General features: G+C 71.5%; 47 protein-coding genes (2 of these 47 running past the window's edge). 34 read left to right on the top strand and 13 right to left on the bottom strand.

All coding sequences use genetic code 11. From position 1 onward, the window contains the following. Both ACQP2P_RS34850 and ACQP2P_RS34845 read left to right on the top strand, forming a co-directional pair. Positions 1-369 carry the 3' portion of a TetR/AcrR family transcriptional regulator gene (locus ACQP2P_RS34850; RefSeq protein WP_433608218.1) on the top strand. It extends 291 nt beyond the left edge of the window, so only the last 369 of its 660 coding nucleotides appear in the window; its start codon lies off the left edge, out of view; its stop codon occupies positions 367-369. Further along, complete coding sequence (locus ACQP2P_RS34845) at positions 317-874, top strand: hypothetical protein (protein WP_433608216.1); 558 nt, start codon at positions 317-319, stop codon at positions 872-874. The genes ACQP2P_RS34850 and ACQP2P_RS34845 overlap by 53 nt, the downstream gene beginning before the upstream one ends. A gap of 40 nt (positions 875-914) precedes the next feature. Here ACQP2P_RS34845 and ACQP2P_RS34840 read toward each other — a convergent pair whose 3' ends face one another. Continuing rightward, complete coding sequence (locus ACQP2P_RS34840) at positions 915-1,901, bottom strand: LacI family DNA-binding transcriptional regulator (RefSeq protein ID WP_433619376.1); 987 nt, start codon at positions 1,899-1,901, stop codon at positions 915-917. 191 nt (positions 1,902-2,092) lie between these two features. Between ACQP2P_RS34840 and ACQP2P_RS34835 the strand changes: the two genes are divergently transcribed. Then, positions 2,093-7,663, top strand: a complete 5,571-nt coding sequence (locus tag ACQP2P_RS34835) for a GH92 family glycosyl hydrolase (protein WP_433608214.1) — start codon at positions 2,093-2,095, stop codon at positions 7,661-7,663. Between the two features lie 105 nt (positions 7,664-7,768). On the opposite strand, the gene ACQP2P_RS34830 is transcribed toward ACQP2P_RS34835, so the two are convergent. After that, positions 7,769-9,694: a S8 family serine peptidase gene (locus ACQP2P_RS34830; protein WP_433608212.1), complete on the bottom strand. Its 1,926-nt coding sequence runs from the start codon at positions 9,692-9,694 to the stop codon at positions 7,769-7,771. Between the two features lie 466 nt (positions 9,695-10,160). On the opposite strand from ACQP2P_RS34830, the gene ACQP2P_RS34825 reads away from it, so the two are divergent. Further along, positions 10,161-10,565 carry a biotin transporter BioY gene (locus ACQP2P_RS34825; protein ID WP_433608210.1) on the top strand — a complete coding sequence of 135 codons (405 nt, stop codon included), beginning with the start codon at positions 10,161-10,163 and terminating at the stop codon, positions 10,563-10,565. An 82-nt stretch (positions 10,566-10,647) separates the two neighbouring features. Here ACQP2P_RS34825 and ACQP2P_RS34820 read toward each other — a convergent pair whose 3' ends face one another. Further along, positions 10,648-11,040 (bottom strand): SCO5389 family protein, encoded by a 393-nt coding sequence (locus tag ACQP2P_RS34820; protein ID WP_433608208.1) that lies wholly within the window; start codon positions 11,038-11,040, stop codon positions 10,648-10,650. Positions 11,041-11,318: 278 nt separating this feature from the next. Between ACQP2P_RS34820 and ACQP2P_RS34815 the strand changes: the two genes are divergently transcribed. From ACQP2P_RS34815 to ACQP2P_RS34795, 5 genes are all read left to right on the top strand, one after another. After that, positions 11,319-12,221, top strand: a complete 903-nt coding sequence (locus tag ACQP2P_RS34815; protein WP_433608206.1) for a metal ABC transporter solute-binding protein, Zn/Mn family — start codon at positions 11,319-11,321, stop codon at positions 12,219-12,221. Then, on the top strand, positions 12,218-12,988 hold the full coding sequence (locus ACQP2P_RS34810; RefSeq protein WP_433608204.1) for a metal ABC transporter ATP-binding protein: 771 nt from the start codon (positions 12,218-12,220) through the stop codon (positions 12,986-12,988). The genes ACQP2P_RS34815 and ACQP2P_RS34810 overlap by 4 nt, the downstream gene beginning before the upstream one ends. Continuing rightward, on the top strand, positions 12,985-13,857 hold the full coding sequence (locus ACQP2P_RS34805) for a metal ABC transporter permease (RefSeq protein WP_433608202.1): 873 nt from the start codon (positions 12,985-12,987) through the stop codon (positions 13,855-13,857). Before ACQP2P_RS34810 ends, ACQP2P_RS34805 begins: the two co-directional genes overlap by 4 nt. Before the next feature lie 177 nt (positions 13,858-14,034). Further along, complete coding sequence (locus tag ACQP2P_RS34800) at positions 14,035-16,068, top strand: beta-1,3-glucanase family protein (RefSeq protein WP_433608200.1); 2,034 nt, start codon at positions 14,035-14,037, stop codon at positions 16,066-16,068. A 212-nt stretch (positions 16,069-16,280) separates the two neighbouring features. Then, positions 16,281-21,128 (top strand): NAD-glutamate dehydrogenase, encoded by a 4,848-nt coding sequence (locus tag ACQP2P_RS34795; RefSeq protein WP_433608198.1) that lies wholly within the window; start codon positions 16,281-16,283, stop codon positions 21,126-21,128. A 25-nt stretch (positions 21,129-21,153) separates the two neighbouring features. Here the strand turns inward: ACQP2P_RS34795 and ACQP2P_RS34790 are convergent, their stop codons facing one another. After that, the gene (locus ACQP2P_RS34790; protein WP_433608196.1) at positions 21,154-21,609 is read right to left on the bottom strand and encodes a nitroreductase family deazaflavin-dependent oxidoreductase; all 456 of its coding nucleotides are present in this window, start codon (positions 21,607-21,609) and stop codon (positions 21,154-21,156) included. Beyond that, positions 21,606-22,355, bottom strand: coding sequence for a hemerythrin domain-containing protein (locus tag ACQP2P_RS34785; RefSeq protein WP_433608194.1), 750 nt, complete (start codon positions 22,353-22,355; stop codon positions 21,606-21,608). The genes ACQP2P_RS34790 and ACQP2P_RS34785 overlap by 4 nt, the downstream gene beginning before the upstream one ends. A 55-nt stretch (positions 22,356-22,410) precedes the next feature. On the opposite strand from ACQP2P_RS34785, the gene ACQP2P_RS34780 reads away from it, so the two are divergent. From ACQP2P_RS34780 to ACQP2P_RS34755, 6 genes are all read left to right on the top strand, one after another. Next, positions 22,411-23,040 (top strand): TetR/AcrR family transcriptional regulator, encoded by a 630-nt coding sequence (locus ACQP2P_RS34780; RefSeq protein ID WP_433608192.1) that lies wholly within the window; start codon positions 22,411-22,413, stop codon positions 23,038-23,040. A gap of 284 nt (positions 23,041-23,324) precedes the next feature. Continuing rightward, complete coding sequence (locus tag ACQP2P_RS34775) at positions 23,325-26,441, top strand: BTAD domain-containing putative transcriptional regulator (RefSeq protein WP_433608190.1); 3,117 nt, start codon at positions 23,325-23,327, stop codon at positions 26,439-26,441. 5 nt (positions 26,442-26,446) lie between these two features. Beyond that, positions 26,447-28,018: a bifunctional 3-(3-hydroxy-phenyl)propionate/3-hydroxycinnamic acid hydroxylase gene (locus ACQP2P_RS34770; RefSeq protein ID WP_433608188.1), complete on the top strand. Its 1,572-nt coding sequence runs from the start codon at positions 26,447-26,449 to the stop codon at positions 28,016-28,018. A 158-nt stretch (positions 28,019-28,176) separates the two neighbouring features. After that, positions 28,177-28,854, top strand: coding sequence for a BON domain-containing protein (locus ACQP2P_RS34765; protein ID WP_433608186.1), 678 nt, complete (start codon positions 28,177-28,179; stop codon positions 28,852-28,854). After that, complete coding sequence (locus ACQP2P_RS34760) at positions 28,851-29,156, top strand: hypothetical protein (protein ID WP_433608184.1); 306 nt, start codon at positions 28,851-28,853, stop codon at positions 29,154-29,156. The genes ACQP2P_RS34765 and ACQP2P_RS34760 overlap by 4 nt, the downstream gene beginning before the upstream one ends. A gap of 236 nt (positions 29,157-29,392) precedes the next feature. After that, entirely contained in the window at positions 29,393-29,950 is a 558-nt protein-coding gene (locus tag ACQP2P_RS34755) for an HdeD family acid-resistance protein (RefSeq protein WP_433608182.1), read from the top strand. 39 nt (positions 29,951-29,989) lie between these two features. Here ACQP2P_RS34755 and ACQP2P_RS34750 read toward each other — a convergent pair whose 3' ends face one another. The 3 genes from ACQP2P_RS34750 to ACQP2P_RS34740 all read right to left on the bottom strand — a co-directional run bounded on the left by ACQP2P_RS34750 (position 29,990) and on the right by ACQP2P_RS34740 (position 33,177). Then, positions 29,990-31,294, bottom strand: a complete 1,305-nt coding sequence (locus tag ACQP2P_RS34750; RefSeq protein ID WP_433608180.1) for an NAD(P)/FAD-dependent oxidoreductase — start codon at positions 31,292-31,294, stop codon at positions 29,990-29,992. A gap of 66 nt (positions 31,295-31,360) precedes the next feature. Continuing rightward, positions 31,361-31,933 carry a general stress protein gene (locus ACQP2P_RS34745; protein WP_433608178.1) on the bottom strand — a complete coding sequence of 191 codons (573 nt, stop codon included), beginning with the start codon at positions 31,931-31,933 and terminating at the stop codon, positions 31,361-31,363. Between the two features lie 110 nt (positions 31,934-32,043). Continuing rightward, positions 32,044-33,177, bottom strand: a complete 1,134-nt coding sequence (locus ACQP2P_RS34740; protein WP_433608176.1) for a hypothetical protein — start codon at positions 33,175-33,177, stop codon at positions 32,044-32,046. A 239-nt stretch (positions 33,178-33,416) separates the two neighbouring features. Between ACQP2P_RS34740 and ACQP2P_RS34735 the strand changes: the two genes are divergently transcribed. The 13 genes from ACQP2P_RS34735 to clpB all read left to right on the top strand — a co-directional run bounded on the left by ACQP2P_RS34735 (position 33,417) and on the right by clpB (position 47,230). After that, complete coding sequence (locus ACQP2P_RS34735) at positions 33,417-34,100, top strand: BON domain-containing protein (protein WP_433608175.1); 684 nt, start codon at positions 33,417-33,419, stop codon at positions 34,098-34,100. Between the two features lie 272 nt (positions 34,101-34,372). Beyond that, positions 34,373-34,969 (top strand): redoxin domain-containing protein, encoded by a 597-nt coding sequence (locus tag ACQP2P_RS34730; protein WP_433608173.1) that lies wholly within the window; start codon positions 34,373-34,375, stop codon positions 34,967-34,969. After that, positions 34,966-35,526, top strand: a complete 561-nt coding sequence (locus tag ACQP2P_RS34725; RefSeq protein WP_433608171.1) for a DsbA family protein — start codon at positions 34,966-34,968, stop codon at positions 35,524-35,526. Before ACQP2P_RS34730 ends, ACQP2P_RS34725 begins: the two co-directional genes overlap by 4 nt. A 70-nt stretch (positions 35,527-35,596) precedes the next feature. Next, positions 35,597-36,634 carry a hypothetical protein gene (locus tag ACQP2P_RS34720; RefSeq protein ID WP_433608169.1) on the top strand — a complete coding sequence of 346 codons (1,038 nt, stop codon included), beginning with the start codon at positions 35,597-35,599 and terminating at the stop codon, positions 36,632-36,634. Between the two features lie 126 nt (positions 36,635-36,760). Next, positions 36,761-37,405, top strand: a complete 645-nt coding sequence (locus ACQP2P_RS34715; RefSeq protein WP_433608167.1) for an HAD family hydrolase — start codon at positions 36,761-36,763, stop codon at positions 37,403-37,405. A 112-nt stretch (positions 37,406-37,517) separates the two neighbouring features. Next, the gene (locus tag ACQP2P_RS34710; RefSeq protein WP_433608165.1) at positions 37,518-38,657 is read left to right on the top strand and encodes a glutathione-independent formaldehyde dehydrogenase; all 1,140 of its coding nucleotides are present in this window, start codon (positions 37,518-37,520) and stop codon (positions 38,655-38,657) included. Positions 38,658-38,993: 336 nt separating this feature from the next. Then, positions 38,994-39,677, top strand: coding sequence for a BON domain-containing protein (locus ACQP2P_RS34705; protein WP_433608163.1), 684 nt, complete (start codon positions 38,994-38,996; stop codon positions 39,675-39,677). Between the two features lie 142 nt (positions 39,678-39,819). Next, a complete protein-coding gene (locus tag ACQP2P_RS34700) occupies positions 39,820-40,533 on the top strand; it encodes an Hsp20/alpha crystallin family protein (RefSeq protein ID WP_433608161.1) in 714 nt (237 codons plus the stop codon). Between the two features lie 275 nt (positions 40,534-40,808). Then, entirely contained in the window at positions 40,809-42,704 is a 1,896-nt protein-coding gene (gene dnaK, locus ACQP2P_RS34695; RefSeq protein WP_433608159.1) for a molecular chaperone DnaK, read from the top strand. A gap of 3 nt (positions 42,705-42,707) precedes the next feature. Next, entirely contained in the window at positions 42,708-43,364 is a 657-nt protein-coding gene (locus tag ACQP2P_RS34690) for a nucleotide exchange factor GrpE (RefSeq protein WP_433608157.1), read from the top strand. Beyond that, positions 43,354-44,316 carry a DnaJ C-terminal domain-containing protein gene (locus ACQP2P_RS34685; RefSeq protein ID WP_433608155.1) on the top strand — a complete coding sequence of 321 codons (963 nt, stop codon included), beginning with the start codon at positions 43,354-43,356 and terminating at the stop codon, positions 44,314-44,316. The genes ACQP2P_RS34690 and ACQP2P_RS34685 overlap by 11 nt, the downstream gene beginning before the upstream one ends. Further along, on the top strand, positions 44,313-44,603 hold the full coding sequence (locus ACQP2P_RS34680; protein ID WP_433608153.1) for a chaperone modulator CbpM: 291 nt from the start codon (positions 44,313-44,315) through the stop codon (positions 44,601-44,603). Before ACQP2P_RS34685 ends, ACQP2P_RS34680 begins: the two co-directional genes overlap by 4 nt. After that, a complete protein-coding gene (gene clpB / locus ACQP2P_RS34675; protein WP_433608151.1) occupies positions 44,594-47,230 on the top strand; it encodes an ATP-dependent chaperone ClpB in 2,637 nt (878 codons plus the stop codon). Before ACQP2P_RS34680 ends, clpB begins: the two co-directional genes overlap by 10 nt. Positions 47,231-47,308: 78 nt before the next feature. Here the strand turns inward: clpB and ACQP2P_RS34670 are convergent, their stop codons facing one another. Further along, on the bottom strand, positions 47,309-47,884 hold the full coding sequence (locus tag ACQP2P_RS34670; RefSeq protein WP_433608149.1) for a type 1 glutamine amidotransferase domain-containing protein: 576 nt from the start codon (positions 47,882-47,884) through the stop codon (positions 47,309-47,311). Positions 47,885-48,201: 317 nt separating this feature from the next. Continuing rightward, on the bottom strand, positions 48,202-49,131 hold the full coding sequence (locus tag ACQP2P_RS34665; RefSeq protein ID WP_433608147.1) for an NADP-dependent oxidoreductase: 930 nt from the start codon (positions 49,129-49,131) through the stop codon (positions 48,202-48,204). Between the two features lie 102 nt (positions 49,132-49,233). Here ACQP2P_RS34665 and ACQP2P_RS34660 point away from each other — a divergent pair, with 102 nt between their 5' ends. The 5 genes from ACQP2P_RS34660 to ACQP2P_RS34640 all read left to right on the top strand — a co-directional run bounded on the left by ACQP2P_RS34660 (position 49,234) and on the right by ACQP2P_RS34640 (position 53,111). Further along, the gene (locus ACQP2P_RS34660) at positions 49,234-50,325 is read left to right on the top strand and encodes an L-dopachrome tautomerase-related protein (protein ID WP_433608145.1); all 1,092 of its coding nucleotides are present in this window, start codon (positions 49,234-49,236) and stop codon (positions 50,323-50,325) included. A 188-nt stretch (positions 50,326-50,513) separates the two neighbouring features. Further along, the gene (locus tag ACQP2P_RS34655; protein WP_433608143.1) at positions 50,514-50,870 is read left to right on the top strand and encodes a hypothetical protein; all 357 of its coding nucleotides are present in this window, start codon (positions 50,514-50,516) and stop codon (positions 50,868-50,870) included. Beyond that, positions 50,867-52,036: a zinc-dependent alcohol dehydrogenase gene (locus ACQP2P_RS34650; protein ID WP_433608141.1), complete on the top strand. Its 1,170-nt coding sequence runs from the start codon at positions 50,867-50,869 to the stop codon at positions 52,034-52,036. Before ACQP2P_RS34655 ends, ACQP2P_RS34650 begins: the two co-directional genes overlap by 4 nt. Positions 52,037-52,283: 247 nt before the next feature. After that, on the top strand, positions 52,284-52,580 hold the full coding sequence (locus ACQP2P_RS34645) for a hypothetical protein (protein WP_433608139.1): 297 nt from the start codon (positions 52,284-52,286) through the stop codon (positions 52,578-52,580). 78 nt (positions 52,581-52,658) lie between these two features. After that, positions 52,659-53,111 carry an SUKH-4 family immunity protein gene (locus ACQP2P_RS34640; protein ID WP_433608137.1) on the top strand — a complete coding sequence of 151 codons (453 nt, stop codon included), beginning with the start codon at positions 52,659-52,661 and terminating at the stop codon, positions 53,109-53,111. A 147-nt stretch (positions 53,112-53,258) separates the two neighbouring features. Here the strand turns inward: ACQP2P_RS34640 and ACQP2P_RS34635 are convergent, their stop codons facing one another. Continuing rightward, positions 53,259-53,624, bottom strand: coding sequence for a hypothetical protein (locus ACQP2P_RS34635; protein WP_433608135.1), 366 nt, complete (start codon positions 53,622-53,624; stop codon positions 53,259-53,261). Between the two features lie 262 nt (positions 53,625-53,886). Here ACQP2P_RS34635 and ACQP2P_RS34630 point away from each other — a divergent pair, with 262 nt between their 5' ends. Further along, the gene (locus ACQP2P_RS34630; RefSeq protein ID WP_433608133.1) at positions 53,887-55,548 is read left to right on the top strand and encodes a SulP family inorganic anion transporter; all 1,662 of its coding nucleotides are present in this window, start codon (positions 53,887-53,889) and stop codon (positions 55,546-55,548) included. Between the two features lie 34 nt (positions 55,549-55,582). Here ACQP2P_RS34630 and ACQP2P_RS34625 read toward each other — a convergent pair whose 3' ends face one another. Both ACQP2P_RS34625 and ACQP2P_RS34620 read right to left on the bottom strand, forming a co-directional pair. Beyond that, positions 55,583-55,990 (bottom strand): hypothetical protein, encoded by a 408-nt coding sequence (locus tag ACQP2P_RS34625; protein ID WP_433608131.1) that lies wholly within the window; start codon positions 55,988-55,990, stop codon positions 55,583-55,585. A gap of 2 nt (positions 55,991-55,992) precedes the next feature. Next, on the bottom strand, positions 55,993-57,671 hold the end of the coding sequence (locus tag ACQP2P_RS34620) for an amino acid adenylation domain-containing protein (RefSeq protein ID WP_433608129.1). 6,769 nt of this gene lie beyond the right edge of the window; only the last 1,679 of its 8,448 coding nucleotides appear in the window; its start codon lies beyond the right edge, outside the window — the gene reads right to left on this strand; the stop codon is at positions 55,993-55,995.

The following is a 57,671-nucleotide window of genomic DNA, read 5'->3' as shown; positions in this document are numbered from 1 at the left end:
CTGACCCGGGCCGACCGGCCGGCCGGCTGCCTGTCCATCCAGGGCGGCCTGGCCGCGGGCAGCGACGACGGCCGGGCCGCACGGTTCCTGGCGGCCAGCCGCCTGGCCGGGGAAAGGGCGCTCGCCGGGCGCCTGGCCCGGGCCGTGGACGAGGGCGACCTGCCGCCCGGGACCGACCCGGTCGCCCTGGCCCGCTTCGTGATGGTGGTCAGCGAGGGCAACGCCGTGCACGCGGCGGCCGGCGTGAGCCGCGACGCCCTGCACGCCACGATCGACATAGCGCTGAGCGCCATCCCGGCCGATAGGCTGACGGGCCATGACCCGGCGGACGACGGCCACGGCGCTGCGCAAGGCCAGGGACTCGCATGAGCTGCTGCGCGTCGGACGCCTCTGGTCGGACGGGACCTTCGAGGGCTACGTCGGCGCGGTGGCCGAGACCTGGGCCGCGCTGCACATCCTCGACGACAACATCTACCTCGACGGCTTCGCGGCCGTGCGGCTCGACGACGTCACGTCGATCGAGCGGCGCGGCGGCCCCGAGGCGTTCGCGGCCCGCTCCCTGGCCCTGGACGACAGCTGGCCGCCGCCCCCGCCACCCGCGGACCTGGACCTCACGTCGGCGCGGCGCATCCTGGTCACCGCGGCCCAGCGCTACCGGGTGGTGAGCATCTACATCGAGCGCGACGACCCCGACGTGGTGTTCGTCGGGCGGGTCGTGGGCTTCAACCAGAAGACGCTGATGCTGCTGGAGCTCACCGCGAAGGCGGAGTGGCTCAAGGAGCCCAGCGCCTGGCGCCTGGACGAGATCACGAGGATCGACTTCGGGGGCGAGTACCAACGCAAGCTCCTGCGCGTCGCCGACGCCGCCCGATGAGCGGCCACCGACCCGTGCGTTCGCGCCGCCCGCGGGCCGGCTAGAGGCGCAGGCCGCGCGCGACCAGCTCGGTGGGCAGCACCACCGTGCGCGGCCAGGACCGGTCGCCGTCGATGCGGCGGAAGAGCAGCTCGGTGGCGGTGCGGGCCAGGGCGCGCGTGTCGTAGGCGATCACCGTCAGCGGGTACGGCACCAGGCGCGCCAGCTCGAAGTCGTCGAAGGCGAGCAGGGCGGCGTCGCTGCGGCGCCGGTAGAGCTCCTCGATCACGCCGAGGGTGATCCGGTTGTTGAGGCTGAAGAAGGCCGTCGGCGGGTCGGGCTGCTCGAGCAGCTCCGCGACGACCCGGCCCGCCGCCGCCGGATCGCGGACCCCGTCGCGGACCAGGCGGTCGTCGTACGGGGCGCCGGCCTCCACCAGCGCGTCCTGCGCGCCGTCGAGGCGCTCGCGCATGGTGTAGACGCCGATCGAGTCGAGCAGGACGGCGATGCGGCGGTGGCCGGCGGCGACGAGGCTGCGCACCCCTTCGCGGGCGCCCCCGCGGTTGTCCAGCAGCACCGTGTCGGCGCGCAGGTTCCCGGGCGGCCGGTCGAGGAAGACCACGGAGGTGCCGAGCTCGACCTCGGCGCGCAGGAAGGAGTGGTCGCACCCGGTCGGGCTGCCGGCCGGCACGACGAGCAGCCCGTCGACCCGCCGGGCGCACAGGTCCCGCAGCAGCTGCTGCTCGCGCGCCGGGTCCTCCTCGGAGCTGGCGATGATGAGCATGGTGTCGCGCTGCCGGGCGATCTCGGCGGCCGCGCCCGCGATGGTCGCGTAGAACGGGTTGGCGATCTCCTCGATGAGCAGCCCGACGGTGGCCGTCGCCTGCCCGGAGCGCAGCGAGCTGGCCAGGTGGTTGCGCCGGAAGCCGAGCTCGGCCACGGCGGCGAGCACCCGCTCGGCGAGCTCGGGCTGGACGTACGGCGCGTCGTTCACGACTCGCGACACGGTCTTCAGGCTCACGCCGGCCCGGGCGGCCACGTCCGCCATCGTGGGCCGCCTGATGCGGCCCGGCTCGCTTGTCACGCGAAAGACCATAGCCGGACATTGGCGGTCCTTGACAACGTTGACACAAAATTCGCGATTACGCGCATGGATCTTGACAACGTTGTCAGGTGGCGCCAGGCTGACGCTCGCCACCGGGCGTGCCCCTGCGCCCGTGATCACCCCTGGAGTTCCCCATGAAAGTGCCCAGGACCCGCCGACGACTAGCCGGGGCAGCCGCATTCCTGCTGCCCGTCGGACTCCTCGTCGCCGCCACCACCGCGAGCGCCGCCACGCCGCCCGGCGACTTCGGCTCCTCCTTCGAGACCACCGACCCCAAGCCGGCCACGACCACCGTCGAGACCGACGCGAGCGGCCGGCCGATCCAGGGCAACCTCTCCGGATCCAGCCCCAACGGACTGCCCGGCAGCGTGCTCGGCCAGGTCGCCGCCGTGACCGCCAGCGCGGAGAACCCGCCGAACGAGGTCGCGGCCCGGCTCGCCGACGGCAACCCGTCGACGAAGTGGCTGGCGTTCAACCCGACCGGCTGGGTCGCCTACCAGCTCAAGGCGCCCGCGGCGGTGGTGCAGTACTCGCTGACCTCCGCGAACGACGCGCCCGGCCGCGACCCCAAGGACTTCACGGTGCAGGGGTCCAACGACGGCAGCCAGTGGACCGATCTGGACCGGCGCACGGGCCAGACCTTCAGCGGCCGGTTCGCCACCAACACCTACAGCTTCACCAACACGGCCGCGTACAGCTACTACCGGCTCAACGTCACCGCCAACTCCGGTGACTCGCTGGTCCAGCTGGCCGACTGGGACATCAGCGACGGCACGAACACCCGCCCGCCGGCCACCCCGATGGTCAGCGTCGTCGGGGCCGGGCCCGTCAGCGGGTACAACATGAAGCCCAACGCCGGGTTCACCGGCCTGGCGTCGCTGCGCTACTCGGGCGGAGCCGAGGCCGACGGGCGCTCGTTCGCGACGAACAAGCTGTTCGACGTCAACATCCCGGTCGGGCCGAAGACGCGCCTGGCCTACAAGATCTTCCCGGAGTACACCGGGCAGGACGCGCAGTACCCGTCCACCTACGCCGCCGTCGACCTGCACTTCACCGACGGCACCTACCTCAGCGCTCGCTCGCCCCTCGACCAGCACGGGTACGCGCTGACGGCGGCCGGCCAGGGCGCCTCGAAGGTGCTCTACGCCGACCAGTGGAACGCGGTGCAGTCCGACATCGGCACGGTCGCGAGCGGCAAGACCATCGACCGCATCCTGCTGGCCTACGACGACCCGCAGGCCACCGCGGCGACCCGGTTCCAGGGCTGGATCGACGACGTCACCGTGACGGGCACGCCGGCGGCGATCGACGGCGCCAGCCTGACCAACTACGTCGACACCCGGCGGGGCACCAACGCCTCGGGCTCGTTCTCGCGCGGCAACAACCTGCCGATCTCCGCGGTGCCGAACGGCTTCAACTTCTTCACGCCGGTCACCAACGCCACCTCCGACTCGTGGGAGTACGAGTACCAGCGGGCCAACAACGGGGCGAACCTGCCCACGCTGCAGGGCCTCGCCATCTCGCACGAGCCGAGCCCGTGGATGGGTGACCGCAACCAGATGTCGGTCATGCCGGTGACGGCGGGCGGCAACCTCACCGGGGCACCGAGCAGCCGGGCCCTGTCGTTCAGCCACGGCGACGAGATCGCGCGGCCGGACTTCTACCAGGTCAAGACCGGCAACGGCCTGACCGCGCAGCTGTCGCCGACGGACCACGGCGGCATCATGCAGTTCACCTTCCCCGCGGGGCAGGCGACCGGCAGCCTCGTGTTCTACAACGGCACGTTCACCATCGGCACGGACGGCACCTTCACCGGCTGGGTCGACAACGGCAGCGGCCTGTCGGTCGGGCGCAGCCGGATGTTCGTGGCCGGCACCTTCGACCGCGCGCCGAGCACCTCCGCGGCGACGTCGGCGACGTTCGACACCTCCGCCAACTCGCAGGTGACGCTGCGCATCGCGACGTCGTTCATCTCGCTCGACCAGGCCCGCAAGAACCTCGACCTGGAGGTCACCGGCCGCAGCTTCGAGCAGATTCACGCGGCCGCGACCGCGGCGTGGAACGACCGGCTCGGCCGGATCGAGGTCCGCGGCGCGAGCGAGACCCAGCTGGTGACGCTGTACTCCAACCTGTACCGGCTGAACCTGTACCCGAACTCGCAGTCGGAGAACACCGGCACCGCCGCCGCGCCGCACTGGCAGTACGCCAGCCCGGTCTCGGCACCGACCGGCTCCTCGACGCCGACGAACACCGGCGCCAAGCTCGTCGACGGGCAGATCTACGTCAACAACGGCTTCTGGGACACCTACCGCACCGTGTGGCCCGCCTACACGCTGCTGTACCCGGACGTGGCGGCCAGGATCGCCGACGGGTTCGTCCAGCAGTACCGCGACGGCGGCTGGATCGCCCGCTGGTCCTCGCCCGGCTACGCCGACCTGATGACCGGCACCAGCGCCGACGTGGCCCTCGCGGAGGCGTACCTCAACGGCGTGAGCCTGCCCGACCCGATGAGCGCGTACAACGCGGCCGTCCGGGACGCGACCGTGGTCTCCGGCAAGAGCGGCGTCGGCCGCAAGGGCCTGCAGACGTCGCAGTTCCTCGGCTACACCCCGACCTCCACCGGCGAGTCGGTGTCGTGGGCCCTCGAGGGCTACATCAACGACTACGGCATCGGCAACATGGCCGCCGCGCTGGCCAAGGACCCGAGCACGCCGAAGGCCGACCGGGACCGGCTCAAGGAGGAGTCGGAGTACTTCCTGCAGCGCGCCCGCAACTACGTCAACCTCTTCGACCCGGCCAGCAAGTTCTTCCAGGGCCGGGACGCGGCCGGGAACTTCCTCAACGGCAACCCGCTGGACTGGGGCGGCGTCTACACCGAGACCAACGGCTGGAACTTCGCCTTCACCGCGCAGCAGGACGGGCAGGGCCTGGCCAACCTGTACGGCGGGCAGGACGCCCTGCGCCAGAAGCTCGACGAGTTCTTCGCCACGCCCGAGAAGGCCGACCACCCGGGCGGCTACGGCGGCACGATCCACGAGATGCTCGAGGCGCGGGCCGTCCGCATGGGCCAGCTCGGCATGAGCAACCAGCCCTCGCACCACATCCCCTACATGTACGACTACGCCGGCGCGCCGGCCAAGACCCAGGCGATCGTGCGGGAGCTGCTGCAGCGGCTCTACGTGGGCAGCGAAATCGGCCAGGGCTACCTGGGTGACGAGGACAACGGCGAGATGTCGTCGTGGTACGTCCTGAGCTCGCTCGGCCTCTACCCGCTGCAGGCCGGCTCGTCCAACTGGGCGATCGGCTCGCCGCAGTTCACCAAGATGACCGTGCACCGCAAGAGCGGCGACATCGTCGTCAACGCGCCCGCCAACAGCACGAAGAACGTGTACGTCCAGGGCGTCAAGGTCAACGGCAAGAAGCTCAAGGAGGTCTCCGTCGACTCCTCCGTCCTCGCCCGTGGCGGGACCATCGACTTCGACATGGGGTCGAAGCCGTCGTCGTGGGGCACCGGCAAGCACGACGCCCCGCCGTCGCTGACCAAGGGCGACGACGCGCCCCAGCCGCTGCAGGACACCACCGGCCCGGGGCTGGGCACCGCGACCGCGACCGGCGGCCTGGACGCGTCGAAGCTGTTCGACGACACCTCGGCCACGCAGATGACGTTCGCCACCGGCACCCCGCAGATCAGCTGGGCCTACCGGGGCGGCAAGCAGAAGCCGACGTGGTACACCATCACCTCGGGCGCCAACCCCGGCGACCCCGCGGACTGGAAGCTGCAGGGCTCCCGGGACGGCGTCAGCTGGACCACCGTCGACTCCCGCAAGGACGAGGTGTTCACCTGGCGCAACCAGACCCGTCCGTTCCAGGTCAGACACCCGGGGAAGTTCACGCAGTTCCGCCTCGTCGTCACCAGGACCGTCGGGGCCGAGCAGACCAACCTGGCCGAGATCGAGCTGCTGCGCGGCGGCGACGTCGAACTCGGCGGCGGCGACGTCAGCGTGACCCCGGTGGGCTCCGGCGCGGTCCCCGCGACGGCCGGGGTGGCGGTCTCGGTTCCGCTGGCCACGGTCACGGGCGGCACCGCGACGGACTACCAGGCGACCGTGGACTGGGGCGACGGCTCGCCGGCGACCACCGGCACCATCTCCCTGAGCTCGCGGGCGGTCTACAACGTCGGCGGTTCGCACACCTACGCACAGCCCGGCTACTACCAGGCCTCCGTCACGGTGACCGACGGCAGCAGCCAGGACTCCGCGACGGTCGGCATCGACGTGGCCTACACGCCGGCGTCGGGCCTGACGGCCGCCTTCGACACCGTCTGCATCGGCGACGAGGGCGTCCTCGCGGCCAACTGTGACGCCAAGAACTGGGCGTACTCCCGGGCCGCGCTCACGGCCGGCGGCGTCACCCAGGGCCAGTCGCACGACGTGCCGGGCACCGCGCTGCACTTCACGCTGCCGGCCACCCCGGCCGGTCAGCCGGACAACGCCACCGGCAACGGCAAGACGATCGTGCTGAACCTGCCCTCCGACGCCAAGACCATCTCGTTCGTCGGCGCGGGCACCCAGGGCAACCAGAGCACGACCGCCACGGCGACGTTCAGCGACGGCACCACGGCGAGCATCCCGATCCAGTTCAGCGACTGGACGCTGGGCGGCAACCCCAACGGCACCCCGTCCTACGGCAACATCGTGGTCGCCAAGACCGCGTACCGGTTGCAGGGCACGAGCCGGGACGGCGCCCAGCCGTTCCTGTTCGCCACCGCGCCGTACCAGATCCCGGCGGGCAAAACGCTCGTCTCGGTGAAGCTGCCCACGCAGACCGGTGACCCCGGCTCCGCGGGCCGGATCCACGTGTTCGCCATCGCCGACGACGGCACCCCGTCGCCGGCGCTGGCCACCACGGCCCCCAAGAACCAGACGGCGAACGTCGGCCAGGCGTTCGACGCCGCGCTCGGCACGGTCACCGGCGGCGTCCCCGACGCCACCGGCTACCACGCCCGTGTGCAGTGGGGCGACGGCACGGCCCCGCAGGACGCCACCGTCGGCACCGGCGGCGCGATCAGCGCGCAGCACACGTACGCGCTGAAGGGCACCTACACCGCCCACGTCACCGTGTGGGACAGCCGGTCGAGCAGCACGCTGACCTTCACCGTGACGGTGGGGGGCGGCGCCAAGCAGCCGACGATCTCGGCCACGCCCGCAAGCGGTGCCGCGATCGCCGTCGACGGCACCGGCTTCACCGCCGGTGAGCAGGTGACCGTCAAGCTCGCCGCGTCCGACGTGACGGTCAAGGCCACCTCGGCCGGCGCCGTGCACACCACGATCGCGGCGCCGGAGCCCGGCCTCTACGCGGTGACCGCCGAGGGCGCGTCCTCGCAGGCCCCGGCCACGGCCACCGTCGAGCTGGACGCCCCGGTCGCGGTGCCGGGCCCCCAGCCGCAGATCACCCTGTCGGCCACCGAGGGCCCGCGCGGCACGGCGCTGACCCTCGATGCCTCCGGCCTGGCGCGCAACGAAACGGTCACGATCACCTTCGGCGACGGCCTCGCCGCGTTGACCGTCCACGCCAACGCCGATGGCATCGTCTCCGCCGCGTCCTTCAGCGTGCCGGGGAACGCGGTGCCGAGCTCGACCAGCATCCAGCTGGCCGGCGCTGATTCGAAGATCCGGGTCGAGGTGCCCTTCACGGTCACCTACTGACCCAAAGGAGCTCGAGGCCGCCGGTGGAGTCCTCCACCGGCGGCCTCTTGCGTTCCGCCCTCGCCTCGTGCTCCGGTGACCCGGGTGCTCACACGGCCGAGATCGTCAGTTGAACATGAACTCAGCGGTGTGCGTGGTGCCGTCGATCAGGTTGACGGACAGCCGCGCGCACGTCTTCGCCTGGGTCTTCTGGGTCTTCCAGACGTAGCTGTACTGGTCGGACGCCGCGTCGTAGCTCAGCGAGCTCGACCCGGGCGTTGCCGCCGGCTCCACCTGGCCCTGCGCGGCCGACGTGTCACACGCGACCGTCTGCACCGCCGGAGCACCGCCGGTGAGGATGTTCAGGCCCTGGTTGCCGGAGAGGCCGAACTTCACCGGAACCGCGCTGCCGGCCTTCACGACGTTGAGCTTGCCGACGGTGATCGGCGAGCCGAAGTCGCGCCAGCCGAACACCACCTGGTAGGTGACGCTGACCGGAGCCGCCGTGTTGCCGGCGCGGTCGCGGCCGCCCGAGCAGGTGGCCGTGAAGAAGCCGACCGCCGGACCGCCGGTGACGGACAGGGTCGCGGCCTTCGCCACGCCGCTGCCGGCGTCGGTCGTCGTGCAGCCGGGCGTGACCGGCACGCCCTTCGTGATCTGCTGGCCCTGGCTGACGCCGGTGACCGCCACGGTCGGCGCGGTCACGTCCTCGGCCTCGGTGACGGCCTTGTACGCGTTGACCAGACCGTGCCCGAAGAAGCCGTTCACGGACGGGTTCGCCGGGTCCACCTTGCACCGGCCCTGGGTGGAGTCGGTGCCGGAGGTGGGGCACGCGAGCGGGACCGCCTGCTTGCGCAGCAGCTCCGCGATGTAGTCGGGCGTGGCGCCCGGGTGCTTGGAGACCAGCAGCGCGGCGACGCCCGCCACGTGCGGCGACGCCATCGAGGTGCCCGAGAGCGTCCGGTAGCCGCTGACCCCGGTCGAGGGGGAGGTGGAGTAGATGCTCGAGCCGGGTGCGGCCACGTCCACGGCCCCGAGGCCGAAGCTCGAGAACGACGACCGGGCCGGCTGTGTGGTCAGGCCCGGCGCCCACGGCCCGACGGCCGTCGCGGGGACGGTCGGCTGGGTCGTGGAGGAGACCGACACCACGCCGGGCAGCTCGCTCGGCAGGTTCAGGCAGCTCGGGTCGAGCGTGCGGCGCACCGGGTCGGTGTCGTCGGGGCTCGTCGTGTCCACCGTCTTGTTGGCGAGGTCCTGGTTCTCGTTGCCCGCCGCCGCGATGTTGAGGATGCCGTTCGCGGTGGTGTAGCCCACCGCCCGGCGGACCGCCTCGACGACCGGCGCCTGGTCGGCCTGGTTCTCGCACCAGTACAGCCAGGGGTCGATGTAGTAGCTGTTGTTCGTGACCTGGATGCCGTGCTCCGCGGCCCAGACGAAGCCGCAGATCGCGTACTCCGGGTAGATGAAGCCGTCGGAGTTGACCACCTTGATGGAGGCCAGCTTCACGCCGGGCGCGACGCCGACGATGCCGACGCCGTTCTTGGCCGACGCGATGGTGCCGGCCACGTGGGTGCCGTGGTAGTCGGCGGTCAGGCTGGTGGGCCGCCACGCTCCCGGGGTGGTGTCGGGGGCGCCGTTGCCCACGCAGTTGACGGACTTCGACTGGTCGACCACCGGCGCGAGGTCCTGGTGGTTCGCGTCGATGCCGTCGTCGAGCACGCCGACCGTGACGGCGGCACTGCCGAGGCTGACCTCGTGCGCCGCCCGCGCGCCGATGAGGACCATGTCGCTCTGACGCGTCGAGTTCTCCATCGCGTCCGGCGCGTAGTCCTCGACGGTCTCGGTGTCCTCGGCCATGGCCGGCAGGGCCGCGGTCCGGGTCGCGCCGACCGAGAGGACGGCGTCGCCGTGCGATGCGCCCTTCACCGCCTGGACGAACGAGGGGTTCGTGGAGTACGCGATGACGACGCCGATCTGGGCGTAGGACATCGTCACGGTGCCGCCGGCCGCGGTGACGGCGGCCGCGGCGTCAGCCGTCCGCTCCTTGCTCACCGCGTTGACGACGTAGCTGAGTTTGGGACCGGTCGTGTCGGCCGACGCGGGCAATGGCGCGATCGCTGCGCCCGCCACGACGGTCGTTGCCGCGGTCGCGGCGAAAAGGGCATACCTGGGCAACCGGGAGTTCAAATCCTGGCCTCCTGCGGAAATGGGGGGTGACCCGCGAACTGATTGGGGTCCGGCGATCGTATTGGCGCGCCCGGTCGAATTTCACTCGTCTGTACGGCGGATAGGCGAGAGCTGCCGTAAACGCCTATTTTTCTGATCTCCGACGACCGATAGCCCTTGCGCCCGAACGAGGTGGGAGGGCTTCTTGTCGTGGCAAGAAACACACTCGATACACGGATTCGGCTTGCGTCGCGGGGTGTGCAAAGAAATGCCGTCAACGCAGTGCGACAAGGCGTTCAGCTAGCTGGCACATAGACCGGCGCATGTGCGGTCCCTCGACGAGCCGGCCCGCGTGACGAATTGGACGGTACTGCCGATCGCCTCGATGGCGCTCTACCTCGCCGTGGGCGTGCTGGGGGTGCCGTGGTTCGCCGGCGGCACGAGCGGCGCCGGGGTCGTCTCGTTCGGATACGTCATCGGGTTCGTCCTGGCCGGCGCCGTGGTCGGCGCGCTGGCCCGGCGCGGTGGTGACCGGACGCCGCTGCGGACCGCGGGCACGATGGTCGCCGGCAATCTGTGCATCTACGCGTTCGGCGTGCCGTACCTCGCGGTCGCGGCCCACCTGTCGTTGACGCGCGCGCTGGATGCGGGGGTCGTGCCGTTCCTGGCCGGCGACGCGCTCAAGGTGCTGCTCGCGACGGCGCTGCTGCCGGCGGCCTGGGCCGTGGTGCGGCGCGTGCAGGACAACGAGCGCTGATCCCTCCTGCGCCAGACCCGTGCGGTCGGTCGGGCGCTGCACCGCCGGGCCGGGCGCCCCGGCCCGGCGCTGCGGGCGCGGCTCAGCAGTTGCGCAGTTCCGGTGACTGGTTGAGCAGCTGCCCGCGCGGCGAGACGAACGCACCGTACCGGTCGCCGCCCACGGCCGACGGTGCGAACGCCGCGACCCGGTGGCAGTTCTGGAACGCGAGGGTCACGCCGAAGTGCCGCTCCAGGCCGCCCCGGATGGCGTCGCTGGCCAGGGCGCGCAGCAACTGGCCGCGCTCGGCCTCGCTCGGCGGCGGGACGCTGTGGTCGGCGAAGTCGCCTCCCGCGGCGCGCAGGTCGGTCACGACACCGCTGATGACCGTCCAGGCGTACGGCAGCGACTCCCGCACGCACGCCACGAACTCGGCGTCGTCGACCGGGCCGGCCTCGGCGCGCTCCAGCAGGGCGGTGGGGACGTTGAGCGACATGGTGCTCCTCCTTCGTGCTCAGCGCTCGGCGGTCGCCGGCGCCAGGGTGTAGCCCGGGGCCGCGAAGGCGGCCCTCCCCTTGTTGGTATCGGTTTTCATTTTCGGAGTCAAGCGGAACCGCCGGACGCCAACCAGCGCCTGACATGCGCATATGCACTCGTGGCAATGGATTTACGGGCTTGATCGCGCCGATGGTCGTGGCCTAAGGTCCTTCTTGAAAACGAATTTCATTGCGGATTGCTGCGGAAGGTGGGCATACAGTCGTGGTGCGCCGAGGTGTGACATGGTGGGGGGCCGGTGCCTTGTCGCTGGCGATGTTCGTGACCGCGTGCGGTTCGTCCTCGCCGGGGAAGCCGGCCGCGGCGCCGTCCGGCTCGGCGGTTCCGGTCGTCGCCTCGACGAATGTCTACGGCGACATCGCCAGGCAGATCGCCGGCGACCGGGCCTCCATCACGTCGATCATCAGCGACCCGGACGCCGACCCGCACTCGTACGAGGCGAACACCCGCACCCAGCTGGAGCTGTCGAAGGCCAGGGTGGTCATCGAGAACGGCGGCGGCTACGACGACTTCGTCGACACGATGCTGCGGTCGGCCGGCGGCTCCCCGAAGGTGATCAACGTCGTCGACGTCTCGGGCCGCAAGGCCGCCGACGGCGGGGAGCTCAACGAGCACGTCTGGTACGACCTCGCGACCGTGGAGCACCTCGCCGACCGGCTCGCGGCGGCGCTGGGCGAGGCCGACCCGGCGGGCGCGCCGACCTTCGCCGCCAACGCCACGGCGTTCAAGCAGAAGGTCCAGCAGCTCCGGGCGCGGCAGGCGGCGATCAAGGCGGCCCACCCCGGCGCGGGCGTCGCGGTCACCGAGCCGGTGCCGCTGTACCTGCTGGAGGCGTGCGGGCTGGTGAACAAGACGCCGGACGAGTTCAGCGAGGCGATCGAGGAAGGCACCGACGTACCGGCGAATGTTCTGCGGGAGACGCTCGACCTCTTCGCGCACAAGGACGTCGCGCTGCTCGCCTACAACGAGCAGACCTCGGGGCCGCAGACGCGGAAGGTCCTCGACGCGGCCAGGGCGGCCGGCGTCGCCGTCGTGCCGGTGACCGAGACCCTGCCCGCCGGCAAGGACTACCTGACGTGGATGGGCGACACCCTGGCGGCGATCGAGAACGCGCTGCGATGAGCACCGGCACGGCACTGACACTGCGCGACGCGGCGCTGCGCTACGGGCGGCGCCGCCTCTGGAGCGGGCTGAACCTGCGGGTCGAGGCGGGCGAGTTCGTCGCCGTCCTGGGCGCGAACGGCTCCGGCAAGACCAGCCTCCTGCGCGCCGTCCTCGGCCTGCAGCCGCTGGACGCCGGGACGCTCCTGGTCGCCGGGCACCCGCCCCGGCGCAACCGGGACGACGTCGGCTACGTGCCGCAGCAGCGGCACGTCGATCCGCTGGTCCCGCTGCGCGTCCGCGACGCCGTCGGTCAGGGGCTCGACGGCCACCGGTGGGGCATCGGCCGGCCGAGCCGCGACCGGCGCCGGCGCATCGACGCCGTCCTGGCCGCGGTCGGCGCGAGCGGGTTGGCGGACGTGCCGATCGGCCTGCTCTCCGGCGGCGAACGGCAGCGCGTCCGCATTGCCCAGGCCCTCGTCGCCGACCCGAAGCTGCTGCTCTGCGACGAGCCCCTGCTCTCGCTCGACATGCGCAGCCAGCGCACCGTCACCGCCCTCGTGGACAGCCGGCGCCGGGCCGGCGGCACCGCGGTCGTGTTCGTCACGCACGAGATCAACCCCGTCCTGCCGTACGTCGACCGGGTCCTCTACCTGGCCGGCGGGCAGTTCCGGGTCGGAACCGTCGGCGAGGTGCTCAACTCCGCGACGCTGAGCGAGCTGTACGGCATGCCCATCGACGTGCTGCACACGGCGGGACGGATCGTCGTGGCCGGCCTGCCCGCATGACCGCGACCGGCTTCTGGGACCAGATCTTCAACTTCGCGGACTACGCGCGGCTGCTGGCCCTCGTGCACAACTCGCTCGTCGCCGGCGCGATCCTCGGCGTGGTCGGCGGCCTGACCAGCACCTTCGTCGTGAGGCGCGACCTGCCCTTCGCCGTGCACGGCATCAGCGAGCTGTCGTTCGCCGGCGCGTCGGGCGCGCTGCTGCTCGGGGTGAACGTCGTCGCGGGCTCCCTGTTCGGCTCGATCCTGGCCGCCGTGGTCATCGGCGCGCTGGGCGCCCGGGCCCGGGACCGCAACTCGATCATCGGCGTGCTGATGCCGTTCGGCCTCGGCCTCGGCGTGCTCTTCCTCGCGCTCTACAAAGGACGGTCCGCGAACAAGTTCGGTCTGCTCACCGGGCAGATCGTGGCGGTCGACACGCCGCAGCTGTCCTGGCTGATCGTGACCTCCGCGATCGTGCTGATCGGGCTGGCCGCGATCTGGCGCCCGCTGAGCTTCGCCAGCACCGACCCGGACCTCGCGGCGGCCCGCGGCGTGCCGGTCGCCGCGCTGTCGACGACGTTCATGCTGCTGCTCGGCCTCTGCGTGGCGATGTCCGTCCAGATCGTGGGCGCGCTGCTCGTGCTGAGCATCGTGTGCACCCCGGCGGCCGCGGCCATGCGCGTTACCGCCTCGCCCCTGCTCGTCACGCTGCTCAGCGTCGTCTTCGCGGTCGCCTCGATGGTCGGGGGCATCCTGCTCGCCCTCGGCGGCAGCATCCCGATCAGCCCGTACGTCACCACCATCTCCTTCACCATCTACCTCGGCTGCCGGCTCGCCGGCCTCTCCCGCGGCAGGCGTGTCCCGCTGCGCAGCCGTCACGAACCCTGACGTCAACGCCGCCCGGGCCTCCAACGCATTGCAACATCAATGTTCTCGCGTGTTCGCTATTGACAACTATCTTTACCGGCGGCGACCATGCTGAAAGCGCTCTCACGTCCGCCACGTGGGGGATGAGCTGGCGTGTATCACCCCTCCCGCCCGTGCTTGAGAAGGGGCTCAACGGCTGTGGAAACCGAACACGAACACACATTTCCGATCGCCCGCCGGCGCCGGAGACTCCTGTCGGCGGTCGCCGCCCTCGCTGTCGCCGTCCCGGCCGCCGTGGCCGCGGCGGTGACCGTCGCGGCACCGGCGTCGCTGGCCGTCGGCCCGGCGGTGCTGCCCATGACGGTCACCAACAACACCGGCCGCGGCGACGCCGTCTACCTCTACGTGCTCGGCACCAACCTGAGCACCGGCCGCCTCGGCTACGTCAACGCCGCCGGCGCCTTCACCGCCTGGCCGGCCGGGGGCACGCCGCCCACGCCGGCGCCGGACGTGGCGATCGGGGGGCCCGGCAACGGTGGCTCCGTCACCCTCCAGGTCCCGCGGGGCCTGTCCGGACGGGTCTACTTCTCGCTCGGGCGGAAGCTGAACTTCTACCTGACCCCGGACGGCCTGGTCCAGCCCGCGCCGTGGGCGGGCGGCGACTCCAACCGCGACATCCTCTTCGACTGGAGCGAGTTCACCTACAACGACGACGGGCTGTGGCTCAACAGCTCCCAGGTCGACATGTTCGCGGTGCCGCACGTCGTCAGCGTGACCGGCAGCAACGGCGCCACGAGCCGCACCGGGGAGCTCGTCTCCGGTGGGCGCGACGCCATCATCAACGGCATCAAGGCGCAGGCCGGCTGGGGCGGTTCGGTCTACACCCGCTCCGACGGCACCGTGCTGCGGGTGCTGTCGCCGGGCAAGGCCGCCGACGCCGGGCAGTTGAGCACCACCTACCTGGACTCGTACATCTCGTCCGCCTGGAACGCGTATGCGTCCAAGACGCTGACCGTGGTGCCGTTCGCCGATCAGCCGAACACGAAGTACTTCGGCCGCACGTCGGGCGCCGTCATGACGTTCACCAACGGGTCGGGCCAGCAGGTCGCCTCGTTCACCAGGCCGTCGAGCGGCGACGTGTGGGGCTGCGCCGGCAACCTCGCCGCGCCGAACGACCTGGTGGTCGGGCCGATCGCCCGGACGCTCTGCGCGGCCCTGAACCGCGGGACGCTGGGTACGGTCGACACCCAGCCGAGCACCAACGCCGCCCAGTTCTACCAGAACAACCCGACCAACCAGTACGCGAAGATCATCCACTCGAAGATGGTCGACGGTAAGGCCTACGCCTTCCCGTTCGACGACGTCGGCAACTTCGAGTCGCTCGTCAACAACAGCGACCCGCGCTCGGCCGGCATCACCCTCACCTCGTTCACCGGCGGCGGCTCCACGGGCAGCCCGGCGGCCGCGGGCACGATCACCGGGCCCGGCGGCAAGTGCGTCGACGTCGCCGGCGACGACAACGGGGGCAACGGCACGGCGGTGCAGTTGTGGGACTGCCAGTCCTACGCGGTGGATCAGCACTGGACGCACAACGCCGACAACTCGCTGAGCACGCTGGGGCGGTGCCTGGACATCAACGGCAACGGGACCGCGAACGGCACGCAGGTCGAGTTGTGGGACTGCAACGGCGTGGGCGGCCAGAAGTGGGTGCAGCAGGCCGACGGTTCGCTGAAGAACCCGCAGTCGGGCCGCTGCCTCGACTCGCCGAGCGGCGCGACGGGCAACGGCACGCGGCTGCAGATCTGGGACTGCAACGGCAGCGCGGCGCAGAAGTTCGCCGTCAACGGCGGCGGCGTGATCCTCGGCCCCGGCGGCAAGTGCGTCGACGTCGCCGGCGACGACAACGGGGGCAACGGCACGGCGGTGCAGCTGTGGGACTGCCAGTCCTACGCCGTGGACCAGCACTGGTTCCACCAGTCCAACGGCTCGCTGCGCACGCTGGGCCGCTGCCTGGACATCATCGGCAACGGTACGGCCAACGGCACCCAGGTCCAGCTGTGGGACTGCAACGGCGTCGGCGGCCAGAACTGGGTCCAGCAGGCCGACGGCTCGCTGAAGAACCCGCAGTCGGGTCGCTGCCTCGACTCGCCGAGCGGCGCGACGGGCAACGGCACGCGGCTGCAGATCTGGGACTGCAACGGCAGCGCGGCGCAGAAGTTCGCGCTGAGCTGAGGCCCGAACGCCAACCGGGTGGCGGCCCTCGGGTCGCCGCCCGGCCCCGCCCGTGAGCGGTCCGCGTCTCACCCGTCGAACGACCTGGTGCCGGCCGCGCCGGCGCTGAAGGCCGCCGGGCCGGTGGCTCCCCGATGCCGAACTCCGATTACCCGGCCCAGCCCGGGTATTCGGAAGGTTGGGCAGGCCGGCGTGGGCGAGGGGAGAGACCGATGCACTCCCGGGCGAGCGACAGCACCGCCGAACCCGCGGTCAGGGACGACGAGCTGGAGCGGCGCGTCCCCGATGCGGAGCGCCTGGTCGCGCAGGCGTTGGCCCTGGCGACCGCCCAGGACGCCGACCCCGAGCTGGTCGCGCGGTACTGGCGCCTCGTGCCGGACGAGGAGCTCGCCGGCTGCGAGGCGGCGAAGATGGTTGCCGCCACACGGTCACATGTGGAGCTGGCCCGGCAGCGGGTGCCCGGCGAGGTGAAGCTGCGCATGGGCGGGAGTGTCTGCGGCGGTACGTCGCTGGAGATCGTCACCGACGAGATGCCGTTCCTGGTCGACTCGGTCACGGGCGCGCTGCAGGCGCGCGATCTCGACGTGCACATGCTGGTGCACCCGCTCGTCGTCGTGCGGCGGGCGCCGCTGGGCGCGCTGGAGGAGGTCCGCGTCGGCCTGGAGCCCGAGGACGCCGCGCCGGGGGACCTCGTCGAGAACTGGATCCGCGTCGAGGTGGAGCGGATCCGCGACGCGGCGGAGATCGAGCGGCTGCGCACCGACCTGGCCCGGGTGCTCAACGACGTGCGCGAGGCGGTCGAGGACTGGCCGAGGATGCGCACCCAGGCGCTCGCGCTGGCCGACGAGCTCGGCTCCGCGCGGCTGCCCGTGCCGGACAAGGACATCACGGACTCGGTCGAGCTGCTGCGCTGGCTCGTCGACGACCATTTCACGTTTCTGGGCTACCGGGAGTACCGGCTGACGAGAGGGGACAAGGGGGAGGAGCTGCTGCAGGCGGTGCTCGGCTCGGGCCTGGGCATCCTGCGCGCCGACCAGGCCAAGCCCCGGGTGCTGTCCTCGATGACGGCGGAGGCCTACGCCAGGGCGCTGGAGAAGCGGCTGCTCATCATCACGAAGGCCAACTCGCGGGCCACGGTGCACCGCTCGGCCTACCTGGACTACATCGGCTTCAAGCAGTTCGACCACGAGGGCAACGTCGTGGGGGAGAAGCGCTTCCTCGGGCTGTTCTCCTCGACGGCCTACCGGACCAGCGTTCGTGACCTGCCGGTGGTGAGGCGCAAGGTCGCGGAGGTGGCCGAGCGCTCCGGCCTGTCGCCGCGCTCGCACTCCGGCAAGCAGCTGATGGAGACGCTGGAGACCTATCCGCGCGACGAGCTGTTCCAGATCGGCACCGAGAAGCTCTACAAGGCCGTCATGGGCGTGCTGCGCCTGGCCGGCCGCCGTCAGCTCAAGCTGATCCTGCGCCGCGACGCCTACGGCCGGTTCATCACCTGCCTGGTGTACCTCCCGCGGGACCGGTTCACCACCGCGAACCGGCTGCGCATCCAGCAGATCCTGGTCGCCGAGCTCAACGGCGTCGGGGTCGACTACACGACCCAGGTGAGCGAGTCCAAGTTCGCCCGCGTGTACCTCATCGTGCGCACCGAGCCCGGCAACCCGCCCGGCGACATCAACGTCGACCGTCTCACCGAGCGCCTCGCCGACGCCACCCGGCTGTGGGACGACGACTTCCGCCTCGAGCTGGAGCGCAAGCTCAACGACGAGCACCGGGCCAAGGTGCTGCACCAGCGCTACGGCGACGCCCTCTCGGAGACGTACAAGGACGAGCACACGCCGGGCGAAGCGGTGAAGGACGTCGACCAGCTGGAGCTGCTCGACGAACCGGGCCAGCTCGTCGTGCACGTGTACCGCCGCCGCCAGGCCGAAAGCGACATCCGGTTCAACGTGTACCGCTACGGCAAGCCGATGACCCTCTCCGCCGTCCTGCCGGTGCTGCACTCCCTCGGCGTGCGGGTCACCGACGAGCGGCCCTACGAGATCGCCCGCTCCGACGGCACCGTCTACCTGTACGACTTCGGGCTGCAGCTGCCGGCCGGCTCGCGGTCGATCGTCGAGGCCCGCCCCCACCTGGAGAACGCCTTCTACGCCACCTGGCGCGGGGAGGCCGAGGTCGACACCTTCAACGCCCTCGTGCTGAAGGCCAGGTTCACCTGGCGCGAGGTCGTCATCCTGCGGGCCTACGCGAAGTACCTGCGCCAGGCCAGCACCGTCTTCTCCCAGGACTACATGGAGACGACCCTGCTGGCCTATCCGTCGATCGCCGCGAAACTCGTGGACCTCTTCACGGCTCGCTTCGACCCGCGGCTGCACCTGTCGGAGACGGCGCGGTGGGAGTGGTCGAAGAAGATGGTCGCGGCGATCAACGCCGATCTCGACGAGGTTACCAGCCTGGATCAGGATCGGATTCTGCGTTCGTTCCTGCATGTGATTCAGGCGACGTTGCGTACGTCGTTTTTCCAGCGTGGGGATGGTGGGCGGCCGAAGTCGTATACGGCGTTCAAGCTGGATCCGCAGTCGATTCCGGATCTGCCGGCGCCGCGGCCGCGGTTTGAGATTTTCGTGTACTCGCCGCGGTTCGAGGGTGTGCATCTGCGGTTCGGTTCGGTGGCGCGTGGTGGTCTGCGGTGGTCGGATCGGCGGGAGGATTTCCGTACGGAGATCTTGGGGTTGGTCAAGGCGCAGATGGTGAAGAACGCGGTGATCGTGCCGACGGGGGCGAAGGGCGGGTTTGTGCTGAAGCAGCATCCGGGTGACCGTGACGAGGCTGTGGCGTGTTATCAGTTGTTCATTTCGGCGCTGCTGGATGTGACGGACAATCTTGACGGTGGGAAGGTGGTGTCGCCGCCGGATGTGGTGCGTCATGATCCGGATGATCCGTATCTGGTGGTGGCGGCGGACAAGGGTACGGCGACGTTTTCGGACATCGCGAACGAGATTTCGGTGCGGTACGGGTTCTGGTTGGGTGATGCGTTCGCGTCGGGTGGGTCGGCGGGCTATGACCACAAGAAGATGGGGATCACGGCCAAGGGTGCCTGGGAGTCGGTGAAGCGGCATTTCCGTGAGCTTGGTGTGGATACGCAGGCGAGTGCGTTCACGGTGGTGGGTGTCGGTGACATGTCGGGGGATGTGTTCGGCAACGGGATGCTGCTCTCGCCGTGCATCCGGCTGGTGGCCGCGTTCGACCACCGGCACATCTTCATCGATCCGTCCCCGGACGCGGCGACCTCCTACGCCGAGCGGCGGCGCATGTTCGATCTGCCTCGCTCCTCGTGGGACGACTACGACCGGTCGCTGTTGTCCGAGGGTGGCGGCATCTACCCGCGCACGGCCAAGTCGGTCAACCTCTCCGAGCAGGCCCGGGCGGTGCTGGGGATCACGGCCACCGGGCCGCTCGCCCCGAACGACGTCATGCACGCGATCCTCGCCGCGCCCGTGGACCTGTTCTGGAACGGCGGTATCGGCACCTATGTCAAGGCCACCGCGGAGTCTCACGCCGATGTCGGTGACAAGGCCAACGACTATGTGCGGGTCAACGGCCGGGAGTTGCGCGCGAAGGTCGTCGGCGAGGGCGGCAACCTGGGCCTGACCCAGCGGGGCCGTATCGAGTACGCGCTCAACGGCGGCCGCATCGCGACGGACTTCATCGACAACTCGGCCGGCGTCGACTGCTCCGACCACGAGGTCAATATCAAGATCCTGCTCGATCGTGCGGTCGCCGCGGGGGAGCTGGACGCGGCCGAGCGTAACCCGTTGCTGGCCGAGATGACCGACGAGGTCGGCGAGCTGGTCCTGCGCGACAACTACGACCAGGCCACCGCGCTGGGCAACGCGCGGGCGCAGTCGCGCTCGCTGCTGCCCGTGCACAAGCGGCTCATCGCCGATCTGGAGCGGCGCGGGCAGCTCGACCGGGCCCTGGAGGGGCTGCCCAGCGACGAGGAGCTCGACGAGCGGGCCGCCACCGGGGTCGGGCTCACCTCGCCCGAGTTCGCGGTCCTGCTGTCCTACGTGAAGATCGTGCTGGAGCACGAGATCCTCGACTCCGACCTGCCCGACGAGGCGTGGACCAACAAGGTCCTGGTCGAGTACTTCCCGACGCCGCTGCGGGAACGGTTCGCCGAGGCGATGGCCGAGCACCCGCTGCGCCGCGAGATCGTCACCACCGCGGTCGTCAACGAGGCCGTGAACCAGGGCGGCATGTCGTTCTTCCACCGCGCCTCCGAGGAGACGGGGACCGGCCCCGCGGACATTCTCCGGGCCTTCGTGGTGGCCCAGGAGGTGTTCGGCCTGGGCGAGCTGCGCCGCGCCGTCGAGTCCCTCGACAACCAGGTCCCGGCGGAGGTGCAGACGGCGGTCTATCTGGCGATGCGGCGGCTGCTCGACCGGGCGGTGCGCTGGCTGGTCTCCAACCGGCGGGTGCCGATCGACGTCCCGGGTGAGACCGCCCGGCTGCGCCCCGGCGTCTCGCGCCTGTTGCCACAACTGCCGACGTTGTACCGCGGGCAGGAGCGGGAGGCGCTGCACGCCAACGTCGCCATGCTGCGCGGGCTGGGCCTGCCGGCGGAGATCGCGGACGCGACCACCCGGATGCTGTACGGCTTCGGCCTGCTCGACATCGTCGAGGTCGCGTCGCGAACCGGCCGGGGGGTCAGCGAGGTCGCGGAGGTGTACTACGTGCTGTCGGAGCGCTTCCGGGTCTACGACCTGCTGTCGCGGATCTCCGACCTGCCCCGCGAGGACCGGTGGCAGACGCTGGCCCGTATGGCGCTGCGCTACGACCTCTACGCCGTGCTGGCGGCCCTGACGGCGGAGGTCCTCAACGACACGGCGGCGGACGACGACGCCGTGGGCCGGGTCCACGAGTGGGAGCAGAGCAACGCCACGTCGATCGCCCGCACCCGCAACGCGATCGGTGAGTTCGGCGAGTCCCCGGGTGACATGGCCGCCATCTCGGTGCTGCTCCGCCAGATCCGCACCCTGGTCCGTACCTCCGCCGCCTAGCCGTCTTCGCGGCGCCGCCCCGGCGTCACTGTGGGCGCAACCGGACGACGGCGATCCGGCGGCGCACCTTGGCCTGGTAGCCCTCGTAGGCGGCGAGCGATGCGACGAGCCGTGCCCACAGGGCGCTGCGCTGCTCGTCCTGCACCTCCGACGCGGTCACGCTGAGCCGCGCCCCGCGGGTCTCGACCACGGCGTTCGGGTCGGCCAGCAGGTTCAGCCACCACTGCGGCTCCCGGTCGATGCCGCCGTTGGACGCGGCCACGATGTAGTCGGTGCCGTCGCGCAGGTACAGCATCGGCACCGTGAACAGCTGACCCGAGCGCCGGCCGCGGGCCGTCAGCAGCAGCACGTCATTGCCGCGGAAGCGGTGCCCGATCCGGCCGTTGGTGCGGCGGAACAGGGCGATGTGCATCCGGGCCACATGCCTGCTCACCCAGGTGAACAGGCGGTCCTGGCGGCTGGCGCGGGCGCCGGTGCTCATGCGGCGGCCGCCGGTGCGACGTAGCGGAAGGTGCGGCGTTCGGCGCGGGCGAACCGCCGGACGAGGAGCCTTCCGAGCGCGTGCAGGACGGGACCGCCGGGGATCTTGCGCACGGCGTGCGGCGGGAGGCCGTACACCACCCAGGCGAGCACTGCGGGGACCTCGCGGGGGCTGTAGTCCGGCGAGAAGTGCTCCTTGTCGAGCCGCTCCCAGTCGTGCTGGGTGAGGTAGGTCTGGACGAGCGCCATCGCGTCACGCTCCTCGTGGGCGAGGTGGGCCTGGAGCCGGTCGCGCAGCTCGGTGACGTGCCCGGCGAGGGCCGCGCGCGTGTCGGCGGCGCCGGCGGCCCCGGCCGCCAGGGCGGAGAACCCGTCGCCGCAGGCCTGCAGCAGCGGATCGATGTGCTCGTGCTCGGCGGTCATCGCGTGCAGGACGGCGGCGTCCTCGCCACCGGCCGTGCGCGCCAGCAGCAGCGGCCAGAGCCCGGTGTCCTCGCCGTGGTGGTGCTTGTGCAGCACGCCCGAGAACAGTGCCCACCGGCGCTGCAGCCGTTTCCAGCACGCCCGGTCCCCGGCCGGGGTGGCGGCCGTGGCCGCGGTGAAGAGGGCGAGGTCGCGCCGGAAGGCGTGGTGCATCAGGTACATGCCCGCGGGGTCGACGGGGCCGGCGGGCGCGGCCGTCTGGCCGGGTAGGACGAGCTGCTCGACGCCGGGGGCGCCGTCCGGCCGGATGGTGGTTGTCATCATCTCTCCTTTCGCTTGAGTCAGGATACTATGAATTGACTTCTGATAAAGTCAATAAGTGGTCGAAGGAAAGCGGACATATCACTCGAAGATCCGCGCACAGCAGGCCGAGCGGACGCGAAGCGCCGTGATCGCCGCCGCCGCGGAGTGCTTCACCCGGCTCGGGTACGCCGAGACGACGATGAAAGCCGTCGCGGCGCACGCGGGCGTCTCGGCGCAGACCGTCTTCGCACTCGGCGGCAAGGCCGCGCTGCTGCTGGCCGCGGTCGACCGGAGCATCGCCGGCGCCGGCGGCGACATGCCGCTGCTCGCGCAGGAGCGGTTCCAGCGGATGCTCAACGCGCGCGCCAAGGACGAGAAGCTCCGCCTGCTGCGCGAGATCACGATGGACTGGCTCCCGACGGCGGGGCCGATCCTGCGCACGTTCCGCGAGGCGGCGCCCGGTGATCCCGAGATCGCCACGGCGTGGGAGGAGTACGAACGCCGCCGTCACCGCGACGCGGCAACCATCATCGAGTCCTGCTCGCACCTGCTGCGGCCGGAGCTGACGGTCGAGCGGGCCACGGACATCTACTGGGCGGTCCTCGGCCCGCAGGCGGCGGACGCGTTCATGCTCGGCCGGGGATGGTCGCTGACCGACTGCGTCGACTGGCTCATGGACGGCATGGACCGCCTGCTGTTGCGATGACGCCGGGGCGCGACTCGGCCCCCGCGGCCAGCAACGCCGGCTCCAGCATGGTCCGCAAATGGTCCGCAACCCCGTCCACCATCGCATGGAACAGCGCCTGGCCCTCCGCGTCGAGCGCCGGCAGCTGCGTGACGGACATCGTCAGCAGGCAGCCGTCCGGAACCGTCGGATCGGCGAGGCGACAGCGGGCGTGCCGCACAGCTGACACACCAGTCGGTGCATCGCGGTGCGGCGCGACCGTGGCGCGAGGTGGGCCGGGTAGGATCGCCCGAACTGTGCCGGGAATGACGAGGGAAAGCGCCGTGCGGTTCGGGATCCTGGGGCCGTTGCTGGTGTCCCGGGACGGCGAGCCGGTCGCGGTCGGTGGCCCCAAGCAGCGGGCGCTGCTGTCCCTGCTGCTCCTGCGGCCCAACCGGCTGCTCACGGCCGACTGGCTGGCCGACGCGCTCTGGGACGGCGCGCCGCCGTCGAGCGCGCTCGTGACGCTGCGGACATATGTCGCGGGTCTGCGCCGCGCCCTCGAACCCGGTCGCGGGCCGCGCTCGCCCGGCCGGATCGTGCGCTCCCACACCGGCGGCTACGAGCTGTGTGTGCCGCCCGAGTCGATCGATGCCGTGCGGTTCATCGCGCTCGCCGACGAGGGTGCCCGCGCGCTCGCCGACGGCGATCCCGGCACGGCCGAGCGGCGGTACGCCGAGGCCGTGGGCCTGTGGCGGGGCGAACCGGACGTCGCCGAGTTCGCCGCCGTGCGTCCCGACGTCGCCCGCCTCACCGAGACCCGGCTGGCCGCGGAGGAGGGCCGGCTGGCCGCCGCCGTGGCCGCCGGGCGCCCCGGTGCGGTGCTGCCGGACCTGCGGCGCTTCGTCGACGGGCACCCGGCGCGGGAGTCGGCGCGCGAGCAGCTGATGCTCGCCCTGTACCGTGCCGGCCGGCCGGCCGAGGCGCTCGAGGTGTTCGACGCGGGCCGGGTGCTGCTGGCCGACGAGTTCGGCGTGGAGCCCGGCCCGCGGCTGCGCGACCTGCACCGCCGGATCCTCAACCACACGGTTCCGCCCGCCGCCGCGCCCGCCACGGCGGGTTCGGTCGGCGCGGCGCGCGGGGCGCGGGGGAGGTCGCTCGTCGGCCGGGATGCCGAGCTGGCCCAGCTGGCGGACCTGCTGGCGGCGGCCGGCCGCGACGGCGGGCGCATCGCGACCATCGTCGGCGAGCCCGGCATCGGCAAGACCAGCCTGGCCGCCGCGATCGCGGACCGGGCCGCCGCGGCCGCGGTCCCGGTCGTGTGGGGCCGCTGCCCCGACCTCGGCGAGGCGCCGCCGTTCTGGCTGTGGACGCAGGTCCTGCGCGGTATCGCGGCGCTGCCGGGGTTCGGCGAGCCGGGCGCGAGCGCGGCGCTTGCCGGCTTCACCGCCGAGACGGCGAACGGCGCCGACGGGCCGGACCCGGCGGCCCGGTTCCGGGCCTACGAGGCGGTCGCCGGGCTCGTCGACGCGGTCGCCGAGCCGTCCGGCCTGGTCGTCGTCCTCGACGACCTGCACGCCGCGGACCCCGACTCGCGGCTGCTGCTGCGCTACCTGGCCACCACCGTCCACCGCGGCCGGGCGCTGGTCGTCGTCACCACGCGGCCGTACGACCACGACGCCGGGCTCGTCGCCACGCTCGCCGACCTGGCCCGCGCCGCCGGCGGCCGGCAGCTGCGGCTCGGGGGCCTCGGCACGGCCGCGGTGGCCGACCTGGTGCACGACCGGACCGGCGCGGCACCGGCCCCCGGGCTCGTCGATCGGCTCGTGCGGCGTACCGGCGGCAACGCGTTCTTCCTCACCGAGCTGCTCGCGTCCGAGGCCCCCTTGCGGGACCGGGCCGCGTTGCCCCCGAGCGTGCGCGACGCGGTCCTGCTGCGGCTGCAGGCGCCCGAGCCGGCCACCCGCGAATGTCTGGACCTGCTCGGCGTCGCCGGCCGCGAGCTCGACCTGCGGCTGCTGAACGCGGCGACCGGCACCGACGCGGCCGAGCTGCTGGCCGCCCCGGCCGCCGGCCACCTGATCGCCGGGGCCGGTCCGGGCGCGGTGCGCTTCCGGCACCCGTTGTTCGCCGAGGTCGCCTACGCCGAGCTGAGCGCGCCGAGACGGGCCGTGCTGCACGCCCGCCTCGCCGGCACCGCCGCGAGCATGCCGGGCCTGGGCGGGCTGACCCCGGCGGAGCTGGCCCGCCACTACGGGCAGGCGGTCGGGCTCGGCCACGGCGAGGACTTCCTGCGCTGGACGTTGCGGGCCGCCGACGACGCCACGTGGCGGCTGGCCTACGAGGACGCCCTCGCGCATCTCGACCGGGCCGCCGCCCGGCTCGCCCCCGCCGCCGCCACCTCGCCCGACGCGGCCGAGGCCGAGCTCACGGTACAGCTGCATCGCACCTCGCTGCTGCACATCACCGTCGGCGTGGGCAGCGACGCGGTCGAACAGGCCGCGGCCCGCGCGCGGCAGCTGCTCCCGCTCGCCGGCCCCGGCGCCGACCTGCGCACGGCACTGTGGACACTCGGCGAGGTCGCCTGCAACCGGGCCGAGTTCGCGATCGCCGCCGACCTGGCCCGCCGGCTGACCGGCGCCGCTGCGGACGACGACCCGCTGATCGCCGCCGCCGGGCCGTACCTGCTCGGTGTCGTCGGCTACTTCACGGGCCGTCTCGTCGAGGCCGACGCGCAGCTGACCGTCGCCGTCGACCGGCTGCGCACGGTCGAGCCGCGCCGGCTGCGCGGGCAGGTCGGGCGGACCCCGACCCTGTCGCCGTACAACTTCCGGGCGCTGGTGCGCTCGCTGCGCGGCGACCGGCCGGCGGCGCACGCCGACCTGGCGGCCGCGCGACGGCTCGCCGAGCACGCCGACGATCCGTACGGCCGGGGCAACGCCGTGCTGTTCGCGGCCTGGCTGGCCCTGCAGGAACGCGACGCCCCGGCGGGCCGTGAGGCCGCCCGGCGGTGCCGTGAGATCGGCGAGCGGCAGCACATGCCGCACTTCGTCGGCATCGGCGACTTCCTGGCGGACTGGGCGGCGGTGCACGGGGGCGAGCGGGCGCGGCTCACCGCCATGCGGGTCGCGGGCGAGGCCATCTACCGGCACGGACTGCGGGCCACGCGCACGATCGTGATCGCCGCGATGGCCGACGCGTACCTCACGGCCGGCGACCCGGCGACCGCGGCGGCGCTGGCCGACGAGGGACTCGCCGCGGCCGAAGCCGTCGGCGAGCGGGTGCTCACCGCCGAGCTGCGCCGCGTGCGGGGCCTGGCCCGCGGCGACGACCGGGACGTGCGGCGCGGCGCCGCGGACGCCGCCGAGCAGGGCGCCGGGCTGCTGGTGAGCCGCTGTGGAGACCGGCCTCCACAGGATCTCCACAGGCGTCGTCTTCGCTAGGCGGCATGCATCCTGACGTCGTCGTGGTGGGCTGCGGGCCGGTCGGCGCGCTCACCGCCAACCTGCTCGGCATGCGCGGCGTGCGCACCCTGGTCGTCGAGCGCAGCACCGCGGCACACCAGCAGCCCCGGGCGTTCTCCTGCGACGACGAGGCGCTGCGGGTGTACCAGCAGGCCGGGCTGCGCGACGAGGTGGCCGCCGGCATGTACGCCCCGCCGGTCGTCGACTACGTCGACGGCCGCGGCAGGCCCTTCGCCACGATCGCCCTCGACGAGATCGACTTCGGGCTCGGCAGCGCACCCCTGCACTTCTTCGACCAGCCGCGCCTCGAGGCGTCGCTGCGCGCGGGCCTCGACCGGTTCCCGCACGTCACCCTGCGCACCGGCGTGGAGCTCACCGACCTGACCCCGGACGGCGACGGCGTCACGGTCGGGCTCCGCGACGTCGCGACCGGCGAGGCCGCCACGGTACGCACCCGGTACGTGCTGGGCTGCGACGGCGCCCGCAGCACGACGAGGACCGCCGCCGGCATCCGGCTCGTCGGCGCGTCGTACGAGGAGCCCTGGCTGGCGATCTCCGGCGACGTCGGGCCCGGCGGGGTCCGCCAGCCGCGGACCCGGTTCGTCTGCGACTGGCGGCGCCCCGCGTTCGTCTCGCCGGGCGCCTTCGGCACCCATCGCCTGGAGTTCATGCTCCGCGACGGCGAGACGCCGCAGGAGATGAGCCGGCCGGAGACGGTCGCCCGGCTGGTGGCCCCGTACGTCGATCCGGAGCGCTTCACCGTCACCCGCGCCGTCGTCTACACCTTCCACCATCTGATCGCCGAGCGGTGGCGCAGCGGACGCGTGTTCCTGCTCGGCGACGCGGCGCACCAGATGCCGCCGTTCCTGGGCCAGGGCCTGTGCAGCGGCCTGCGCGACGCCGCGAACCTCACCTGGAAGCTCGCGCTGGTCCTCGACGGCACGGCGGGCCCCGGCCTGCTCGACACGTACGAGGCCGAACGGCGCCCGCACACCGAGGAGATGGCGGCCACGAGCGTCCGCTTGGGCCGGGTGTTCCTGGTCCGCAACCGCTACGCCGCCGCCGCGCGCGACGCGGTGCTCCGCGCCGCGCAGATCGTGCCGCGGGTTCGCCGGTTCGTGCGTCACTTCGAGTTCAAGCCGGCCCCGGCAGTGCGCACGGGCATGCTGTCCGGTGGCGTGCGCAAGGGCCCGATCGGCACGATGTTTCCCCAGCCGAAGATCACGACGCCGGGCACGACGACCCCGCGCCTGCTGGACGACGTGCTCGGCCCGGCCTTCGCGGTGATCGGCCCGGACGTCGACGCACGGACGGCGGCCGCCTGGGCGGGGCCCCCGGCGACCTTCGTCCGGGTCCTGCCGGCCCGTTCGTCCGGCCCCGCGCGCGGCCCGGCCCACGACGTCGTCAACGTGGTCGACGTCGACGGCGTGCTCGGCGCATGGTTCGACCGGCATCGGGTGGACGTGGCCGTGCTGCGCCCGGACCGCTTCGTCTACTCCACCGCCGCGGACGCCGTGCCGCTGCGCTCGGAGCAGCCGCGCCCCACGGCCGTCTAGCTCCCGGTGCCGGGCGTGGGCTGGGTTCACGCATCCGCGGGACTCGTGCGCAGCCGTCGGACAGGTCATCCGGCGGGGGCGGTGCCATCTCACCCGACCGGATCGAGGATCGGTGTGTACCCGCACGCAGCGCCGACCAGACGCGCAGGAGGCAGCCAATGACCACCGCGACAGCGGCCCCAAACGACGAACTTGTCCAGCAGGACGTCTTCAACGAACTCAAGTGGGACGCCCGGCTACAACCGAACGAGATCGGCGTGATCGTCAAGGACGGTGTGGTCACGCTGACCGGTTGGGTGGACAGCTACGTGAAGAGGTGGGCTGCGGAGCGGGCCGCTCAGCACGTTCGCGGGGTGAAGGCGGTGGCGAACGACATCAAGGTCCGGGTGCCGGGCGTGGCGGAGCGTACCGACGCCGACATCGCCGCGGCGGCGGCGTGGGCGTTGGAGTGGGACGCGATCTTGGCGTCGGGTTCAGTGACGGCGACGGTGACCAACGGCTGGGTCACGCTGCGCGGTGCAGTGGAGTGGGAGTACCAGAAGCGGGAGGCCGAACGGGCGGTGCGCCGGCTGACCGGGGTACGCGGGGTGTCCAACCTCATCACCGTCCGGGCCCGTAGCAAGCCCTCACCCGAGGAGCTCCGGCGAAAGATCGAGGAGGCGCTGATCCGCGCCGCGGCGCTCGACGCCGATCGGATTCAGGCCGAGGTTCAGGGTGACACGGTCATCCTCAAGGGCTCCGTGCGTTCGTGGATGGAACGCGAGGAGGCCGGACGGGCCGCTTCATCCGCGCCGGGCGTGACGACGGTGGACAACCGCGTCATCGTTGCGCCATGACCACTGTGCAGCGCCCGGCGGGGCGCGTACTGACCGCCATCGTGCCGTGTCCACCCGGGTGGTATGCCCGCTGGCAGTTCGGCGAGGAGCACTTCGTGTCGTACCCGGTGATCGCATGGGCGTTGGCCAAGAGCGCCGACGGTCAGGCGAAGGTCGTCGGCGTGGACGCGGCCGGACTATGGCCCGGCGGCGACGAGGAGCAGCCCGGCGGGGCCTTCGTCCGGTACATCTTCCAGCCCGTCGAGTCCGGCGCCCCGGACGACGTTTTCAATCCGGTGCAAAGCCCGACGGAACACAAATAGCCGGGCCAGACCGGCGAGGACGCCAACCGCGAGGCAGGTGATCGCCCGGGGGCCGATCACCTGCTCGACTGTGGCGGCCACGACCCGCGCGGCGGCCGGACGGAGACCAGCCGATTCGGGTGAGGCCGCCTCACGCCCGCGCAGGCCAGCGTGCAGGCGAGGCGGGCCGTGGCCGGGGGCCGCCGCTCGGCGCTGAGGACGTCCGGCCCACCGCTAGCGGTACGAAAGGTGCAGTCGTGGAACTGGAAAGCAGACATCTGTGGTCGCTCGTCCTACGGGGAGCCGTCGCGATCGTGTTCGGCCTGCTGGCCTTGGTGTGGCCCGCGGTGACGGTCGTCGTGCTGGCGCTGCTGGTGGGCGCCTACCTCGTCGTCGAAGGCGTCACGGCGATCATTGCGGGGTTCCGGCGCGCTCGCGACACCGCGCAGCGGGCGGCCTACCTCCTGGCCGGGCTCATCGGCGTCGTCGCCGGAGTGGTGGCCCTGCTGTGGCCGGGCGTCACCGCGTTGGTGCTGGCCGTGCTGTTCGGCGTCTGGGCGCTGATGACCGGCGTCCTGGAAATCTGGGCGGCCACGCGGGTTCGCGGCCAGTGGCTCATGCTCGCGGTCGGTGTGTTGTCGGTGGTGGCCGGCGTGCTCGTCCTGGTCCGCCCCACGCTCGGCGTCCTTGCCATCGCCCTCGTGGTCGGGGTGTACGCCCTCGTCGTCGGTGCGCTCATCCTCGTGGAGGCGTGGCGGGAGTACCGCTCCAGGCATACGCCGATGCACCACCGGCCCGCCTCCGCCGCACACTGACCCACCGTGCCCCATCCGACCCGCACCGCAGTCGGCGCGTCAGCGGCGCACCACGACGCGCTCGGGCGTGGCGGTGTCCAGCGGGACGCCCGGCGGCGGTAGGACGCCCAGCTGCGCTGTCTGGCGGGGCAGCATCGCGTCCAGCACCCAGTCGGCCGCGGTACGAACACGGTTGCCGGGCAGCGACAGCAGATGGTAGCCGCGGGCCACCGTCTTGGCCGGCAACCCGGTGAGGGGCACGCCGAGCGGGTTCGCCGCCGCCTGCACGCCGCCGAGATCCACGACAAAACCCAGATCGTGATGCTTGTACGGTCGTCGCCGGCCCTGTCCGTAGGACGCGGCGATGTTGTGGGCGGCCTGTCTGCCCTGCCGTTGCGCGTGCTGTGCCGTCATCGGCGTCAGCTGCCCCGGCCGGGTCAGGTCCGGCACCGCGGCGGCGTCGCCGCAGGCGTACACCTCGGGGTGGCCGGGCACGTTGAGGTACTCGTCGACCACCAGTCTCCCGTTCACGGTCTCCAGGCCGAGCTGGTCGACCAACGGGTCGGGGCGCACGCCGACGCACCAGATCAGCGAGCGGGTGGGCAGGAAGCTGCCGTCGGTGAGCCGGACACCCTCATGCGTGGCCTCCTGCACCGACGTGCCCAGGCGGACGTCGACGCCCCGTTCGCGAAGCACCCGGTCGGCCGTCCGCGACAGCCGTTCGTCCAGCTCGGGCAGCACCCGGCCCGCCACGTCGAGCACGAGCCAGCGCGGTCGTCGCCTGCCGAGACGCGGATGCCTCGAGTGCAGCACGTCGGTGTAGAGCACCCCCTGCGCGGCCATCTCCGTGCCGGTGTAGCCGGCGCCGACCACGACGAACGTGGACCGCGCCGCCCGCTCGCCCGGATCGTCGGTCGCGTCGGCCAGCTCGATCTGGCGGGTCATGTGATCGCGCAGGTACAGGGCCTCCGGGCTGCCTCGCAAGCCGTGCGCGTGCTCGGCGACACCGGGGATCGGCAAGAGCTTGTTGACGCTGCCGGCGGCAAGGACCAGCCGGTCGTAGCCGATCTGCCCGGGCCGGTCCTCGGGGTCGGTCCACCGCACCTCCCGCGCGGCGAGGTCGATGCCGTCGACCTCGCCCAGGATGAGCCGGACAGCGGGCAGTGTCTCGGGCACCGACACCGCGATCCGGCGCGGCTCGAGCAGGCCCGTGGCCACCTCGGGCAACAGCGGCACGTACAGGAAGTGGTCGGTCGGGTTCACCACCACGAGCTCAGCTCTGCCGCGCGCACGCCGCGAAAGCGTGCGCGCGGCGTAGTAGCCGGCGAACCCGGCCCCGACGATCACGACTACCGGTCTGGCCACGAGGGACCCCTTCCCGCCGCGGGCGCATCCGTCAGCTGGGCCCTGCGACCTACCGGCTTGGCTGACTTATCGGCGCGGGTCGGTCGGCAGGCGGCTGAGCATCTCACGGGCCTGGTCGGCGACGTCGGCGTCGACGATGAGGGTGTAGTGGTCGGCCTGCAGCATCGGGGTGGAGGTGAAGTCGCGTTGCCCCCGGGTCATGGCGTGGGCGATTGCGCCGAAGGCGGCGCCCCAGACCACGCCGGCGATGATCGCGAAGAGCAGGACCTGCCACCAGGCGCCGACGGCGAACGCACCGAGCAGGATGCCGATCAGCAGACCGAACCACGCGCCGGAGCTGGCGCCGGCCAGCGCCGCCCGGCCGATCGTCAGCCGGCCGTGCACCTGCTCGACCAGCCGGAGGTCGGAGCCGACGATCCGGACGCGGTCGACCGGGAACCCGTTGTCGGAGAGGAAGTCGACGGCGCGTTGTGCGGCGGCGTAGTCGGGGTAGCTGGCGACCGCGACGGTGGGCTGTTCGATGCCGGCACGGCCGTCGGCGGTGTTTTCGCCGCGTGTTGCCGGACGGGTGCCGGACGGGCCCCGCGGCATGGTGTCGTTGTTGCGCAGGCTGTACGCGCTGCGGCTCGGGCGAGTCATGTCGTGCTCCTGTCGTTGCGGGGTTGTCGGCTGCACCTGCTGGGTCACCCGGGCCTGTCGTCGGTCGTCGGGGGTGAGGCAGACACCCTCTGTGAGGTGAACGGCGCGGCTCAAAGTTGTGGGGCGGGCGGGAGCGGGAAGCGCAGGGCCGCCGCGACACGGTGCGGGCGAAGCCGCGGGTTGTCCGCGACATGTTTCACCGCGCCGCCCTCCTCGACGACGAACTCGGCCAGTTCGTCGAGGAGGTCCGGTGTCTGCCGGGTGGGCTGCCCGCACAGCGGGCACTGCTGGCCGGAGGTGCCCAGCCAGCCGGACTCGTCGCAGACCACGCCGGGAACGGCGGCCCCTTCGTGGATCACCAGGTGCTGCACGGCGGCCACGGAGCCGGCCCAGAGGCACGGCTCCAGACCGATGGCGCCGGGCCGGCCCTCCGCGACGGCCTCGAAGATCTCGTCGACCAGGCGCTGTTCCTCGTGGCGTTCGTAGCGCTCCATGATGTCCTCGGCGCTGCGCCGGATGTCGGCCACGGTCGCGGTGTCGGGATCAACAGCGAAGGTCCCGGCCACCCGGGAGGCCACATCGCGGGACAGGAACCCGGTGAAGGCCGACAACTCGTGCGGATGCCCGCCCAGGGCGATCACGTCGAAGCGTTCGGTCCGCAGCAGTTGGTCGAGCGCCGAACCGACCCGCCGGTAGTGGCGCTTGCTCAGTTCGTCGGCCTTGTTGCGCACCCGGTACTCCGCCATGCCGTAGGCGAAGTCGGGCTTGCGCAGCGCCGGGTCTTTGATCTGGGTGATCTCCCGCATCTCGCCCAGATACAGCTCCCAGATCTGCGCCCAGGCCTTGTTCACCAGCACCACACACATCCGGTGGTACTCGTCAAGGACCGCCAGCATCGGGCGGACCCACGGCGTCGTGTCCACCACGACGCGATCCCGGACCGGCCGGGGCAGCGAGACCCGCTCGAACAGTCCGTTGCCGCTGCTGGCGAAGATGGCCAGCCCGCCCGGTTGCAGCCGCTCCTCGTGGGCGAGGTCCTTGATGCGTCGCATGTCGGTCCGGATCGACAGCCGCACGTCGTGCTCCAGCGACTTGTCCTCGCTGAGCGGTTCGATCTGGTGCAGCAGGCTCGACACCTGGCTGCGGGCGGACTTGTCCGGCCCGATCCCGAGATACATCGAGATCACCGGGAAACGGCCACCCTGGAACCGGATGAGGCGGTTGACGACGTCTTGCGAGATCATGCGAAGGTCCCTCCGGTGTGGGACAAACCTGGCGCAGGTCGCTCGGGTCGTGGCGAACTCCGGGCTGCTACCCGGTCCGGCACCGTCTAACCGCGCGTGCAACCCCCACATCGCGGCATTGCGGCCGTCGGGCGGGCTGCGCGCGTCATCCGGGCGGGGCGGTGCCGTGTCATCCGGCTCGGACCGAGCATCGGGGCGTTCGGATACCGATCGCCGTCCCGGCGTGCAGGAGGCAGCCCATGACCAGCGCAACAACGACCGAGACTCGCACAGACGAACAGATCCAGCGGGACGTCCTCACCGAACTCAAATGGGACGCCCGTCTGCAACCCAACGAGATCGGAGTGATCGTCAAGGGCGGCGTCGTCACACTGACCGGGTGGGTCGACAGCTTCGTCAAGAAGTGGGCCGCGGAGCAGGCCGTCGAGCACGTCCGCGGGGTCCGGGCCGTGGCCAACGACATCGAGGTCCGGCTGCCGGGCTGGGCGGAGCGCACCGACGCCGACATCGCCGCGGCCGTGGCCCGGGCGTTGGAGTGGGACGCGGTGCTGCCGCCCGGCGCGGTCACCGCCTCGGTGTCCAACGGGTGGGTGACGCTGCGCGGCGAGGTCGAGTGGGAGTACCAGCGGCGGGAAGCCGAACGGCAGGTCCGCCGGCTGACCGGCGTGCGGGGCGTCACCAACCTCATCACAGTGCGCCCGAAGAGCAACGTCTCACCCGACGAACTGCGACGGAAGATCCGGGAGGCGCTGACGCGCGCCGCCGAGGTGGACGCCCAGAACATCGAGATCGACGTCCAGGGTGACACGGTCGTGCTCAAGGGCACCGTGCGCTCCTGGGCCGAACGCGAGGAGGCCGAACGGGCCGCGTGGTCGGCGCCGGGTGTGACCACCGTCAAGAACCGCATCGTGATCGAGCCCTGACCGCCGTTCCCCGGGACCCGGGGCGAAGGATTGTCCAGAGCCTACGGTCCACGTAGGCCGCAACCCGGACAGATCCATTCGGACCAAGGGCCGCCGCCCCTGTGTCACCGTGCCGGGCGGCGGCTTCGGGCTGCGGCAGAGCGGCGACCCTTGCGGGCATCCGCTCATCAACCGGGTAGCCGGCCAGGTGCCCCCGCAGGAGGCGATACGGGTGGCCCGCCCACCCTGAGAGGGTGGTCCGGTCTCGCCCAGGGCGCGCCGACGATGGTGTCATGGCGAGGGGACAAGGGCTGTTGCCGCCGGGTCAAGAGGCGCCGAACTTCGTGTTGCCGAGCACGCCCGACCAGCACGTGGCGTTGTCCGACCTGCGGGGCGGGCCGGTGGTGCTCGCGTTCTACCCGGCGGACTGGAGCCCGGTCTGCGGCGACCAGATGGCGCTGTACCAGGCGGTACTGCCCGAGTTCGCCCGCTACAACGCCATCCCGGTGGGCATCTCGGTCGACGGCGTGTGGTGCCACCGCGCGTTCGCCGAGAACCGGGCCATACGCTTCCCGCTTCTGGCCGACTTCCATCCGAAGGGTGACGTGGCCCGGCAGTACGGGGCGTACAGCGACGATGACGGCGTCGCCGAACGTGCGCTGTACGTGATCGACCCGGAAGGCATGGTGTCCTGGAGCCACCTTTCGCCGCGCGGGCTGAACCCGGGCGCGGACGGCATCCTCAATGCGCTGGCGGACCTGTCCGCCGAGCGCAAGGGCGCGCAGATGCGGCCGGATGCCCATCAGGATGCGGACATGGCCGAGCAGATCGCCGGACGCCGTGAGGCGAACCAGGCGCGCCGTGACGAGTTGGAGGACGAGACGCCATGACATCGCCGCTGCAGACCGCGACTGCCCGGCTCGTCGTGCCGGTCACCGAACGCGATCACTCGATCGGACCAGCCGACGCGCCGGTCACGATCGTCGAGTACGGCGACTATCAGTGCCCGTTCTGCGCGAGGGCGCACCCCATCGTCGGTGAGCTGCTGCGCCGGCGGGAGGACACGGTCCGCTTCGTGTATCGGCACTTCCCACTGACGAACCTTCACCCGTTCGCGGAGATGGCGGCCGAAGCTGCCGAGGCGGCCGGCGCCCAGCGCCGCTTCTGGCCGATGCACGACTGGCTCTTCGACCACCAGGACGAGCTCGACGCGGCGACCATCCTCGCGGGCGCGGAGGCGGTGGGGCTCGACGCCGAGGCGATCGCCGGGGCGATCCGCAGCCGCCAGTACCTCGACAAGGTGCGTTCGGATTTCGTCGGTGGGGTCCATAGCGGGGTCAACGGCACGCCGACGTTCTTCATCAACGGCGTTCGGCACGACGGCGGCTACTCGCTGGAAGAGTTGGAGTTCGCCGTCGACGCGGCGGCTGTGGACGCCGAAGCCTGAAGCCGGCGGCGCCGGCCACGCAGCGGGCGACATCCGCGCACACGGTGCTGGTCGCCGTGCGGGTGACCCGGTGATCGTCGGGCTGGTCGCGTCGCCCGGACCGGCCGCGGATCTGGCCCGCCAGGTCGCCGGCGAGCTTCCGGACATGCTCGCCGGCGGTTCGCCGGGCGCTGCGTGGACCGTTCGCGTGAGCATCGATCGGCTGGTCGACCACCCCGCCGAGCTGTCACAGCTGATCGACGCCGCCCGCCGCCGGATGTTGCACGAGGGTTGGCAGCTCACGGTGTGCTTGACCGATCTGCCGTTGCAGCGGTCCCGGCGGCCGGTGGTCGCGCACGCCAGCGCCAGCCATTCGGTCGCGGTCCTGTCAGTTCCGGCGCTCGGCCCGGTCGCGGTCGCCGGCCGCGCGCGCGAGACCATCGTCCGGCTCGTGAACGCCCTGTTCGCCGGGGACGACGAGCACACCGCCCGCCAGTTCGGCAGCCCGGTGCGAGCCGACCACGGCGGCGTCGGCCTGGTCGCCGGTGTGGTGACCGGAAACCTGCGCCTGCTGCTCGGCATGTTGCGCGCCAACCGGCCGTGGCGGCTGACGATCGGGCTGTCGAGGGCCCTCGTCGCGGCGATCGCCGCCGGGGTGTTCGCGCTGGTCACCAGCGACATCTGGCGGCTCGCGGTGGAGTACACCCGGGTGCGGCTGGCCCTGCTCGGCGCCGGCGCGGTGCTGGCGGTCGTGGTGACCATCATCGTGAGCGCCTCGCTGTGGGAGCGCCTACCGCGGGGCGCGGCGCGTGGGTCGCCCGCAGGGCAACAGGTGATCCTGTTCAATGTGGTCACCGTGCTGACGGTCGTGATCGGCGTGCTCGCCCTGTATCTGGCGCTGCTCGTACTGGCGCTCGGCGGCGTCCTGCTGCTGGTGCCCGAAGCGGGCTTGAGCAACGCTCTCGGCCGTCCGGCCGGCACCGGTGATTTCCTGGCCATCGCCTGGCTGGCTTCCTCGGTGGCCACGGTCGGCGGCGCATTGGGCGCCGGGCTGGAGAGCGACGAGTCGGTCCGGGAGGCGGCGTACCGCTACCAGCCGGACGAGGCCATCGATGAGAGCCGGAGCTGAGCGGGGCCGATGCCCGCTCCTACCTACCGCAGGAGGACCAGGCCGCCGCTTTCGGGGTCTGGAGAAAACGTCGTCCGCCGACATGACCCCCGCCCATCCGGGTAGCCCGGCACCGTGACCAGCGGAGTGCTCTTCGATCTCGACGGCACGCTCGTCGACACCTCATACCTGCACACGGTGTCGTGGTGGCAGGCATTCCGGCAGTATGAGCGCGATGTCGAGATGGCCAAAATCCATCGAGCCATCGGCATGGGTGCCGACCGGATCCTCGACCATCTGCTCGGCCCTGACCACGACCGGTACGACGACGACAACATCCGCGCCGCGCACAGGAGCCTCTATGCCCAGTACTGGTGGCGCGTCCGTCCCACACCCGGTGCGCATGAACTGCTGCAGGCCGTCGACGAACGCGGCCTGCGGGTCGTGATCGCCTCCTCCGCGTCCCGCAACGAGCTGGAGATCATGATGACCGCCCTCGACGCACAGGACGTCGTCGACACCGCCACGTCGCTCGACGATGCGGGCGCGAGCAAGCCGGCACCGGACACCATCCAGGTCGCGCTCGCCCGCAGCGGACTTTCCCCGGACGAGGTGGTGTTCGTCGGCGACTCCGTCTGGGACGTCTCCGCCGCCCGCGCGCTCGCCATCCCCTGCATCGGCCTGACCTGTGGCGGCATCAGCGCCGCCGAACTGCACGAGGCGGGTGCGGTCCGCGTGTACGAGCATCCGCGTGCGCTGCTCGAGGCGGGCGAGGGCGCCTTCAGCCGCTGAGCGGGATGCCGGTGCCGCGCTGCGGCAACCGCGGTTCGCCTGACCCCGCGGTTCGCCCGGCAGGTCAGTTCAGCGTCCCCCGGCGGGGTAGTGCAGCGTCATGAAAGCTGTCGTGTATGAGGGACCGCGTAAGGTCGCGGTCAAGGACGTGCCGGACCCGCGCATCGAGCACCCGCAAGATGTCTTGGTCCGGATCACCACCACCAACATCTGCGGTTCGGACTTGCACATGTACGACGGTCGGACCGACATGGAGACCGGCCGGGTCCTGGGCCATGAGAACCTCGGTGAGGTCATCGAGGTCGGTGCGGGCGTCGACAAGGTCCGTGTCGGTGACATGGTGTGCCTGCCGTTCAACATCTCGTGTGGGCACTGCGCGAACTGTGAGCGTGGCCTGACCGCGTTCTGCCTGCGGACGAATCCGGATCCGGGGATGGTCGGTGCCGCGTACGGCTTTGCCGGCATGGGCCCGTACAACGGTGGTCAGGCCGAGCTGCTGCGGGTGCCGTTCGGTGACTTCAACTGCCTGGTGCTGCCGGAGAACGCTCGTGACCGGGATCGGCAGCGCGACCTGGTGATGCTGGCGGACATCTTCCCGACCGGCTGGCACGCGACGCAGCTCGCCTGTGTGCAGCCCGGTGACAGCGTGGTGATCTACGGTGCCGGGCCGGTGGGTCAGATGGCGGCGCTGTCGGCGACGATCAAGAACGCGGCCAAGATCATGGTGGTCGACTTCCATCAGGACCGCCTGGAGCTGGCCTCGAAGATCGGTGCGATTCCGATCGACGCGTCCAAGGAGTCCGTCGTCGACCGGGTGATGGAGGAGACGAACGGTCTCGGCGCGGACCGGGGCTGCGAGTGTGTCGGCTACCAGGCCCACGACGCGTCCGGGCGGGAGCACCCGGAGATGACGATGAACAGTCTCGTGCAGACGGTCAAGTTCGCCGGGACGATCGGCGTTGTCGGCGTGTTCGTACCCAAGGACCCCGGCAGCCCGGACCAGCTCTACCACGAGGGGAAGATCGCGTTCGACCACGGCCTGTTCTGGACCAAGGGCCAGACGATGGGCACCGGGCAGTGCAACGTCAAGGCGTACAACCGGGCGCTGCTCAACCTGATCATCGAGGACAAGGCGCGGCCGTCGTACATCGTGTCGCACGAGCTGCCGCTGCAGCGGGCCCCGGAAGGCTACGAGCACTTCGACAAGCGTGAGCGCGGCTGGACCAAGGTGATCATGCACCCGGACCTCTGACGCGCAACGAGGGTTTGCGAGCCACGCTTGCCGGTGGCTCGCATTCCTGCCGCGAATCCGCCGGGAGCCGGCCCAGGCGTTGGACCTGCCCGCACCCCCGACCCGGCGTCATGGTGTGCGACCTCTCGCCGTCGCCGGGGCCGGACCACCAGGCCTCGCCGCCGCCACCCTCACGTAGTCGCCGACGCCCCGCGCCGACCCCCGCAGGGGCCGCGGTTTGCGCTGCTCGCTGTCGTGATGCCGGTTGCGAGCCGCTGCCCACGTCACTCCTACCGGGTGGTCACGTGCCGGTCCGGCCGAAGAACGGTTGAACGTGGTCCGGTGGAAGGAGCAGACATGAGTACCGCAACCTTCACGCGCGCCGACGCTGACATCGAGCGGGACGTGACCGAGGAACTGCGGTGGGATTCCCGCCTGCAGCCCAACGCCATAGCCGTCGGGGTACACGACGGCGTGGTGACGTTGGCCGGATGGGTCGACAGCTACCCGAAGAAGTTGGCCGCCGAGCGTGCGGTGCACCGGATCCGTGGGGTGAAGGCGGTCGCCGACGACATCGAGGTCCGGTTGCCGATCGCGGCGCAGCTGCCGGACCCGGAGATCGCCGCGTCTGCCGTCCGCGCACTGGAATGGGACGCGTTCATCCCGATCGAGCATGTCGAGGTGACGGTATCCAAAGGCTGGGTCACGCTGCGGGGCGAGGTCGAATGGGAGCATCAGCGCAGAGCCGCGGAGCGCGCCGTAGACAAACTGCCCGGTGTGCGCGGCGTGACCAACCTCCTGTCGGTCCGTCCGCGTCCGGCGGTGCAGCCGTCACCGAAAGACCTGCGCACGCGGATCGAGGAGGCACTCGTACGCAGCGCCGAGACCGACGCCGAGCACGTGAACGTCGACGTGCAGAACGACAAGGTCGTGCTCACCGGCCACGTCCGGTCGTGGGCCGAGCGGGAGGAAGCCGAACGGGTCGCGTGGTCGGCGCCGGGCGTGACGGCCGTCGAGAACCGCATCGTCATCGCCCCGTGAGGTGGATCGCCGCAGCCGCCGTCGTGGCCCGCGACCCGTCAGGCCCGGCCGCCATCCGGGGGAAAAGGACGCGGATTCACCTGCATCAGTACAACAGCTCGGGAAACGCCAGAACTCGCGCTCGGAAAGGAAACCGATCACGATGACACTCGCACCCTTCTCGTCCTGGCAGCGCCGCGGCGGGCTGCTGGCCGGCCCGCCGGCGTACCGCTGGGATCCACGCCGCGAGGTCGACGAGCTCAACACCAGGTTCGGTCAGCTCATCCAGTCGCTCATCGCCGGCGATCCCGGGATCGGCGCGGCGGCCGGCTGGTCGCCGCCGGTCGATGTGGAGGAGACCGAGGACGCCTACGTCGTCGATGTCGACCTGCCCAACGTGAACCCGGAGGATGTCAGCCTCGAGATGCGCGGCGAGGAGCTGCGGATCTCCGGCACGTTCGAGGAGCGCGGTCGCGGCGGCATCGTGCGTCGCCAGGGGCGGCAGACCGGCGAGTTCGAGTACATGATCGACCTGCCGAGCGACATCGACAGCGACCGGGTCCAAGCTACCTACAGCAACGGCGTGCTCACCGTCACGGTCCCGAAGGCCAGGGAGGGCCAGCCGCGCCGGATCGAGATCCAGGCGCAGGGAGATCAGCAGGGCCAGCAGTCGATAAGCCAGCAGTCAACAAGTCAGCAGTCAACGGGTCAGCAGTCAACGGGTCAGCAGCCCGGCCGGCAGGCGGGCCAGAGCGGTCAGCGCACCGGTCAGCAGCCCGGCCAGGCCGCCACGGGTCAGCAGGAGTCGGCGCAGCGAGGCGCCCAGCAGTCCGATGCGCAGCCGCGAGGCGGGCAGAGCCCGGGCCAGCGGAGCTGACGGGGCGGTACCGCCGGTTGTGTTGACCAAGATGTGCAAGCACGGCGCGAGGGCACTCCGGTCGACGTGGCGCGACGCCATGCGGCCGCGGTGCTCACGGGCCGGGCCGGGCCGGTTCGAGGCGCCCGTCGGCGCCGCCGGACCCGTTGTGGCGATGCCCCTGCCCGCGCGGCGGGTGGGTCAGGGCGTTGCTCATCTGCGTCGGAGGAAGCCGGCCGGCCGTGAGCGCGGCAGGCTTTCGCGACGCATCAGCCATATCCCGAAAGGAGCCGGTCATGGCCAGAGCTGTAGGTATCGATCTCGGCACGACCAACTCGGTGATCGCCGCGTTCGAGGGTGGCCAGCCGACGGTCGTGCCGAATGCGGAGGGTAGCCGGACGACACCGTCGGTCGTCGCGTACACCGACACGGGCGAGCGGCTGGTCGGGCAGTTGGCCCGGCGGCAGGCGGTGCTGAATCCGAAGGGCACGATCTATTCGGCGAAGCGGTTCATCGGCCGGAAGTTCGACGAGGTCACCGAAGAGGCGAAGACGGTCACGTACGACGTCGTGCCGGGGCCGGACGGGGCGGTCCGGTTCAACGTGCGCGGGAAGCTGATCTCGCCGGAGGAGGTCTCCGCGCAGATCCTGCGCAAGCTCGCCGACGACGCGGCGAAGTACCTGGGGGAGAAGGTCACCGAGGCCGTCATCACTGTCCCGGCGTACTTCAACGACGCCCAGCGGCAGGCGACCAAGGACGCTGGGAAGATCGCCGGTCTTGAGGTCCTGCGGATCATCAACGAGCCGACCGCGGCCGCGCTCGCCTACGGGCTGGACAAGAAGGGCCACGAGACGGTCCTGGTGTTCGACCTGGGTGGCGGCACGTTCGACGTGAGCATCCTCGACGTCGGCGACGGCGTGGTGGAGGTGCGGGCGACGGCCGGGGACACCCACCTGGGCGGCGACAACTTCGACCACCGCCTGGTCGACTACCTCGCCGAGGAGTTCAAGCGGGAGCAGGGCATCGACCTGCGCAAGGACCCGCAGGCGTTGCAGCGGCTCACCGAGGCCGCGGAGCGGGCCAAGATCGAGCTGTCGTCGGTGACGCAGACGCAGGTGAACCTGCCGTTCATCACCGCGGACGCGAACGGGCCGAAGCACCTCACGATGACGGTCACCCGCGCCAAGTTCGAGGAGCTCACGCACGACCTGCTGGAGCGCACCAACGGCCCGGTGCGGCAGGCGATGAGCGACGCCGGTGTCAAGGCCGACGATCTCGACGAGGTCATCCTCGTCGGCGGCGCGACCCGGATGCCCGCGGTGCAGGCCCTCGTGCGCCGGCTGACCGGCGGCAAGGAACCCAACATGACGGTCAACCCCGACGAGGTGGTCGCGCTCGGTGCGGCGATCCAGGCCGGGGTGCTCAAGGGCGAGGTGCGCGATGTCGTGCTGCTCGACGTCACCCCGCTCTCCCTCGGGGTCGAGACCCTGGGCGGGCTCATGACGAAGGTCATCGAGCGCAACACCACCATCCCGACCCGCCGCACCGAGACGTTCACCACGGCACAGGACAACCAGCCGGCCGTCGACGTCGTGGTGCTGCAGGGCGAGCGGGAACGCGCCGCCGACAACCGGGTCCTCGGCCGGATGCGGCTGGAGAACATCCGCCCCGCCCCGCGCGGTGAACCGCAGGTCGAGGTGACCTACGACATCGACGCCAACGGCATCCTCAACGTGTCCGCGAAGGACAAGGACACGAACGCGGAACAGAAGATCACCATCACCGAGAGCGGCACGCTCGACAAGGCCGACGTCGAGCGGATGGTGCGCGAAGCCGAGCAGCACCGCGCCGAGGACCAGCAGACACGTCAGGAGATTGACGCCCGCAACGAGCTCGACAGCGTCGCGCACCAGGTGCAGCGCCGCCTCGACGAGCTCGGCGATCAGGTTCCCGAACACGAGCGGGCCCGTGCCTCGATGCTCGTGCAGGAAGCCCGGCAGGCCGTCGAGGGGCAGGCGCCGATGGACCGGGTGCAGAGCCTCACCAACGACCTTCGGCAGATCATGTTCGCGTTGCAGTCCGCCGGGCAGCAGCCGGCCGGCGCCGAGCAGACCGCGGGCCAGGAGGCCGGGCAGCCCGGCGGTTCGGCTGCGGCCGACGACGTCATCGACGCGGACTTCACGGGAGGGTGAGCCATGGCCGAGCCGAACGGCGAGGGCATCACCACCGCCGCCGATGACCTGCCCCGACAGGTGCCTCGGCCCGACGCGGAGGAACGGGTGCCTCGGCCCGACGCGCAGGAACGGGTGCCTCGGCCCGACGCGGAGGAACGGGTGCCTCGGCCCGACGCGGAGGAAGCGGCCCGGCCGGAGGACGAGAAGCTGGCCGAGGTGCGGGAGCGGGCGCAGCGCGCGATCGCCGACGCCGACAACGCCCGCAAGCGGGCCGAGCGGACATGCGCGGAGCGGGTCGCGGCGGAGCGGCAGCGGGTCGCCTCGGCATGGCTGCCCGTGCTCGACAACCTGGATCTTGCACTGCGCCACGCCGGTGCCGACCCCGACGCGATCGTGCAGGGCGTGGCGCAGGTCCGCGACCAGGCCGCGGACGTTCTCGCCCGCCTCGGCTTCGGCCCGATCGGCGCGGTCGGTGAGCCATTCGATCCGGCCCGGCACGAGGCGGCCGAGGCGGTCGCGGAACCGGGCCTGCCGGCCGGCACGGTCGCGCGGGTCATCCGCCTGGGCTACGGCGGCGACACGCTGCTGTTGCGCCCGGCAATCGTAGCCGTGGCCAGCGCCGGCAGTGGTGGCGGCGGGCCCGGCGCGGACACGGATCGGCAATCCGATGGCGGCTGAGCGACGCGACTTCTATGAGATCCTCGGCGTCCCACGGACCGCGACGCCGGAGGAGATCCAGCGCGCGTACCGCACGCTGGCCCGCCGCAACCATCCGGACGTCAACAAGGAGCCGGGCGCCGAGGACCGTTTCAAGGACATCACCGAGGCCTACGACGTGCTCTCGGACCCGAAGAGCCGCCGCAAGTACGACCGGTTCGGCGCCCAGTGGCGGCAGGTGCCCGACGACTTCGAGCAGCGCGCCGGGGCCCGGCAGCGCGCGTCGGCCGGCGCCGGGTTCCCGGGTCAGGGCGCCGGCTTCGGCGGTCGGGGCGGCATCGGCGAGGAAATCGACATCGAAGACCTGCTCGGCAGCATCTTCGGCGGAAGACCGGGCGGTGCCGGCGACCGTTTCGGCCGTGGGCCGGTGCCCGGCGCCGACACCGAGGCCGAGATCACCATCAGTGTCGAAGAGGCTTATCGCGGCGGCCGGCGCCGGATCACGCTCCCCGGCGGCCCCGCGGGGCGCACCCGCGAGTACGAGGTCACCATTCCCGCCGGGGTCACCGAAGGGCAGCGGATCCGGCTTGCGGGGCAGGGCTCCAGCGGCGCCCGCGGCGGCCCGTCCGGCGACCTGTACCTGGTGGTGCACATCGCGCCGCATCCCCGGTACAAACTCAGCGGCCGCGACATCACGGTGGAAGTCCCGGTAGCGCCGTGGGAGGCGGCCCTGGGCGCCACGGTGCCGGTCGAAACGCCTGGCGGCACCGTGCGGGTCGACGTCCCGCCCGGCACGCCGTCGGGGCGGCGCCTCCGGCTGCGCGGCCGGGGCCTGCCGAACCCGCGCGGCACGCCCGGCGACCTCTACGCCGAAATCAAGATCATGGTGCCGCCCAAGCTGAGCGACGCCGAGCGGCGCCTGTTCGAGGAACTGGCGAAGGTGTCGTCGTACAACCCACGAGGTGACCGATGATGTACGCCTTGATGTGCAGCCCCTACCTGTCCACCGACGAGTTCGCGGCGGCCGCCGGCCTGCACCCGGACCTGGTCGGCCGGCTGGTCGCGCTGGGCCTGCTGGAGCCGCACATCGACGAGCGCGGCAACCGCTGGTTCGCCCGGACACAGCTCATCCAGGTCGCCCGGATTCGCCGGCTGCACGCCGGACTGCCGCTGAACTACGTGGCCGTCGGCATCGTGCTCGACCTGCTCACCCGCATCGACGAACTCGAGGCGCAACTCCGGAGGCGGACATGGACCTGAACCGACTCACCGAGAAGTCCCAGCAGGCACTGCACGACGCGCAGACGAAGGCGATGCGGCACGGCCACACCGAAGTCGACGGCGAGCACCTGCTGCTCGGCCTGCTCGAGCAGCCCGACGGTGTCGCGGTGCGGCTGCTCACCGGCCTGGGCGTCGACATCGAACAGCTGCGCGACCGCGTCGAACGTGACCTGGAGCGCCGGCCGAGCGTGACCGGGCCCGGTGCCCAGCCCGGACAGGTGACCGTCAGCCGCCGGCTCGCCGCCGTCCTCGATGCCGCCGAGCGCGAGGCCCGCCGGCTCAAGGACGAGTACATCTCCGTCGAGCACCTCCTCCTGGCGCTCGTGGACGAGGGCAGCTCCACCGATGCCGGCCGGGCCCTGCACGACCTCGGCGTCACCCGGGAGCGGTTGCTCACCCAGCTCACCGAGCTGCGGGGGGCGCAGCGGGTCACCTCCGCGAACCCGGAGGCCGCCTACGAGGCCCTCACCAAGTACGGACGGGACCTCGTCGCCGACGCCCGCGCCGGCCGGCTCGACCCCGTCATCGGCCGCGACGAGGAGATCCGCCGTGTCGTGCAGATCGTGTCGCGCAAGACGAAGAATAACCCTGTCCTCATCGGCGACCCGGGCGTGGGCAAGACCGCGATCGTCGAGGGCCTGGCCCAGCGGATCGTCAACAACGACGTCCCGGAGGGGCTGCGCGACAAGACGATCTTCGCGCTGGACATGGGCTCCCTGGTGGCGGGGGCGAAGTACCGCGGCGAGTTCGAGGAGCGGCTCAAGGCCGTGCTCGCCGAGGTGACCGCCGCGCAGGGCCGGATTCTGTTGTTCATCGACGAGCTGCACACGGTGGTGGGCGCCGGGGCCGCCGAGGGGGCGATGGACGCCGGCAACATGCTCAAGCCGATGCTCGCCCGCGGCGAGCTGCGCATGATCGGGGCGACCACACTCGACGAGTACCGCAAGCACATCGAGAAGGACGCCGCGTTCGAACGCCGGGTCCAGCCGATCCTGGTGCAGGAGCCCACCCCGGAAGACGCGGTGACCATCCTGCGCGGGCTGCGTGAGCGCCTCGAGGTGTTCCACGGCGTGCGCATCCAGGACGGGGCGCTCATCGCCGCGGTCCAGCTGTCCCACCGGTACATCGCCGACCGGTTCCTGCCGGACAAGGCCATCGACCTGGTCGACGAGGCCTGCGCGATGCTGCGCACCGAGATCGACTCACAGCCGGCCGAGCTCGACGAGGCCGCCCGGCGCCTGCTGCGGCTGGAGATGGAGGAGGCCGCGCTGTCCAAGGAGGATGACCCGGCCAGCACCGCCCGGCTGGATCAGATCCGGCGGGAGATCGCCGACCTGCGCGGCGAGGTCGACGCGATGCGTGCACAGTGGAACGCCGAACGTCAGGCGATCCGCAAGGTGCAGAGTCTGCGGGAGGAGGTCGAGCGGATCCGGCGGGAAGCGGAGGCGGCCGAACGCCGCTACGACCTGGACCGGGCCGCGGAGCTGCGCCTGGGCAAGTTGCCGGAGCTGGAGCGGCGGCTGCGTGCCGAGGAGGAGCGGCTCACCGCCAAGCAGGGCGGGCACCGGCTGCTGCGCGAGGTCGTCACGCCCGACGAGATCGCCGGGATCGTGGCCCGCTGGACCGGCATCCCCGTCGCCCGGCTGCTGGAGGGCGAACGGGACAAGCTGCTGCACCTCGAGGAAGTCCTGCACGAGCGGGTCGTCGGTCAGGACGAGGCCGTCCAGGTCGTCACCGACGCCGTCATCCGCGCCCGCTCCGGTATCAAGGACCCGCGGCGCCCGATCGGCTCGTTCCTGTTCCTGGGCCCCACCGGCGTCGGCAAGACCGAGCTGGCCAAGGCCCTCGCCGCGGCGCTGTTCGACACCGAGGACAACATGATCCGGCTCGACATGAGCGAGTACCAGGAACGGCACACCGTGTCCCGGCTCGTCGGCGCGCCGCCCGGCTACGTCGGCTACGAGGAGGGCGGGCAACTGACCGAGGCGGTGCGCCGCAAGCCCTACTCGGTCGTCCTGCTCGACGAGATCGAGAAGGCCCACCCCGACGTCTTCAACACGCTGCTGCAGCTGCTCGACGACGGACGGCTCACCGACGCCCAGGGGCGCACCGTCGACTTCCGCAACACGGTCGTCATCATGACGAGCAACCTCGGATCGCAGCACCTGATCGAGGGCGTCACGATGGACGGGCAGCTCACCGACGAGGCCCGCGCAGGGGTCATGACGGCCCTGCGCGAGAACTTCCGCCCGGAGTTCCTCAACCGCATCGACGAGACGGTGCTGTTCAAGCCGCTGACCCTGCCGGAGATCGAACGGATCGTCGACCTGCTGCTCGACGATCTCCGCAAGCGCCTCGCCGACCGGCGGATCACCGTCGAGGTCACCGAGGCGGCCCGGCGCTTCATCGCCGAGGCGGGATTCGACCCGGTCTTCGGCGCCCGCCCGCTGCGCCGGTTCCTGCAGCGCGAGGTCGAGACCCGCATCGCCCGTACGCTGCTGACCGGCGACGTCCGCGACGGCGCGACCATCACCGTCGACCTGGGACGCGACGGGATCGAGATCGACTGGAGCCAGGAGCCGGCTACCTCCGCGGCGGCCGCCTGACCGAGTGCGCGGCGCGGCGTGGACGCTCCGCCGCCGTCGGCCGGCCGAAGGGGCCGGGCCGATGGCGGCGGAGCGAGCTCATGCCCGGCCTGCCGCGCCGGAAGACGCCGGGGTCTTGGCGAACTCCTGCACGATGCGCTCGCAGAACGCGGGCAGGTCATGGGGCGAGCGGCTCGTGGTGATGTTGCCGTCGGTGACGACTTGCTCGTCGACCACCTCCGCCCCGGCGTTGCGCAGGTCGGTGCGCACGCTCGGCCACGAGGTCAGCCGCCGGCCGCGCGCGACGCCGGCCTCGACCAAGCTCCACGGGCCGTGGCAGATGGAGGCGACCGGCTTGCCCGACTGGACGAAGTCGCGGACGAACCGCACCGCGGCAGGTTCCATCCGCAGCTTGTCCGGGTTCACCGTCCCGCCCGGCAGGAGCAGTGCCTCGTAGTCGTCGACCGACGCCGTGCCGACCAGTTGGTCGACCGGGAAGGTGCCCGCGTCGTCGAGGTCGTTCTTGCGCGCCCGGATCTCGCCGGTGGCGATGGAGACGACGGCGGTGCGGGCGCCGGCGTCCTCGAGCACCTGCCGCGGCCGCTCCAGCTCGACCCGCTCCACCCCGTCGGCCGCCAGAATGGCGACGCGGCGTCCGTTCAGCACTCCAGCCATGTCACGCACCCGCCCTCGCCATCGCCGGATCAGTTTTTGCGTCGTACGGGCCGCCCGGCACATCCGTGACCTTGACCTGCCGCGGCCCCTCGTGAACCACTGTATGCATTCCTGCCCCCTGCCTCGTGGGATCTCTTTCGGCGCCGGACCTTGGCCGAGCCCGGCCCGGTTCCGGCGCCTCCGGGATCGTGCTGGCCAAGCCTTGCTCCGCGTCACGTTGCGAACCAGACCTATGGCGAGTGAGATGTCGAGCGCGTGAGCCGCGCCCCGGCGGGTGGGGGAGCGGGGGCGCCGGCCGTTCAACCGCTACGCCGGCCTCAGACGGACAGCACGACCTTGCCGCCGGCGGTACGGCTCTCCGCCAGCTGATGCGCCCGTGCAGCGTCCTCGAGGGGGACGACCGCGCCCACCTTCGGCTGCAGCCGGCCCTCCCCGACCAGCCGGCTCAACGCCAGCAGGCCGGCGTGGTCGGGTTCCACCAGGAAATTGGTCACCCGCACGCCTTTGTCCGCGCCGAGGCGGGCCACCGCATCGTCCACTCCGGACGGCACCAGGACCACGGTGCCCCCGGGGTTGACCAGCGGCAGCGACCGTGGGGTGTAGTCCTGGCCGACGAGGTCGAGCACCACGTCGACCGGGCCGACGACGTCCTCGAACCGGGTCGTGGTGTAGTCGACGAGTTCGGCGGCGCCCAGCGCGCGCAGCTCCTCGTGGTGGCCGGCTCGGGCCACGCCGATGACGTGCGCGCCGAGTGATGCGGCGATCTGGACGGCCAGCCGTCCGACCCCGCCGGCGGCGCCGTGGATCAGCACCCGGTCCCCGGCCTTGAGGTGCGCGGTGTCCACCAGCAACTGCCAGGCGGTCAGCCCGGAAAGTGGCAACGCTGCGGCTTCGGGGAACGACAACGACGGCGGCTTGGGGGCGAAATGCCGCGACGGGGCCGTCACGTACTCGGCGTATGCGCCGGCCTGGCGGGGAAACCACGGCATGCCGTACACCTCGTCGCCGGGCGAGAAGATGGTGACGCCGAACCCGCACTCCTGCACCACCCCGGCCACGTCCCAGCCCAGGATCATCGGCAGGTGCGACAGGGGCCCGTGCCCTTGCCGCTGCTTGAGATCGACCGGGTTGATGCCGGCCGCGTGGACCCGCACCAGCACCTCGGTGCTGATCGGTCGCGGTGCCGGCACCTCGCCCAGTTGCAGCACCTCTGGGCCGCCGAACCGGTCCAGGATCACTGCCCTCATCCGGCAACTCCGTCCTGTCGAAGCCTGCGACGGCCGGTGATGTACCCGCGGCCGGGGGAACGAACCCCGGTTTGTGCCGCGGGACGGGGGTAGCCGACGGCTATGGTTGCCGCTCCGCTCGGTGCGTGGCTCGCCCGGGATTATGAGGTCGTCGCCGAGATCCCCGACCTGATGCCGACGGGCGTCACGGTCGCCGACTCGGGGCGGGTGTTCGTCTCGATTCCGCGGTGGGGCGACGACGTGCCCTACACGGTCGCCGAGGTCGTCGGCGGGAAGCTGGTCGCGTTCCCGAACGTGGAGATCAACCGGTGGAACCCGCAGCGGGCCGCCGACACCCTGGTGTCGGTGCAGAGCGTGATCGTTGATCCGGCCGGGTCCTTGTGGCTGCTCGACACCGGCAGCCTGGCGTTCGCGCCGTTCGTCGAGGGCGGGCCGAAGCTGGTGCAGGTCGACCTCGAAAGCGGGCAGGTGGTTCGGGTCATCCATCCCTCTGCCGCGGCCATGACCCCCACGGCGTACCTCAACGACGTCCGCTTCGACCTCTCGCGGGGCGAGGCGGGGTACGCGTACATCACCGATTCACAGCCCGAGGGTGCCCTGGTCGTCGTGGATCTGGCCTCCGGCGAGAGCTGGTCGCGGCTGCGTGGACACCGAAGTACCCATGCGGAGGACGGCTTCCGGGCCGTGGTGCAGGGGGTCGTCCGCGAGGGATACGTCGTCGGCGCGGACGGTATCGCGTTGAGCGCCGACGGCGAGCGACTGTACTTCTGCCCGCTGTCGAGCCGGCGCCTGTACAGCGTCGCCACCGCGGCCCTGCGTGACCGGGACCTTCCCGAGGCCGAGGTCGCCGCTCGGGTGGTCGACCACGGCGACAAGGGTGCGTCCGACGGTCTGGAGTCAGACACGGATGGTGCGGTCTATGCCACCGCGTACGAGCACAGCGCGGTGCTGAAAGTGGCCGCCGACGGCACCTGGACCACGATTCTGCACGCACCAGCATTGCTGTGGCCGGACACGCTGTCGCTCGCGGCGGACGGCTACCTGTACGTGAGCGTCAACCAGCTTCCCCGCGCGCCGCTGTTCAACAACGGCGTCGACGATCGTGTCCCGCCGTACCACATCATCCGGGTCCCGGTGCACGCACGCCCCGTGCGGCTCGGTCCGACCGCAGCCCGTCCGGCGCCGGCGCCCTGACCGCCGCCGGACGTCACGCCGGCGCAGCGGCGCCGCCTGCGTCAAGACGATCGCCGGTCTGGCCCCGCCTGATGTGTCGCCGCACCGGGGCCGGGTAGCTAGGGCGCATGCGCAGATTCCTAGTCCGACCGCTCCCGGCCGCCGTCGCTCTGGCCGCCGTAGGAGCTGGCGCGATCACCGGCTTCGCCATGGTCGTCAGGCGGCGCCGGGCCCACGAACCCGACCGTTGGCACACCGTCACCGTCAACCGCTCGCCCGGGCAGCTCGATCCGCTGCCGCCGCCGCTGAATGCGCTTGGTTTCCCGGTGGAGGCCCGCATCCAGCCGGCGCCGGGAGACCGGGGTACGGAGCTGGCGGCCCGGGTCGTGTCCGGCTCCGATCCCGAGCGCGTGCGGCGGCTGCGAGCGGGGCTGCGCGAGGCGCGGTCAATCGCCGAGGTCGGTGAGGTGCTGGTGCCGGACGCACCGGCGGCCACGAAGCCGACGCTCAGATCCGCTCCGCTGGCGTACGCGATCAAGCACGGACGTGAGGAGGGCCGGCTGTGAGGGCATTGGTGTGGCAGGGCGTGAACAAGGTAGGCGTGGAAACGGTCCCGGATCCCCGGATTCGCAACAGCGGCGACCTCATCGTGAAGGTCGCACGGACGGTGACCTGCGGGTCGGACCTGCACCTGCTGGGCGGGTACATCCCGTTCATGCGCAACGGTGACGTCCTCGGCCACGAGTTCCTCGGCGAGGTCGTCGAGGTCGGGCCGGGCGTGCGCAAGCACAGCGTCGGCGATCGGGTGGTCGTGTCGTCGTTCATCTCGTGCGGGCAGTGCTGGCACTGCCGCCACGAGGAGTACTCGCTGTGCGACAACGGCAACACCAACCCGGACATCACCGAATTCCTGTGGGGCGCGGCACCGAGCGGCTGCTTCGGGTACTCCCACGCGATGGGCGACAACGCCGGGAGTCACGCCGAGTACATCCGGGTGCCGTTCGCCGACGTCGGGGCGTTTGCCGTACCCGAGTCGGTCAGTGACGAGCGGGCCCTGTTCGCGTCCGACTCGGCCGCGACCGGCTGGATGGGCGCGGATCTCGGCGGCGTACGCCCCGGCGACGTGGTCGCGGTGTGGGGGGCCGGTGCCGTCGGGCAGATGGCCGCCCGGGCCGCGATGCTGCTGGGCGCGGAGCAGGTCGTATGCATCGACCGGTTCGAGTACCGCCTCGACATGGTCCGCCAGCACATCGGCGCCGAGACGATCGACTACACCACCACCGATGTGGGGGCCGAGCTGCTCGAGCGCACCGGCGGGCGCGGCCCGGACGTGTGCATCGAGGCGGTCGGCATGGAGGCCCACGCACCCGGCCCGCAGTACGTGTACGACAAGACGAAGCAACAGCTGCGACTCGAGACCGACCGCCCGGCCGCGGTGCGTTCGGCGATCTACAACTGCCGCAAGGGCGGCAGCGTCTTCGTGCTCGGCGTGTTCGCCGGATTCGTGGACAAGTTCCCGCTCGGTGCGCTGATGAACAAGGGCCTGACGGTGCGGGGAGCGCAGATGCATGGTCAGCGGTACGTCCCCATGCTCCTGGATCGCATGGCGAAGGACGAGCTCAAGACCGAGCACCTCGCGACCCACACCATGCCGCTGGAACAGGGCCAGACCGGCTACGACATCTTCAAGAACAAGGAGGACGGCTGCGTCCGGACCGTCTTCGTGCCGTGAGTGGTCAGGCGGGACGGCACGTGCACGGCGCCCCGGTGCCGTGCACGCGTAGCTGCGGTGACGGCCGCTTTGCCGGCGCGTCAACCTGAACGTGGGTGGACCCGGCAGTTGGTGTGGAGGTATCGGGCGGCACCGTCGGTGAAGTCGTAGATCGCGACCGTCTGGGCGTCCTCCAACGGGTCCGCCGGGCCGGTTCTTCGCCCGGCTCAGCCAGCAGATGCGCGGCAGCACCCTCGCCGAGCCGGTCGTGTATGACGCGCTGAGCGTGCTCGCCGCACTCGTGCACGCCGGTCGACCGCTCACCCTCCCCACACTGGCCACCGCGCTCGACTGGCCCCGGGGCCGTCTCGCCGCCGCGCTGGAGGCGATCCGGCTTCACCCGGCCATCGCCGATCCGCTCGCGCTGCAGACCGTCGAGCGCCAGACCTACACCATCACCACCAGACCGGACCGCCTCACCCAGGCGCAACGCCAAGCCCTCGAAGACGTGGGCGCGGCACGGCGCGGCACCGGCAGATGCGTAAGATCGCCGGGCATGGGTTGATCACTAGAACGCAGCGCTTCCCATCCCCGGATCGCCGGCCGACTGGGGATGCCGGAACGGCGTTGGTTGAGGAATGTCATGGAACTTCGCCGGTACGGAACCGAAGAGGCGCGGACCGCGGGGTTGCCGCTGGAGGAGCTGGAGATCCTGACCCGCGAGGGTATTCCGCTGGACTGCTCGTCGCTGTTCGTAAGTGCCGCCCGCCTGGAGCGGGCAGGCGACCTGGTTCCGCTTGGAAAGCTCTGGAGTGAGGAGTTCGAGGCGCGCCTGAACTTGGTCAGCCGCCAACTCGACGCGATCCATCTGGAAAGCGGGGAATTGACGCTGCTGAACTCGTCGCTGCGCCAGTTCGTGGCCACTTTAGCGCCGTACTGTGCATTCATTGACAAGCGGGCGCTCGTCGATGAGCAGGACGGGCGGGCGTTGGTGCGCATCGAGGCGGAGGGTCGTGAATTGCGTCAGAGGCTGTACGCGGTGGATCCTCTTACTCGCAGCGGAGGCTGGTGGTCCGGAGTCCTGGACGAACTGTGACCGTCGATCCGCCGGCCGGTGAGGCGGCGGCTGTCACTCGCGGCATACGGCCCCGGACCAGCAAGGAGTTCCCGGCCGGTACCCGCAGCGCCGTTACCCGGCCCCAGGGGACAAACCGCCCGGGCCACACTCCACTCGGCCCACGGGTCAGGCGCTCTGCACCTGCCGCAGCGCCTCGAGCATCCCGTGCAGGTGGGCCGCGGCCCGCTCGATGTCGGCGTGCTTGTACTGGCCCGCGCGGACCTCCGCGGACAGCACGCCGCACCGGTGGACCTTGTCGAAGTCGCCGTACGGGAACTTGAAGTGCGCCTTGCGCTCGGGCGGCTCCTCGTCGTCCACGCCCAGGTGCCACTTCGCGTACTCGCCGATCCCGTGCGCGGCGATGAACTCGTTCTTCTTCTCGGTGGAGGGCTGGTGCTCGCTCCAGGCATCCCGGCCGTCGAGCACGTACCGCCCCTGCTCGATCAACTTCCGGGCCCGCGCGTACCCGCGCTCGTTCAGCGTGACTGCCATGTCTCATCACCGTCCCGATCCCGTAAGCGGCCAAGCCTATGTCGGCGGCCGAGTGGCGGCCAAGGCGGAAGGGCTGGCCCGGTAGCGGTCAGGCAGCGTACGCGGGTTGTGGGCCGCCGCTTTTCGGGTAGGGGCGGATACCAGGAGCGGCCAAAGGGAAGCCGACCGGCGAAGGCGAAGTGTCATGGCGACCTCCGGCGGGGCGCGAACCCCGCGACCTGACAGGGACGTGGTGCGGCCGAGTGTCACACCGCTACACCTGATGCGGGGCCTGCTCTCGGCAGACAGATCGCGCATCGGCGGTGACATCGTCGCTGGCGTCACGCTGGCCGCGCTCGGCATCCCGCAGAGCCTCGGCTACGCCAGGATCGCCGGCATGCCGGTGATCACCGGCCTGTACGCGATGGTCGCTCCGATGGCCGTGTTCGCCGTGCTCGCATCCTCCCGTCATCTCGTCGTGGGTGCTGATTCCGCGGTCGCCGCGATGCTGGCGGCCGGGCTGGCTGGTTCCGCCGTCGCGGGCTCGCCGCGGTACGTCGCGCTCGCCGGGCTGGTCGCGCTGCTCACCGGGGTGCTGCTACTCCTCGCCCGCCTGATCCGGCTGGGGTTCCTGGCCGACTTCCTGTCCCGAAGCGTGCTGATCGGGTTTCTCACCGGCGTCGGCGTCCAGATCGCCGCCGCGCAGCTTGCCGACATGCTCGGCGTGCATGCCGGCGGAAACAGTGTGATCGGCAAGCTCGTCGCAGCCGTCCGGGGGCTGGGCCACCCGAACCTGCCCACCCTCGCCGTCTCGGTTGGTGTCATCGCGGTGGTCGTCGGGTTTCGCCTGTTGACCCGCCGGATCCCCGGCGCCCTGATCGCCATCGTCGGTGCCGTCATCGCCAGCCGGCTGCTGCGCCTGCCGGCCCGCGGCGTCACCGTCGTCGGCCCGGTTCCACAGGGCCTGCCGCGGCCGCACCCGCCGGCGCTGTCGCTGCACGACGCGGTGGCGCTGCTCCCTCTCGCCGGTGCGTGCTTCGTGGTGATCGTCGCGCAGAGCTTCGCGACGTCCCGCGCGTACGCCGCGAAGTACGACGAGACGGCCGACGAGAACGCCGACCTGGTGGGACTGGGCGCGGCCAACGTCGCGGCCGCCTTCACCGGCACGTTCGTGGTCAACGGCAGCCCGACCCAGACCCAGATGGTCGACAGCGCGGGCGGTCGCAGCCAGGTGGTCCCGCTGACCACCAGCGTCGTCGTGGTGTTCGTGCTGCTGTTCCTGACCGGTCCGTTGACGTTCCTGCCGTTGGCGGTCCTCGCCACCATCGTGTTCCTCATCGGGTTGCAGCTGATCAACGTCTCGGGGATGCGCCGGCTCCTCGCCGTGCGCCGCGACGAGTTCCTGATCGCGTTGCTGACCGCCGTCACCGTCGTGTTCGTCGGCGTCGAGCAGGGCATCGTGCTCGCCGTCGTCGCGTCCGTCATCGACCATGTGCGCCACACCTACGCGCCGTACACCGCCGTGCTCGTCACCGCAGATGGCCATTTCATCGACGTGCCGCCGACCCCGCAGGCCCGCACCGCCGCAGGACTGGTGATCTACCGGTTCGGCGCCACCCTGTACTACGCCAATGCCCGCCGGCTCGTCGACCAGGTCGAGGCATTCCAGGATGCACCCGACCCGCCGCGCTGGTTCTGCCTGGACTGCGTCGCGATCAGCGACGTCGACTTCACCGCCGCGGCGGCTCTGCGCCAGGTCCACAACGAGCTCGCCGCGGCCGGCGCGCGACTGGTCCTCACCGAGGTCCTCGACCCCGTTCGCGCCGAGCTCGACCGGTACGGCATCACGCGGCTGATCGGCAGCGACGCCTACTTCGCGACACCCCGCGACGTCGTGGACGCTTTCGGAACGGAGGCGCCGTCGAACAGGCACCCGCCGGCGTGAGCCGACGCGGCGGCCATGAACTCGCTCCCCGTGCTCACGCGCGCCTCCAGACTCCGGCGAGCAAAAAGATCTCCACCAGGGTCACGAGGCCCAGGCCGACGATCCACCAGCCGGTGAAGTCGCCGAAGACCGAGGCGACCGTGAGGCCGAGGCCCAGGCCGAAGCCACCACCGAGGCCGAACAGGGCCCCGGTCGGCAGGCGCGCCGCGCCGAGCCCGGAGACGATACGCCAGAGCAGCCAGAGGCCGCCCGGCGTCACCAGGACGATGCCAACAAGATCGATCAGGGACGGTCCGTGGCCGGGCCCGAAGCGGATCACCCGCGGGCCTTCGGCGGCGGCGGGCAGTGCCAGGACGCCGATTCCCAACAGGACGAGGATGAGGGCGATGACGATCTGACGACGTATCGGCATGTTCGAGATTATGGGTTGCTCCGCGACCACCGTCACGACCTGGCCGGCGCCAGTTCCCGGTCCGCCTCGGCCTGCACCCGGTCGAGGTCGCCCTCGATCTTCGCACCCGCCACGGCGTCGGGCAGGTCGTCCTCCATCCGGTGCAGCGGCCGGTAGCGCAGGCCGAGCACGGCCCATCCCATGAGTACCGCGCCGACGGTCACGAGCAGCAGGCTCATGCCGCGCACCGGGCCGATCCCGGTGCCGGCGATCCGGTCGGCCAGCCACGGCGCGCTGACGTAGCCGGCCGGGGCCATCGCGACCGCGAGCATCTGGTTGGTCGCCAGCACCCGGCCCTGGAGCTCCAGCCCGACCTTGATCTGGATCAACGCCAGCCAGTGCGCGTTGAGGATGCTCGTCGACGCCCACCAGACGAAGATCCCGATGCTGAGGACGAGGACCGCGGGCCGCAGCCCCATGACGAGGATGCCGGCGCCGACGCCGAGCACGAACCCGACCATGCCGGTGGCCCGCCGCCGGGTGCCGCCCCACACGAGCATGACGACGGCCCCGAACGCCGCACCCAGGCCGCTCGCCGCCGTCACCAGGCCGACGTCCGCGGCGTCACCGATCGACAGCACCAGCGGGGTCACCACCACCGTCGCGATCGAGCTGAGGTAGTTGTCCACCAGGAAGAAGACGATCATCACGACGAGCGGGCGGCGCCGGACGATGTACCGCCAGCCGCCCACGATCGCCTGCCGGAACGTCTCCTCCCGGCGCCGGAACAGCCGGTCCGGGAAGCGCACCACCAGCAGCGTGGCCAGCCCCAGCACGAACGTCAACACGTCGATGCCCACCACGGCGGGCAGCCCGAACGCGGTGATCAGCGCGCCGCCGGCCAGCGGGGCGAGCAGCATACCGAGCCCGGTGCCGAGCTGGGCGACGGCGTTGGCCTGCGGCAGGTACGGCTTGGGAACCAGTTGCGTGATCGCGGCCAGGTACGCGGGCCGGTGGAACGCCGTGACCAGCGACCCCGTCCCCACGATCACGGCGACGTGCCACAGTCGCAGGCTGTCCAGCCACAGCAGGACGACGAGCGCGGCGACCGTCAGCCCGGCGACGGCGTCGCAGGTCAGCATCACCCGGCGCCGGTCGAACCGGTCGGCGACCGCGCCACCGACCGGCGCGCCGACGATGGCCGGCATCACCGCCAGCAGCGTGATCAGCGCGTAGTCGGCCATGCGGCCGCTGGCCTGGTATGCCCAGACGCCGAGCGCGAACGCGCTCAGCGCGCTGCCGATCAGCGACGCCGTCTGGCCGGCGGCGACGAGGGAGAATGCCCGGAGGCTGCGGCGGGCCGCCGATCCGGCGACCGCCACGTCGGCGACCGGCGGCGGCACCCGCCCGGCCCGCCACGCCGCCAGCCGCCCGCCGATCAGCTCGGCGACGTGCGTCGCCTGGTGCTTGAGGAAGTAGTGGCCGGCGTGCGGCACCACGGCGAGCTCGACCCGGTCGGCGTACGCGCCCCACTCCCGGTAGCGCTCCTGGTAGAGCTCGGTGCTGCGGTCGCGCTCCCCGACGACGCACAGCACCGGGACGGACAGCCGGGTCCGGTCGGCGCGGGCGAGTTCGCCGGTGTGGAACAGCTGCGCCTGCCGGGCGTCGTGGCGCAGGCTGTTCATCATCGTCCGGAGGTCGGTGTCGTCGAGGTCGTCGAGCATCCCGCCCA

Source organism: Dactylosporangium sp. CA-139114, from assembly GCF_050955725.1.
Taxonomy (GTDB): Bacteria; Actinomycetota; Actinomycetes; order Mycobacteriales; family Micromonosporaceae; genus Dactylosporangium.
The sequence above is the reverse complement of the archived record's forward strand: the minus strand, read 5'-3'. Positions and strand labels throughout refer to the sequence as shown.

What these genes read in the sequence shown, in the direction of transcription:
- ACQP2P_RS34845 (WP_433608216.1), top strand. Translation starts at nt 317, where the DNA reads ATGACCCGGCGGACGACGGCCACGGCGCTGCGCAAGGCCAGGGACTCG.
- ACQP2P_RS34840 (WP_433619376.1), bottom strand. Translation starts at nt 1,901, where the DNA reads ATGGCGGACGTGGCCGCCCGGGCCGGCGTGAGCCTGAAGACCGTGTCG.
- ACQP2P_RS34835 (WP_433608214.1), top strand. Translation starts at nt 2,093, where the DNA reads ATGAAAGTGCCCAGGACCCGCCGACGACTAGCCGGGGCAGCCGCATTC.
- ACQP2P_RS34820 (WP_433608208.1), bottom strand. Translation starts at nt 11,040, where the DNA reads ATGTCGCTCAACGTCCCCACCGCCCTGCTGGAGCGCGCCGAGGCCGGC.
- ACQP2P_RS34810 (WP_433608204.1), top strand. Translation starts at nt 12,218, where the DNA reads ATGAGCACCGGCACGGCACTGACACTGCGCGACGCGGCGCTGCGCTAC.
- ACQP2P_RS34805 (WP_433608202.1), top strand. Translation starts at nt 12,985, where the DNA reads ATGACCGCGACCGGCTTCTGGGACCAGATCTTCAACTTCGCGGACTAC.
- ACQP2P_RS34795 (WP_433608198.1), top strand. Translation starts at nt 16,281, where the DNA reads ATGCACTCCCGGGCGAGCGACAGCACCGCCGAACCCGCGGTCAGGGAC.
- ACQP2P_RS34790 (WP_433608196.1), bottom strand. Translation starts at nt 21,609, where the DNA reads ATGAGCACCGGCGCCCGCGCCAGCCGCCAGGACCGCCTGTTCACCTGG.
- ACQP2P_RS34785 (WP_433608194.1), bottom strand. Translation starts at nt 22,355, where the DNA reads ATGATGACAACCACCATCCGGCCGGACGGCGCCCCCGGCGTCGAGCAG.
- ACQP2P_RS34775 (WP_433608190.1), top strand. Translation starts at nt 23,325, where the DNA reads ATGACGAGGGAAAGCGCCGTGCGGTTCGGGATCCTGGGGCCGTTGCTG.
- ACQP2P_RS34770 (WP_433608188.1), top strand. Translation starts at nt 26,447, where the DNA reads ATGCATCCTGACGTCGTCGTGGTGGGCTGCGGGCCGGTCGGCGCGCTC.
- ACQP2P_RS34765 (WP_433608186.1), top strand. Translation starts at nt 28,177, where the DNA reads ATGACCACCGCGACAGCGGCCCCAAACGACGAACTTGTCCAGCAGGAC.
- ACQP2P_RS34760 (WP_433608184.1), top strand. Translation starts at nt 28,851, where the DNA reads ATGACCACTGTGCAGCGCCCGGCGGGGCGCGTACTGACCGCCATCGTG.
- ACQP2P_RS34745 (WP_433608178.1), bottom strand. Translation starts at nt 31,933, where the DNA reads ATGACTCGCCCGAGCCGCAGCGCGTACAGCCTGCGCAACAACGACACC.
- ACQP2P_RS34740 (WP_433608176.1), bottom strand. Translation starts at nt 33,177, where the DNA reads ATGATCTCGCAAGACGTCGTCAACCGCCTCATCCGGTTCCAGGGTGGC.
- ACQP2P_RS34735 (WP_433608175.1), top strand. Translation starts at nt 33,417, where the DNA reads ATGACCAGCGCAACAACGACCGAGACTCGCACAGACGAACAGATCCAG.
- ACQP2P_RS34730 (WP_433608173.1), top strand. Translation starts at nt 34,373, where the DNA reads ATGGCGAGGGGACAAGGGCTGTTGCCGCCGGGTCAAGAGGCGCCGAAC.
- ACQP2P_RS34725 (WP_433608171.1), top strand. Translation starts at nt 34,966, where the DNA reads ATGACATCGCCGCTGCAGACCGCGACTGCCCGGCTCGTCGTGCCGGTC.
- ACQP2P_RS34705 (WP_433608163.1), top strand. Translation starts at nt 38,994, where the DNA reads ATGAGTACCGCAACCTTCACGCGCGCCGACGCTGACATCGAGCGGGAC.
- ACQP2P_RS34700 (WP_433608161.1), top strand. Translation starts at nt 39,820, where the DNA reads ATGACACTCGCACCCTTCTCGTCCTGGCAGCGCCGCGGCGGGCTGCTG.
- dnaK (WP_433608159.1), top strand. Translation starts at nt 40,809, where the DNA reads ATGGCCAGAGCTGTAGGTATCGATCTCGGCACGACCAACTCGGTGATC.
- ACQP2P_RS34690 (WP_433608157.1), top strand. Translation starts at nt 42,708, where the DNA reads ATGGCCGAGCCGAACGGCGAGGGCATCACCACCGCCGCCGATGACCTG.
- ACQP2P_RS34685 (WP_433608155.1), top strand. Translation starts at nt 43,354, where the DNA reads ATGGCGGCTGAGCGACGCGACTTCTATGAGATCCTCGGCGTCCCACGG.
- ACQP2P_RS34680 (WP_433608153.1), top strand. Translation starts at nt 44,313, where the DNA reads ATGATGTACGCCTTGATGTGCAGCCCCTACCTGTCCACCGACGAGTTC.
- clpB (WP_433608151.1), top strand. Translation starts at nt 44,594, where the DNA reads ATGGACCTGAACCGACTCACCGAGAAGTCCCAGCAGGCACTGCACGAC.
- ACQP2P_RS34670 (WP_433608149.1), bottom strand. Translation starts at nt 47,884, where the DNA reads ATGGCTGGAGTGCTGAACGGACGCCGCGTCGCCATTCTGGCGGCCGAC.
- ACQP2P_RS34665 (WP_433608147.1), bottom strand. Translation starts at nt 49,131, where the DNA reads ATGAGGGCAGTGATCCTGGACCGGTTCGGCGGCCCAGAGGTGCTGCAA.
- ACQP2P_RS34660 (WP_433608145.1), top strand. Translation starts at nt 49,234, where the DNA reads ATGGTTGCCGCTCCGCTCGGTGCGTGGCTCGCCCGGGATTATGAGGTC.
- ACQP2P_RS34655 (WP_433608143.1), top strand. Translation starts at nt 50,514, where the DNA reads ATGGTCGTCAGGCGGCGCCGGGCCCACGAACCCGACCGTTGGCACACC.
- ACQP2P_RS34640 (WP_433608137.1), top strand. Translation starts at nt 52,659, where the DNA reads ATGGAACTTCGCCGGTACGGAACCGAAGAGGCGCGGACCGCGGGGTTG.
- ACQP2P_RS34635 (WP_433608135.1), bottom strand. Translation starts at nt 53,624, where the DNA reads ATGGCAGTCACGCTGAACGAGCGCGGGTACGCGCGGGCCCGGAAGTTG.
- ACQP2P_RS34630 (WP_433608133.1), top strand. Translation starts at nt 53,887, where the DNA reads ATGCGGGGCCTGCTCTCGGCAGACAGATCGCGCATCGGCGGTGACATC.